Origin of the sequence: Rhizobium aethiopicum, from assembly GCF_014197535.1 — a bacterium.
GTDB lineage: Bacteria > Pseudomonadota > Alphaproteobacteria > Rhizobiales > Rhizobiaceae > Rhizobium > Rhizobium aethiopicum_A.
In genome coordinates this window covers 56,757-104,316 of record NZ_JACIFV010000022.1, presented here as the reverse complement: position 1 = coordinate 104,316, position 47,560 = coordinate 56,757, and the positions used below count along the sequence as shown (strand labels likewise).

51 protein-coding genes and 1 tRNA gene (1 of these 52 running past the window's edge) are annotated in these 47,560 nt (G+C 60.9%); 32 read left to right on the top strand and 20 right to left on the bottom strand.

Annotated elements, in window-relative coordinates:
• The first annotated feature begins 401 nt into the window (after positions 1-401).
• Complete coding sequence (locus tag GGD53_RS24255) at positions 402-707, top strand: hypothetical protein (protein ID WP_064803942.1); 306 nt, start codon at positions 402-404, stop codon at positions 705-707.
• Between the two features lie 169 nt (positions 708-876).
• The gene (locus GGD53_RS24250) at positions 877-1,221 is read left to right on the top strand and encodes a hypothetical protein (RefSeq protein WP_184459309.1); all 345 of its coding nucleotides are present in this window, start codon (positions 877-879) and stop codon (positions 1,219-1,221) included.
• 169 nt (positions 1,222-1,390) lie between these two features.
• On the opposite strand, the gene GGD53_RS24245 is transcribed toward GGD53_RS24250, so the two are convergent.
• Positions 1,391-2,128 carry an SIMPL domain-containing protein gene (locus tag GGD53_RS24245; protein WP_184459308.1) on the bottom strand — a complete coding sequence of 246 codons (738 nt, stop codon included), beginning with the start codon at positions 2,126-2,128 and terminating at the stop codon, positions 1,391-1,393.
• Between the two features lie 498 nt (positions 2,129-2,626).
• Between GGD53_RS24245 and GGD53_RS24240 the strand changes: the two genes are divergently transcribed.
• A complete protein-coding gene (locus tag GGD53_RS24240) occupies positions 2,627-3,178 on the top strand; it encodes a hypothetical protein (RefSeq protein ID WP_184459307.1) in 552 nt (183 codons plus the stop codon).
• Between the two features lie 156 nt (positions 3,179-3,334).
• Here GGD53_RS24240 and GGD53_RS24235 read toward each other — a convergent pair whose 3' ends face one another.
• On the bottom strand, positions 3,335-3,478 hold the full coding sequence (locus tag GGD53_RS24235) for a hypothetical protein (protein ID WP_168296739.1): 144 nt from the start codon (positions 3,476-3,478) through the stop codon (positions 3,335-3,337).
• 252 nt (positions 3,479-3,730) lie between these two features.
• Between GGD53_RS24235 and GGD53_RS24230 the strand changes: the two genes are divergently transcribed.
• A complete protein-coding gene (locus GGD53_RS24230) occupies positions 3,731-3,925 on the top strand; it encodes a hypothetical protein (protein WP_184459306.1) in 195 nt (64 codons plus the stop codon).
• Between the two features lie 140 nt (positions 3,926-4,065).
• Positions 4,066-4,692 carry an outer membrane protein gene (locus tag GGD53_RS24225; RefSeq protein WP_184459305.1) on the top strand — a complete coding sequence of 209 codons (627 nt, stop codon included), beginning with the start codon at positions 4,066-4,068 and terminating at the stop codon, positions 4,690-4,692.
• 239 nt (positions 4,693-4,931) lie between these two features.
• On the opposite strand, the gene GGD53_RS24220 is transcribed toward GGD53_RS24225, so the two are convergent.
• A complete protein-coding gene (locus GGD53_RS24220; RefSeq protein ID WP_184459304.1) occupies positions 4,932-5,174 on the bottom strand; it encodes a BON domain-containing protein in 243 nt (80 codons plus the stop codon).
• A gap of 948 nt (positions 5,175-6,122) precedes the next feature.
• On the opposite strand from GGD53_RS24220, the gene GGD53_RS24210 reads away from it, so the two are divergent.
• Both GGD53_RS24210 and GGD53_RS24205 read left to right on the top strand, forming a co-directional pair.
• Positions 6,123-6,317: a hypothetical protein gene (locus GGD53_RS24210; RefSeq protein ID WP_246717682.1), complete on the top strand. Its 195-nt coding sequence runs from the start codon at positions 6,123-6,125 to the stop codon at positions 6,315-6,317.
• A 101-nt stretch (positions 6,318-6,418) separates the two neighbouring features.
• Positions 6,419-6,643 carry a hypothetical protein gene (locus GGD53_RS24205; protein ID WP_184459302.1) on the top strand — a complete coding sequence of 75 codons (225 nt, stop codon included), beginning with the start codon at positions 6,419-6,421 and terminating at the stop codon, positions 6,641-6,643.
• A gap of 260 nt (positions 6,644-6,903) precedes the next feature.
• Here the strand turns inward: GGD53_RS24205 and GGD53_RS24200 are convergent.
• A tRNA-Ile gene (locus GGD53_RS24200) sits at positions 6,904-6,979 on the bottom strand.
• A gap of 200 nt (positions 6,980-7,179) precedes the next feature.
• On the opposite strand from GGD53_RS24200, the gene GGD53_RS24195 reads away from it, so the two are divergent.
• Positions 7,180-7,548: a response regulator gene (locus tag GGD53_RS24195; RefSeq protein WP_184459301.1), complete on the top strand. Its 369-nt coding sequence runs from the start codon at positions 7,180-7,182 to the stop codon at positions 7,546-7,548.
• A 129-nt stretch (positions 7,549-7,677) separates the two neighbouring features.
• On the opposite strand, the gene GGD53_RS24190 is transcribed toward GGD53_RS24195, so the two are convergent.
• From GGD53_RS24190 to GGD53_RS24180, 3 genes are all read right to left on the bottom strand, one after another.
• Positions 7,678-7,869, bottom strand: a complete 192-nt coding sequence (locus GGD53_RS24190; protein ID WP_184459300.1) for a hypothetical protein — start codon at positions 7,867-7,869, stop codon at positions 7,678-7,680.
• Positions 7,866-8,531 (bottom strand): acyl-homoserine-lactone synthase, encoded by a 666-nt coding sequence (locus tag GGD53_RS24185; protein ID WP_184459299.1) that lies wholly within the window; start codon positions 8,529-8,531, stop codon positions 7,866-7,868. The genes GGD53_RS24190 and GGD53_RS24185 overlap by 4 nt, the downstream gene beginning before the upstream one ends.
• Positions 8,532-8,741: 210 nt before the next feature.
• Positions 8,742-9,467 (bottom strand): LuxR family transcriptional regulator, encoded by a 726-nt coding sequence (locus GGD53_RS24180; protein WP_184459298.1) that lies wholly within the window; start codon positions 9,465-9,467, stop codon positions 8,742-8,744.
• 123 nt (positions 9,468-9,590) lie between these two features.
• On the opposite strand from GGD53_RS24180, the gene GGD53_RS24175 reads away from it, so the two are divergent.
• Entirely contained in the window at positions 9,591-9,785 is a 195-nt protein-coding gene (locus GGD53_RS24175) for a hypothetical protein (RefSeq protein WP_184459297.1), read from the top strand.
• A 657-nt stretch (positions 9,786-10,442) separates the two neighbouring features.
• Here GGD53_RS24175 and GGD53_RS24170 read toward each other — a convergent pair.
• Positions 10,443-10,682, bottom strand: coding sequence for a DUF2934 domain-containing protein (locus tag GGD53_RS24170; protein ID WP_011426157.1), 240 nt, complete (start codon positions 10,680-10,682; stop codon positions 10,443-10,445).
• A gap of 25 nt (positions 10,683-10,707) precedes the next feature.
• The gene (locus tag GGD53_RS24165; protein ID WP_088391787.1) at positions 10,708-10,914 is read right to left on the bottom strand and encodes a hypothetical protein; all 207 of its coding nucleotides are present in this window, start codon (positions 10,912-10,914) and stop codon (positions 10,708-10,710) included.
• A 350-nt stretch (positions 10,915-11,264) separates the two neighbouring features.
• On the opposite strand from GGD53_RS24165, the gene GGD53_RS24160 reads away from it, so the two are divergent.
• Both GGD53_RS24160 and GGD53_RS24155 read left to right on the top strand, forming a co-directional pair.
• Positions 11,265-11,648, top strand: coding sequence for a hypothetical protein (locus GGD53_RS24160; RefSeq protein ID WP_038690240.1), 384 nt, complete (start codon positions 11,265-11,267; stop codon positions 11,646-11,648).
• A 221-nt stretch (positions 11,649-11,869) separates the two neighbouring features.
• Positions 11,870-12,280, top strand: a complete 411-nt coding sequence (locus GGD53_RS24155; protein ID WP_085778839.1) for a DUF4174 domain-containing protein — start codon at positions 11,870-11,872, stop codon at positions 12,278-12,280.
• A 28-nt stretch (positions 12,281-12,308) separates the two neighbouring features.
• Here GGD53_RS24155 and GGD53_RS24150 read toward each other — a convergent pair whose 3' ends face one another.
• The gene (locus GGD53_RS24150) at positions 12,309-13,019 is read right to left on the bottom strand and encodes a GntR family transcriptional regulator (RefSeq protein ID WP_184459296.1); all 711 of its coding nucleotides are present in this window, start codon (positions 13,017-13,019) and stop codon (positions 12,309-12,311) included.
• Between the two features lie 266 nt (positions 13,020-13,285).
• Between GGD53_RS24150 and GGD53_RS24145 the strand changes: the two genes are divergently transcribed.
• From GGD53_RS24145 to GGD53_RS24115, 7 genes are all read left to right on the top strand, one after another.
• Positions 13,286-14,374: an ABC transporter ATP-binding protein gene (locus GGD53_RS24145; RefSeq protein WP_184459311.1), complete on the top strand. Its 1,089-nt coding sequence runs from the start codon at positions 13,286-13,288 to the stop codon at positions 14,372-14,374.
• 45 nt (positions 14,375-14,419) lie between these two features.
• Entirely contained in the window at positions 14,420-15,718 is a 1,299-nt protein-coding gene (locus GGD53_RS24140; protein WP_184459295.1) for an ABC transporter substrate-binding protein, read from the top strand.
• Positions 15,719-15,987: 269 nt separating this feature from the next.
• The gene (locus tag GGD53_RS24135; protein WP_184459294.1) at positions 15,988-16,902 is read left to right on the top strand and encodes an ABC transporter permease; all 915 of its coding nucleotides are present in this window, start codon (positions 15,988-15,990) and stop codon (positions 16,900-16,902) included.
• Position 16,903: 1 nt separating this feature from the next.
• Entirely contained in the window at positions 16,904-17,725 is an 822-nt protein-coding gene (locus GGD53_RS24130; RefSeq protein WP_184459293.1) for an ABC transporter permease, read from the top strand.
• A gap of 1 nt (position 17,726) precedes the next feature.
• On the top strand, positions 17,727-18,470 hold the full coding sequence (locus GGD53_RS24125; protein WP_184459292.1) for an aspartate/glutamate racemase family protein: 744 nt from the start codon (positions 17,727-17,729) through the stop codon (positions 18,468-18,470).
• A gap of 3 nt (positions 18,471-18,473) precedes the next feature.
• Positions 18,474-19,085 carry a flavin reductase family protein gene (locus tag GGD53_RS24120; RefSeq protein ID WP_184459291.1) on the top strand — a complete coding sequence of 204 codons (612 nt, stop codon included), beginning with the start codon at positions 18,474-18,476 and terminating at the stop codon, positions 19,083-19,085.
• An 88-nt stretch (positions 19,086-19,173) separates the two neighbouring features.
• Positions 19,174-19,668 carry a heme-degrading domain-containing protein gene (locus GGD53_RS24115; RefSeq protein ID WP_011426147.1) on the top strand — a complete coding sequence of 165 codons (495 nt, stop codon included), beginning with the start codon at positions 19,174-19,176 and terminating at the stop codon, positions 19,666-19,668.
• Positions 19,669-19,732: 64 nt separating this feature from the next.
• Here the strand turns inward: GGD53_RS24115 and GGD53_RS24110 are convergent, their stop codons facing one another.
• A complete protein-coding gene (locus GGD53_RS24110; RefSeq protein WP_184459290.1) occupies positions 19,733-20,992 on the bottom strand; it encodes an AGE family epimerase/isomerase in 1,260 nt (419 codons plus the stop codon).
• Positions 20,993-21,160: 168 nt separating this feature from the next.
• On the opposite strand from GGD53_RS24110, the gene metH reads away from it, so the two are divergent.
• The 3 genes from metH to GGD53_RS24095 all read left to right on the top strand — a co-directional run bounded on the left by metH (position 21,161) and on the right by GGD53_RS24095 (position 25,746).
• Positions 21,161-24,934 (top strand): methionine synthase, encoded by a 3,774-nt coding sequence (gene metH / locus GGD53_RS24105; protein WP_184459289.1) that lies wholly within the window; start codon positions 21,161-21,163, stop codon positions 24,932-24,934.
• A gap of 180 nt (positions 24,935-25,114) precedes the next feature.
• Positions 25,115-25,348 (top strand): type II toxin-antitoxin system Phd/YefM family antitoxin, encoded by a 234-nt coding sequence (locus tag GGD53_RS24100; RefSeq protein ID WP_064803900.1) that lies wholly within the window; start codon positions 25,115-25,117, stop codon positions 25,346-25,348.
• Positions 25,345-25,746, top strand: coding sequence for a PIN domain-containing protein (locus GGD53_RS24095; RefSeq protein ID WP_184459288.1), 402 nt, complete (start codon positions 25,345-25,347; stop codon positions 25,744-25,746). The genes GGD53_RS24100 and GGD53_RS24095 overlap by 4 nt, the downstream gene beginning before the upstream one ends.
• 3 nt (positions 25,747-25,749) lie before the next feature.
• Here the strand turns inward: GGD53_RS24095 and GGD53_RS24090 are convergent, their stop codons facing one another.
• From GGD53_RS24090 to GGD53_RS24080, 3 genes are read right to left on the bottom strand one after another with little or no spacing between them, the layout of a single operon-like run.
• Positions 25,750-26,514 (bottom strand): GntR family transcriptional regulator, encoded by a 765-nt coding sequence (locus GGD53_RS24090; RefSeq protein WP_184459287.1) that lies wholly within the window; start codon positions 26,512-26,514, stop codon positions 25,750-25,752.
• Positions 26,511-27,395 (bottom strand): N-acetylglucosamine kinase, encoded by an 885-nt coding sequence (locus GGD53_RS24085; protein WP_184459286.1) that lies wholly within the window; start codon positions 27,393-27,395, stop codon positions 26,511-26,513. The genes GGD53_RS24090 and GGD53_RS24085 overlap by 4 nt, the downstream gene beginning before the upstream one ends.
• Positions 27,392-27,961, bottom strand: coding sequence for a hypothetical protein (locus GGD53_RS24080; protein ID WP_184459285.1), 570 nt, complete (start codon positions 27,959-27,961; stop codon positions 27,392-27,394). The genes GGD53_RS24085 and GGD53_RS24080 overlap by 4 nt, the downstream gene beginning before the upstream one ends.
• Between GGD53_RS24080 and GGD53_RS24075 the strand changes: the two genes are divergently transcribed.
• The 5 genes from GGD53_RS24075 (at position 27,922) to GGD53_RS24055 (ending at position 33,265) form a co-directional block, all read left to right on the top strand.
• Positions 27,922-29,181 carry an ABC transporter substrate-binding protein gene (locus tag GGD53_RS24075; protein WP_184459284.1) on the top strand — a complete coding sequence of 420 codons (1,260 nt, stop codon included), beginning with the start codon at positions 27,922-27,924 and terminating at the stop codon, positions 29,179-29,181. The two genes, GGD53_RS24080 and GGD53_RS24075, sit on opposite strands and share 40 nt — an antisense overlap.
• 217 nt (positions 29,182-29,398) lie before the next feature.
• Positions 29,399-30,346 (top strand): carbohydrate ABC transporter permease, encoded by a 948-nt coding sequence (locus GGD53_RS24070; protein WP_184459283.1) that lies wholly within the window; start codon positions 29,399-29,401, stop codon positions 30,344-30,346.
• Between the two features lie 9 nt (positions 30,347-30,355).
• Positions 30,356-31,195: a carbohydrate ABC transporter permease gene (locus GGD53_RS24065; protein WP_097597924.1), complete on the top strand. Its 840-nt coding sequence runs from the start codon at positions 30,356-30,358 to the stop codon at positions 31,193-31,195.
• Complete coding sequence (locus tag GGD53_RS24060; RefSeq protein WP_184459282.1) at positions 31,192-32,253, top strand: Gfo/Idh/MocA family protein; 1,062 nt, start codon at positions 31,192-31,194, stop codon at positions 32,251-32,253. Before GGD53_RS24065 ends, GGD53_RS24060 begins: the two co-directional genes overlap by 4 nt.
• A gap of 10 nt (positions 32,254-32,263) precedes the next feature.
• Positions 32,264-33,265, top strand: a complete 1,002-nt coding sequence (locus GGD53_RS24055; protein WP_184459281.1) for an ATP-binding cassette domain-containing protein — start codon at positions 32,264-32,266, stop codon at positions 33,263-33,265.
• A 71-nt stretch (positions 33,266-33,336) separates the two neighbouring features.
• Here GGD53_RS24055 and GGD53_RS24050 read toward each other — a convergent pair whose 3' ends face one another.
• The 5 genes from GGD53_RS24050 to GGD53_RS24030 form a co-directional block, all read right to left on the bottom strand.
• A complete protein-coding gene (locus GGD53_RS24050) occupies positions 33,337-34,398 on the bottom strand; it encodes an ABC transporter ATP-binding protein (protein WP_184459280.1) in 1,062 nt (353 codons plus the stop codon).
• A gap of 12 nt (positions 34,399-34,410) precedes the next feature.
• Positions 34,411-35,199 carry an ABC transporter permease gene (locus GGD53_RS24045; protein ID WP_085778821.1) on the bottom strand — a complete coding sequence of 263 codons (789 nt, stop codon included), beginning with the start codon at positions 35,197-35,199 and terminating at the stop codon, positions 34,411-34,413.
• On the bottom strand, positions 35,196-36,089 hold the full coding sequence (locus GGD53_RS24040; protein WP_184459279.1) for an ABC transporter permease: 894 nt from the start codon (positions 36,087-36,089) through the stop codon (positions 35,196-35,198). Before GGD53_RS24040 ends, GGD53_RS24045 begins: the two co-directional genes overlap by 4 nt.
• A 71-nt stretch (positions 36,090-36,160) precedes the next feature.
• Positions 36,161-37,264, bottom strand: coding sequence for an extracellular solute-binding protein (locus tag GGD53_RS24035; protein WP_184459278.1), 1,104 nt, complete (start codon positions 37,262-37,264; stop codon positions 36,161-36,163).
• 189 nt (positions 37,265-37,453) lie between these two features.
• Positions 37,454-38,326, bottom strand: coding sequence for an SIS domain-containing protein (locus tag GGD53_RS24030; protein WP_184459277.1), 873 nt, complete (start codon positions 38,324-38,326; stop codon positions 37,454-37,456).
• A gap of 176 nt (positions 38,327-38,502) precedes the next feature.
• On the opposite strand from GGD53_RS24030, the gene GGD53_RS24025 reads away from it, so the two are divergent.
• The 6 genes from GGD53_RS24025 (at position 38,503) to GGD53_RS24000 (ending at position 46,127) form a co-directional block, all read left to right on the top strand.
• Positions 38,503-39,273, top strand: coding sequence for an N-formylglutamate amidohydrolase (locus GGD53_RS24025; RefSeq protein WP_184459276.1), 771 nt, complete (start codon positions 38,503-38,505; stop codon positions 39,271-39,273).
• Between the two features lie 120 nt (positions 39,274-39,393).
• The gene (locus GGD53_RS24020) at positions 39,394-40,950 is read left to right on the top strand and encodes an amino acid permease (RefSeq protein ID WP_184459275.1); all 1,557 of its coding nucleotides are present in this window, start codon (positions 39,394-39,396) and stop codon (positions 40,948-40,950) included.
• A 145-nt stretch (positions 40,951-41,095) separates the two neighbouring features.
• On the top strand, positions 41,096-42,460 hold the full coding sequence (locus GGD53_RS24015) for a glutamine synthetase family protein (RefSeq protein WP_184459274.1): 1,365 nt from the start codon (positions 41,096-41,098) through the stop codon (positions 42,458-42,460).
• A 206-nt stretch (positions 42,461-42,666) separates the two neighbouring features.
• Entirely contained in the window at positions 42,667-44,052 is a 1,386-nt protein-coding gene (locus tag GGD53_RS24010) for an aldehyde dehydrogenase family protein (protein WP_184459273.1), read from the top strand.
• Positions 44,049-45,203 (top strand): iron-containing alcohol dehydrogenase, encoded by a 1,155-nt coding sequence (locus tag GGD53_RS24005; protein WP_184459272.1) that lies wholly within the window; start codon positions 44,049-44,051, stop codon positions 45,201-45,203. The genes GGD53_RS24010 and GGD53_RS24005 overlap by 4 nt, the downstream gene beginning before the upstream one ends.
• Positions 45,204-45,428: 225 nt before the next feature.
• Positions 45,429-46,127: a ParA family protein gene (locus GGD53_RS24000; protein WP_184459271.1), complete on the top strand. Its 699-nt coding sequence runs from the start codon at positions 45,429-45,431 to the stop codon at positions 46,125-46,127.
• A 75-nt stretch (positions 46,128-46,202) separates the two neighbouring features.
• On the opposite strand, the gene GGD53_RS23995 is transcribed toward GGD53_RS24000, so the two are convergent.
• On the bottom strand, positions 46,203-47,560 hold the 3' portion of the coding sequence (locus tag GGD53_RS23995; RefSeq protein ID WP_184459270.1) for a L,D-transpeptidase family protein. The gene runs 43 nt beyond the window's last position; only the last 1,358 of its 1,401 coding nucleotides appear in the window; its start codon lies off the right edge, out of view; its stop codon occupies positions 46,203-46,205.

Genomic DNA, 47,560 nt, shown 5'->3' with positions numbered 1-47,560 from the left:
CGCATGCGCGCCGCTCCGCCCGCCAACTGAGCTCTGCGCCGCGCTCCATGCGCCGGCATTCCCTCGAACAGATCGTCGCCCACCATCATCCCCCAAGCAAATCAACGACCCACAGAATCACAATCCAATCGCCGCCGCCACAAAACATTCACAGGCTCTGAGGTGCGTAGGCCAAAGGCCGGAGCCTCGAAGGACGGGGGCGGGTGATCAGGGTACCCATCGGACGAGAGAGGTCCAGACGATCGCGCAAATCCCGATCGAAAGAAGAGCCGTCGAAAACCGCTCATCTTCTTGTGAATGCAAACTGAATGGCCGGTTCGAACAGCGTTCAGCTTGCCGCGTTTAGTGTCGAGGCAATCCCTGAAGGGAGAGCTTAAAAGACCAATCGACGGAGACACTCCATGACGCATTTCCTCACCAAGGCTTGCCTTGCCGCAGTGCTCGCCCTCTCATCCATTCCGGCCACTGTTTCCACGGCGGCAGCCGCAGGGCCGCAGACGAACTTCATCGTCGAGGCGCAATATCATCGTCCGATCCGCGGCTGCTCGCCGATGCACGCCGTGCGCAAGGCGCGCGATTTCGGCCTGCGCAGAGCCCACATCACCCGCATGTCGCCACGTGTCGTCGTCGTCGCCGGGCGCGACCGTCGCGGCTGGGACAGGATGGTCTTCGCCAATGTCCGCGGTTGCCCGCTGATCCGGCGTTGAATATTGCAGCGGCAAGCGCCGACATGCGCTTGCCGCTTTTGCCTTGACGGCGACACTTTCAGCCGTCTCTTCTCTGATTTGTATAAGTGATTCCACTGACGCTCCGGCGTGATGCGGAGAGTGGGGAGGGCGGCTCGACCGCACCGACTATAGAACGAAAGGTTTTTCGATGATGCAGTTTCTGGCAAAGGCGGGTCTTGCCGCCATGCTTGCCGCCGGCACTCTAGCCGGCACGGTGGCCCCGGCGGCCGCCCAGTTAAGTATCATTATCGGCGATCAGGATCGTGATCCGCCGCGCGATTATCGCCGTCCGCCTCCGCCGCCGGGCTTCGGCCGGCGTCCGCGCGGTTGCGACCCGCGTCTGGCCGAAGATCTCGCCCGCGACTGGGGCTTCCGCCGCCCGCGCGTCGTCGACATCACCCCGCGCCGCGTCATCGTTCAGGGCTGGACCCGCCGCGGCCCCGATGAAATGAGCTTCGCCAACGTCCGCGGCTGCCCCGCTTTGCGCCGCTGATTTTTAGAGAATACGGGCCTCGTCTCCCGATGCGGCCGCCAGAACCGCCTTTGCCAGTCTCCCCGATCGGCAAGGGCGGTTTTCTTTTTATGAGATTCTTTTACGCTCAGTCTGACTGCGTCCAAGGGCCCCTTCCCACAAGGGGAGGGCTAAGCTGCCGCGCTTCCGTTTATTGCTCGATGGCGAAGGTCACGGTGACGCTGACGGTGTAATTGTTCTCGCCGCCCTGGACGGGAACGGCAGCGTCGGCTTCCTTCATCATCGTGGCGCGATAAGCGGGCTGCGGCAGCGGACGCGGCTCGTTCTCGTTGATTTCAATGATGCGGCCGAGCTTGACGCCGGCGGCTTCGCTCAGCGTTTTCGCCTTCTTGACGGCCTCGGCGACGGCGTTCTTGCGCGCCTCTTCGAACGCCGCTTCCGGCTTGTCGTTGGTGAACTGGATGTCGCCGCCCTGGTTGATGCCAAGCGTGACGGACTGGTCGATCACCTGGCCGAGCTTGGAAAGATCGCGCAGGCGCACAGTGACCGAGTTGATCGTCTGGTAGCCGATCAGCTGCGGCTGCTGCTGCTGGCCATCCACCGGCTGCGGATAATTAAACTGCGGCTGGATGGAGAAGCCCGAGGTCTGCAGGTCGCGTTCGGCGATGCCGCCGTCCTTCAGCGCCTTCAGCACGTCGTTCATCGCCTTGTTGTTCTCGTCGAGCGCTTCACGGGCGGTCTTCGCCTGCTTGACGACGGCGAGATTGACAACGGCCATATCCGGCGCCAAGGACGATTCGCCATCGCCCGTCACGGAAATCACCGCCTCACGCGGCTTTGCCTCCTGCGCCAATACAGGCGCGGCACTGCCGAGCGGCAGGGCCAGAAGGGCAGTCATCACAAGTGTCTTGGACAGAGTCGGCGCCATGTTTCATTCCCTAGTTGTCGTTTCCCGATGAGCTTTCTGTCGGTTGATTGTGAAGCTATTGCGGCGGAAGGGAAGGGGCGGTGACGGATCGGGAGAAAAATGTGAGGGTGCGGGAGGAGAGGGCGTTCCGTGGCCGCCCCGCTCTGGCCTGCCGGCCATCTCCCCTACAAGTGGGGAGATTGGCTGGGTGCGAGGGTCTCCCCTTCTCCTCCCTCATTCCTGTGCTCATCACAGGAATCCAGTGCGCCCAAGTCTTTGGGCGCGAGAGACTCTTTGTAAAGGACACCGTAGCCATTCACCGCGCAGACGCGCGGTGGCTGGATTCCTGTGACGAGCACAGGAATGAGGGAGGTTGAGGGTGTGGTCCGCGTCGTAAAACCCGCATGAGAAACGCTGGCGCCACCCCGCGACCTTCCCAAATCCCGCAAAGCTGCTAGCAATGACGGCGGGTTAAGAAACAGGGGCTTCCGGACACACTATGTCCGGCAAGGGGGCAGCATGCGCTTCATGACAATTGTTTCGATCGGCCTCGCCATGACTTTGGGGGGCTGCTCTCAGGTGGCGGAAAAGGCCGAAAACGCCGCCAACCGCTCATACACCAGCTATGCGCTGGGCAAGCCCTATTCCGAGATCGCCAATCTCGGTCAATCGTCGATGGCGCGGCTCTCCGGCTCCGAAGCGACCTTCGGGCCGACGATCGGCGCGACGCCGCTGAAGAACGGCATGACGATCTACCGGCATATGGCGCCCGCCGCCAGGACCGAGACCGGCACGAACTTCGCCGGCCTGGTCGGCAGCTCCACGATTTCCGAGAACAATCGGCTTTCCTATTTCCTGGTCGGCGCCGACGGGATCGTTAAGGATTGGGCCACGGGCTCGGTGCAGGGCAGCGCTAGCGACTGCGTGCAATATATCGGCGGCATCATCAACCGCTGCAACGATATGCGCCAGCTCCAGGCGTCGCTGGCACTCTACGACGCCAGGGTGGCGACCAAGGCCGGTCAACCCATTTCCAGCTGGGGCGAACCGGCTGCACCTGCGATCAACTGACAATGCGCGGCAGCCCAGCCGAGGTCTTTTACCTCACCCGCGGCCGGGGCATTGGACGGCTGATGCTGTCGCGCAGATCTGTGAAACGGTCTTGCGATAAGATTGCGCAAAACCAGAGGCCGAAGCCTGGGAGCGGATCGAAGGCCCTGCCGCGCGTCAGGCGCCGAAATCATCCATGAAGGAGGGATGGATCGCGGGCTTGCGCTCTTCGCGGGCTTCGCGAATGCGCTGGGGAACCGCACCGAGACCGGCAACAAAACGGGTCAGGAGATTGCGGTTGAAAAGTTTCTGTAGGCTCATGGCAGTTCACTCATTCTTTTTTTTGTTAGCTGGCGGCATATATTTTGCGCAGCCTGCCTTAACAACGGGCAATTTTGCATGACAGTTATGTGACAGCGCATAGTCTTGAAAAGACGGGCGGAAAGGCGATCACTTTAGCGTTACAAGTGGCCGGCAGGGCAGCCGATCCTATAAATCAACGCCGGTTCTCCTCGTGGCGTGGTAGATTGCCAGCTTCGGCCAAAAGCCGCGTCCTCAGAAGGAGAAGCTCAGATGAACCGATTTTTCGCCTTTATCGCGACCGGAACGCTGATCAGCCTTGCCACGATCATTTCGGCCTGCACGTCGACCGGAAGCGTCGATCAGACCTCGTCGATCAGCGGCGGTTATTATCAGGAGAGTCGCCCCCTGAACCCTGCCTGCGCGGATGGGTTCAGGCCCAGTGATGGCCGGTCCTGCAGCTATTGAGAAGGCGCGCTACTTGCCTTGACCGCTTCGGCGGATATGTTCTCTACCGTGCAGTTATGCGAGTGTGTCTTTGGCGTTACAGCTATTTGTTGAGTTAGGCTGTATCCTCCAGTTGTGTTGTAAGACATGGGGTCACGAACATGAAGCTCACGATCGCCACCACTTTTCTAGCAATCGTCGCAACGAGCGCCTTTGCAGCGGATGCCGTGCAGGACGTCCCGGCCGCATCTGTTACGGCTGCGCCAGTTTTCACCTGGTCAGGCCCGTATCTCGGAATCGATGGCGGCGCCAGTTGGCTAAACGGTGACTTCAGCGCCGGCGGCGCCAGCGATTCCCAGGATTTTAACGGCGGCGTTTTCGGTGCATTTGCGGGTTACAATTTCCAATTTGACAACAACATCGTTGTCGGCATCGAGGGCAACCTCGAATACAACTGGAACGAAGAGGAAGCGCTAGGGGCGGATGTCGGCACCGATTGGGCCGGCGCTGTTCGTGGTCGTGTCGGCTACGCCTTTGACAGGGCGCTGCTTTATGGCGCGGCCGGCTGGACCGCCACGCGTGGATACGTGGACCTGCCGGGATTCGATAAGGAAACGGAGACCTTCAACGGCTACACCGTCGGCGCTGGCGTCGACTTTGCCATCACCAACAACATCTTCGCCCGCGGCGAGTATCGGTATAATGACTTCGGCGAGAAAGACATTCTCGGTGTCGATGTCGATCTCAACCAGCACGAACTAAAATTCGGAATCGGCGTGAAGTTCTAGGAACTGGCCGTTGGATCAGCAGTGGCAAGCCCCGCCAAAAAAGCGGGGCTTTTTTGCGTTCGACAATAATGACAGGACCAAGATGCCGCTTTTAAAGAAGGCATTCTAGAAGCGAGTGGAGCGAAATCGGTTCCCCTAGCATCGTCTCTCGACGCCTCGCGCCGTAGGCCGGTGGAACTTCTTGAATCGACCGCTATCCACGGCTTGGCGCCCAAGCTAATTGTCGACATTGACTTTGGCTATCTGTCGTTGGCTTCGCGGTCTTGCATCCTGTCGTGCACGTTCTCCGGACCCGCGATCAAAGCGGCGATCGCCGTCGCCTTCTCCCGATTACCGTAGCCGACAACATAGCCCTCGAGCAGGACGCTTCTGCCCACCATGCTTACAGAGATGGACGAGCTTTCCAGGTCTGGTTCCGCGGACACCGCGGCCTGCACGCTCGCAAGCTGATCGTAGGCTAGGCTTTCGGGCTCAAAGCTCATGGCAGTCCTCCTTCGTGATACGAAGGAAACAGCGGACAGATAATTTAGTTCGCGATAGGGACTTAGGTCCGAGAAGGGCTGTGTGTGGCCCATAGAAGAGCTGGTATGCTGATGTTGTCCTTTATCCTTTTTGTTTTGCCGTACTCGTCGGTTTGGTCGCGCTTGCGTTTGGCGACAGGGTGGACGCTTACCGCGGCAACCGTCGCAATGATTGTTTTTCCATAGGATCGGGGGATGGCCCAGGCGCGTTCGCGGCGGATGCCCTTCTAGCTGTCCTCGCGGAATTGCAGCCGGCTAGTAATCAGCGTCATCGCCATGACATCAAAATATCGTCCCGGCCACATTGTAGCGGCAATGTTCCCTCTCGGATATATCGCTGGTTATACCGTAAACCTGTACTTCTGAATCCGTCAGGGCTATCGCTACTGTCCGGAAGGGCTACGTGGCAGCGGAACATCGCCCCTAGTATTCCAGGGATTAGCCCTTCGAGCGTTGGTGCTATGCGTACTATCGTTCGTACAGGGCGTTCGACAATACCTTGAGCCCTATTGCGGCCCCGTAGCCAATACTTTAGTCCCGGCGGCGGCCGTCAAGATCGGGTCAGACGAACGTACATCATTCATTACTTCGCAACTGCGGTAATTGTCATACGATTCAAAACGCTAAATAATCCCAAAAATCAGTTGCTTACTGGGAGTTTCTCGACTACGTTTTTTACAGAAGAGTTCCGGAATGCCGGCCTTGCCGGCGATACTCGGCGGTCGTTTGATTCCGCTTGAGGGAGGATGATGATTTTGTTTGTCCGACTTCGTTTCTTCGCATTGGTGCAGCGAGCGTCTCATCTCGTCTCGATCCGACACCGACCTACGACCGCAATCTGACGCGTCGTGAACCCTTTGTTCCACTTTTCTAACATGGTGCTCCCGTATGGCGCGCCCGAGGTTTGTTATGCAAAAGCAAGCTGTCGTATTCAATGGTCAGGAAGTCGGGATCGCGGTCCCTGTCGAAAACCGCCTCAAATTCATCGCTGTCCGCTTCAATGTCATCGACCTGGACAACAGGCTCTTCGACACGGTTATCGAAATCCGGCGCGCCATTACAGAGCATCTCGCCTCCAGCGGTCGTGCGATCAGCTCGCACTGAATGGCAGGAGATATTCTTCAACGTCACGGCACAACTGGGATTGCAGGCTCACTTATGAAACCCTGCAAAGCTGCCGCATTAAACATGTGGGGAGATAAGGAATGTTGGTCACGAGCGTCCAAGAAACCGAATGGGCCGTGCTCTCGCTGTCCGTTCAATCTTGGTTTAGGCACTACAAGGCCAAACCGGACGATAAGACATCGGAAATAATCTGCAGCGCGGCAATTGACCTTTTCAATCGCGGCCATCGCACCCAGGAGGAACTCACCAGTATGTTAATCGCGCGGTTCCCCCTGATCGCGCCTGCGCCCGCAGCCCTCCATTAATCGATCCGCGGCACTGGGCACATCTCGATCCCAACGCACTCGAAATCCGATACGAGGCCAGCTAGGAAGTCTAAAAGGCATTGGATGACGCTTCTCTAGTTGGCGGGGTTGGGCCACGCCTTTTTCGTATTTCGGCGGTCGCCTAAGCTCTTGACCGAGACGTTACAATATGTGGTCAGAGGAGGTGGATGGAAGATTTCAGTCTGCTGCCCAGAAGGTGCTGTCGAAACGGGCGAAACAGCGACAATCCCTGAAGCGAATGGTGGGCCCGGAGGGACTCGAACCCCCAACCAAGCGGTTATGAGCCGCCGGCTCTAACCATTGAGCTACAGGCCCTCAGCGCCGGAGGCCGGCACCTGGTTGCCGGGGCAATGGTTCCCACGGCATCGGTTCGCTCTAGCCCAAATTGCAGGGAGCCACAAGCGGGCAGGGCAACATCTGTGGATGATGCGTATTTCGTGGGCAGAGGCACTGGAACCTTCGCAGGGCGGATACACTTATTCGAATCATATTCCGCATGAAAAGGGCGATTGCAGATGGTGGCTTCGAACAGCGCCGTGGTGCTCATCGTGGAGGATGAGCCGCTGATCCGGTTCAATATCCTCGATGTGCTCGAGGATGTCGGCCATGTGGCGCTGGAGGCGGCGAATGCGGATGAGGCGCTGGTGGTGCTGAAGGGCCGGCAGGATGTCGATATCCTGTTCACCGACGTCAACATGGCCGGCTCGATGGATGGCATCCAGCTTGCCAAGCGGGTGAGGGCGATGCGGCCGAATATCGGCATCATCATCACCTCTGGCATGGTGCGGCTCGATCCGATGGCCCTGCCTGCCAATGCCGCCTTCCTGCCCAAGCCCTATCTGCACGACACGCTGATTTCGGCGATCGATTCCCTGATGGCATGATGTCCCTGATGGGTTGACGCCCCCGGTGACCGGGGGCGCGCAGCCGCAAAACGGGGACAGGTTTTGCGGCTGCGCGCGAGGCGCTGCGAGGCGTGCCCTCTTCAGGCGCGGCGGAGGGGACCCGCGCCCTCAGCCGAAGCGGCTCTTCAGCGCCTCATTCTCATGCTGAGCCTTCTTTTCGTAGATTGTGAACAGCGCCATCGAAAGCAGATAGGAGAGGAAGGGATCTCCTATCTGCGTGGCGATGTCGCGGGAGGCGAGGACATGGCGCTCCAGGGCGGAGATGTCTTTCGGTGTTGCGGTTTCAACGAGGCGTTTCATGCTGCCATCTCCAGGAATTGCGTCACGACCGAGCGGGCCGGAACATGTCTGACATAAAGGGGTAGGGTCAGGCCGAGGGCAGCGCGCATCTTGCGCAGCACGCGGTCAGACACTTCGAAGGCGCCGCAGCAGACGGGGTACTTGCCGTAGCCGTCTGCCCGGCCGAGTTCTTCCACTTCGGCGCCTGCGCGCTTGTAGACGCGCTTGAGATAGGGTTCGTAGTTGGAAATCATCGTGTGGATGCCGTGGTCGAGCGCGCATTCGCAGAGCGCCAGCAGCATCATCGAGAAGGCGCGGCCGGCATCGATGTTGGGGAAATCCCTGGCGATCGCCTCCTCGTCGATGCACATGCGCGTGCCTTCCCAGATGCCCGGAGCGACGAGATCGGCGGCGGCCGGAAAGGTCTCACGGAAGACGTCGTAGAGAAGCGTCGGACCGGTCGTCGGCATCAGGCGCATGCCGCCATAAAGGCGCGTGCGGCTGTCGTTGCACCAGACGAGGTAGGCCGGAGACAGCGAATCGTAGCTGTCGCGTTCGTAGGGGCCGATGACGGGAACGTCCCAGCCGAGCTGGTCGGCGAAGACCTTCTTGCGCAGGCGGAACATCTGCTCGAGTACGGCGGCGTGTTTCTGATACTCATGTGCCTGAATGATAACGAACATTTTGCCCTCCAGCGTTTGCAGTTCGTGGAGAGCAGAATGGTTCAGGCGGGCCGGATCGGAAATTCCCTCAGATGGGCCCCCTCAGATGGGGGGATTAGCCCAAAAGTATGAGGATTGGGTCACGACAAAAGCGAGGCACGGCCGGGAAGGATCGCGATCCTTCGGCTTTTGAATCGACACGGCGTATTCTCGGAAAATCGATTCCGCTTCTCAGGGATTGATGATGCGCAACTGCACCGCCCGCGAGGCGGCCGCCGAAATCGTGGCGCAGCCGAGCTTGAACCGGGCGGTCTTCAGGTAATCGCGCGTCGTGTGTTCCGATATGCCCAATATCACCGAGATATCCTTGTAATCCTTGCCGAGCGCCGTCCAGTGCAGACACTCGATCTCGCGCGGCGACAATGTCGGCACCGGATCATTCTCGCCATGCAGCTCATAGACGGCCTTGCGGTGGATCAGATGGGCAATCTCGATCCATTCGTTGCGGCAGCGGCGCACAAGCTCGGCCCATTCCTCGGCCGGTATGCGGGCGTTCAGCGACAAGAGCGCGCGGCGCTGCGCCTTGTCGGCGACGGGAATGGAATAGCCGTTGCCGCCGATGCCGTGCTTCTGGGCGTCGACCAGCATGGCATAGGCTTCCGGCGTCGGCTCGACCTCGCTCCAGTCGAAGGGCAGCTGGCGCTCGAAGCCCTGCTTGACGATCGGATCGACCTTCACGTAGCTGTTCAGGAGGTAGCGGGAGACCCAGGCATCCGGATAGGTGGTGCGCACGAAGGGGGAATCGATCTTGCTCGCGATCGTCTGGGCGAGATGGTAGGTCACGAAATCGAGGCCATAGTCCGCCTGGAGAATACGGATAGCGGCATCCACATTGGTTGCAGCCTTGATCTGTTCGAAAGCGGGTTCGAACTTGTCGCTGTAGGTATTCTCGATCATTTCCGTCGTCCCAATTCCCGCAATCCTACCGTGAGGACCGTCTAAAATACAAGGCATCCCCACATATGCGGGGAATGACAATCCGGCCGCCGCTTGCTAGCGCCTTGAATGAGGAGACCTCATATGGACAGCAAGAGACCGTTCGAGATTGCCGAATGCCGACAGGCCGCCAAAGGTCTGAAATCCAGTTGGCAGGACATGGCAGGTTCCGAAGCGTTGATCCGCGCCCTTGTTGCCGAACGCAACGGCGACACCCCGCTGGCGCTGTTCTGGACCGAGGTCCACCGGGCGCTATGCCAGGAAAACAACGCCTTGTGACATCGCCCGCCCCGGCGGGCGGTGTGAGGCTTTCCCCGACTTGATAGGCCCGGCCAGGCATCGATCAGCGCCGCGGCCGGATGGAATCACGCTTCGCGCATGCGCACTTTTTCATCCCTGTTCCGTTTCCGATTTTGCGAGGAGAGTGTCGAGCGGCAATTTCGAGGGCGGGTGAAAGAAAAACCCGTACTCCATGGATTTGTGCCAATATGGTTGACGAAGTGTTTCAAGCGGAAACAGCGGCGTTCGGGGAAGGGGGGTGGACTGTGCCATTATCGCCGCTCCCGCCCGTCTTCGGCGCGCCGCTCCGATGAGGTGAGCCGCGCCTCTGTCCGCCATCGTGAGGCAAGCCGCACCTTCTCTGCGCCCTGGAGGCTATCGTGTGCGTGGCGGGCTGATCGTGTCGGATGGTTGCCAAGCGGTTGCGGCGGGTCGCGGCTAGGTGTTGGCACATCGCAGAAGCGGCTACTTATGTGCTATGTCCCACAGAGTGGGGTTCTGGCGTGCCGCTCCGCGCTCCGGTGCCACAACCCGAGCCTCTCTCCGCCCTCATTCTGAGGTGCCCCCGTAGGGGCCTCGAAGGACGAGGCCGGCCATCGGCATTCGGGGATGCAGCATTGAGCGGCGCCGTGCCGAATCTCGCGGCTGGCCGTCGGATCAGCCGGCCTTGGCCGGCGGGGTGAGCCAGCCGTCGCGCGGCAGTTCCGGCCGTTGCGGCTTCGGGCGGAACTTCACCAGCACTTCGCGTCCATCGACGGAGGCCTGCGTGCGTTCCAGCGCGTCCCGCTCGGCGACTGCCTGGCGCCAATGTTCGCCGTCCCGGCCGTCAGGGCGGCCCTGTTCTTCCCAGATCGCATAGGCCCGTTTGCTGATCCACTCATGGCGTCTGTCGCTCATCTATCGATTCCGTTCGTGAAAGGCATTATTCGGCAATTCTGTCCGGCAGAACAGGCGCGCGGCGCTTGGCTGCCATCAGCAAATCGAGTTCGATCGAGGAAGGCCCGAAACGGGTAAACAGGCTCTCGGCCTGGTCGCTGCGCAGGCCGTATTTGGAGGCGAATTCATCAAGGCTGTAAGGACGGCCGCGCAGGACTTTGGTCCGCCGCTCCGGTTCACGGATCTGCGTCATTGGTGGTAACCCCATCTGCTTTTACGAAGTGCGCGAACAAAACAGATTACAGCCGCAAAAGTTCCGTGATTTTTCAGGGTTTTTTCCGCCTCCTGCACCATTCCCACGCGGCTGGCATGGATTTTCAAGAACGCGGCTCGCCGAGAAAATTTCGCCTAAAACATGCAGGAATTTCATGCATTTAGGAAAACGGGTGCCGCCCCGGCCGAGAAATGGCTTTATTCACGGAAGGTTACTCTATAGAATCAATCGTGTTATTCGGTCCGCAGGGGCAACAAACGCTGCATTCCCCGCGTTCATGCCGACCGATCCAGGAGGATTTTGGCTTAATCCATCAAGAGGAGACAGACATGATGAATGCCCTGCCGCCACTTCATAACGGCCACGCGCCGTTTACCCTCCAGCAGCTGTTTCGCGAAGCACTTTACGCTTTCGAGGAATGGGACAGCGAATTGACCGAACCGATCGTGACCCATGAAGGAAGGGTCATCCCGATCAGCTTCGTTTTCGAAGCCATGCGCGAATGCACCGACATCGTGCCGATGAATATCGTCGGCGCCGTCACCGAGCGGCTGACCAAGCCGTGGGAGGGCGAAGGTCCGCTCGACCAGATGACCTTCTCGACGGCGGCGCGCGTCATGCGCGTGCTGGTGCGCAAACGCCTCCTTGCCAACGGCACAGCGGACCTCGTCGCCGTCTCGGCGCATGCGGCCGAGGACCAGAGCCGCGACTGACGGGAAAAAGGATCGTGGCCAGACCGTGTGGGGTTGCGATCCTTTTCCGCTTCGTCGGAACCTCCCTCATTTCCAGCCGTTTACTGCATGATCCCAGTTCGTACCGGATTGGGAATTATTCAGTTATTCAGCGCGTTACAGCGTTCTTGCGCGTCTTGAAATACGCGGCCGCTGCAATCGCGCAGTTACAGCCCGTGAGATGACGGGCGAGGAATAGCACCATGCTGAGATCCATCGTTCATGAAATCATCGGCACACCGCGACGTGAGCCGGAACTTCCGCAATCGCTCGAGCAGTTTCGAGACAGCAAACGGGTGCTGATCATCTTTGCAGATGCGCAGGACGACCGCGCGGCAACCCAGGACGAATGGTTGCGGAACGCACAGATGCGCCTCATCGAGGAAGACGTCGAAGTGTTTATCATCGCCGGCGGCGGCGCTTTCTCGCTGTTCGACGATGGCTGGGAACTTGATGCGGACGATATTCGCGAGCGGCTGCAGGGGCCGTCTTACAGCGAGTTCGGGCTGATCCTGATCGGGCGTGACGGCGCGGTGAAGCTGCGCTCGAGTGAGCCGCGGACGGCGGAAGAAATTTTCGCCGCGCTGGACAAGCTGCCGAAGAAGGCGTCGTGATAGCTGCGGGCGACGTGCGCCCACCTGTTCAGAGTTCGAAGGCTTCCTTGAGGCCGAGGCTCTTGCGTTCGCGCAGGTCGAGATCGGACTCGATATGGGCGATGTGATGCAGCATCAGCTGGCAGGCGCGGTCGAGTTCGTTGTCTTCGATCGCCGAGATGATGTCGCCATGTTCGGAATGGCCGCAGCTGGAAGCGGTCGACTGGCCGTAGAGCGCGATGACGAGGGATGAGCGGGCGACGAGCTCCTCCATGAAACGCTGCATGATCGCGTTGCCCGAAATTTCCGCCAGCATCAGGTGGAAATCGCCGGATGCCTTGATCTCGGCGCGCCGGGCCGTCTGGCCGCGCTCGCTCATCAGGCGACCTTCTTCCTGCAAAAGCTCTCGCAGATTGCTGATGTCGTCCGGGGTGATCCGCGCCGCCGCCTCGCGCAATATGCCGGGCTCGACGAGGCGTCGGGCGGAAAAGATCTGGCGGGCCTCATCAGGGGAGGGATAGGCGACGAAGGCGCCGCGGTTCTTCTCGACGCTGACCAGGCCCTCATAGGAAAGCGCCTGCAGGGCTGCGCGGGCAAGCGTGCGACTGACGTTGAAAAGATTGCCGACATCGCTTTCGGAAAGCTTGGTGCCGGGGGAAAGCCTGCGCTCGACGATCGCCTCGCGAATGGCGTCGCGGATCTGGTGCGCGCCGGTTTCGGCGACTTCTTCGGCCTGCATGGCCTTGGCGGCGGATTTCATGAAACTATTCCCTGATGGCGGGCAAACCATAGCCGGCTTCGCGGCAAAAGTTAAACGGAATTTGTCATCGAAATGGCGGTTAAATTGTATACGATTTTCTGCGCAAATTGCAGACGATAGCCTAAATCATGTGCAGACGATGCGGTGCTCATAAAATGCGCCTGCACGGCTTCGAGCGTTAAAACCCTTCCTTGCTAAGGGTTTAGTCGAGTTGGAGGCGTTTGGCACGGCAGATGCATCATCTTTCCCGAACAGGGGAAGGCATGATGTCGAAAGCGGCAGAGATCGATATAGTATCCGTTTCGAAGGTCTACGGAACGACGACGGCCGTGCATGGGATCAGCCTGAAGATTCCGGCCGGTTCCTATTGCTGCTTCCTCGGCCCGTCGGGCTGCGGCAAGACCTCGACACTGCGCATGATCGCCGGCCATGAGAGCATTTCTTCCGGCGACATTAGGCTCGGCAAAACGGTCGTCACCGATCTTCCGCCGGCCAGGCGCGGCACGGCGATGATGTTCCAGTCCTATGCGCTCTTCCCGCATCTCGACCTGGTCGACAATGTCGCCTTCAGCCTTAAGATGAAAGGCGTCGACAAGGCGGAGCGGCAGGCCAAGGCGCTGGAGATGCTGAAGCTGATGCAGATGGAGCCCTATGCCAACAGGCGTCCGGCTCAGCTTTCCGGCGGCCAGCAGCAGCGTGTGGCGCTGGCCCGCGCCCTGATTACCGATCCGGAGGCGCTGCTGCTCGACGAGCCGCTGTCGGCGCTCGATCCGTTCCTGAAGATCCGCATGCGCGCCGAACTGAAGAAGCTGCAGAAGTCGCTCGGCATCACCTTCGTCCACGTCACCCATAGCCAGGAAGAGGCGATGGCGCTCGCGGACGTCATTGTCATCATGAATGACGGCCGGATCGAGCAGGCGGCGGCACCCCGCGAGGTTTTCGAGAAGCCGGCAACCGCCTTCGTCGCGCGGTTCATGGGTGATCACAATGTCTTGTCCGGCCGGGTGACGTCGAGCGCGGACGGCGTGCTCGTCATGACCGTGCCGGAGGGGCAGAGCTTTTCCGTGCGGGGCGAGGGCAGGGACGTCGGCGAGCCGGTCGACATCGGCATCCGCACCGATCGCGTGCGCCTGCAGGTGGCGACCGAGTGGACGCTCGGCTTCAACGGCATCGTCTCCAACGTCGAATACCGGGGCTCCTCCGTGAAGATCACCGTTCTCGGCGCCGGCAGCGACGACTTCACCGTCATTGCTGACGACAACGACTATTTCGCCCGCCCGGTCGCCGTCGGCGACGCGGTCTCGCTCAGCTGGGAACGTGAGGATGCGGTGCTTCTCGGCCGCGCCTCTGCATGAACAATCAAAAACATCGACTTCCACATCAAGAAAAGGGGAACTGACATGACGACTGAAACGACATCGACCAAGGCGGAAAAGGGTCTTTCCCGCCGCACGCTCTTGAAGACGGGTGCTGCCGCCGTGGGCGCCATCGCCGGCTCCGGCGCTATCACCGGCTTTCCCACGATTTGGGCGAAGACGAACATCACGCTTCGCCAGTTCGGCACCGGCGTATCCAACATCAATGCCATCGCTGAAAAGTGCAAAGCCGATCTCGGCATCACGCTGGAGATGACGGCAACCGATTCCGACGCCGCCGCTCAGCGTGCCGTCACCCAGCCCGACAGCTACGACATCGCCGACATCGAATACTGGATCGCCAAGAAGGTGTTTCCGACAGGCGTGCTGCAGCCGATGGACGTCAAGAAGCTGAAATACTACGACAAGATCGTGCCGCTCTTCATCAACGGCAAGATGAAGCCGGACAGCGTCATCGCCCAGGGCACGGCACCGCACACGGTCGGCTTCGTCGAGGCGCAGGGCGCCAAGAAGTTCGCCAAGGAGCCGACGCAGTGGATGACTATGGTTCCTACCATCTACAATGCCGATACGCTCGGCATCCGTCCCGATCTCGTCGGCCGCAACATTACCAGCTGGGCCGACATCATGGATCCGAAGTTCAAGGGCAAGACCTCGATCCTCAACATCCCGTCGATCGGCATCATGGATGCGGCGATGATCATGGAAGCCTTGGGCAACATCAAATATGCCGACAAGGGCAACATGACCAAGGAAGAGATCGACAAGACGATCGAATTCCTGATCAAGGCCAAGGGCGACGGCCAGTTCCGCGCCTTCTGGAAGAGCTTTGACGAGTCGGTCAACCTGATGGCCTCGGGCGAAGTCGTCATCCAGTCCATGTGGTCGCCGGCCGTCGCTGCCGTCCGCTCCAAGGGCATCGCCTGCAAATACCAGCCGCTCAAGGAAGGCTACCGTGCCTGGGGTGGCGGCCTCGGCCTTGCCTCGCATCTCAAGGGCGCTGAGCTCGATGCGGCCTATGAATATATCAACTGGTATACGTCGGGCTGGGTCGGCGGCTATCTCAACCGCCAGGGCTATTATTCCGCCTGCATGGAAACCGCCAAGGGTTTCATGACGGCAGATGAATGGGGTTACTGGATCGAGGGCAAGCCGGCGCAGGGCGATATTCTCTCTCCCGAAGGCAAAGTCATGGAAAAGGCCGGTGCGGTGCGCGACGGCGGCGCCTTCGAAGCCCGCATGGGTGCGGTCGCCTGCTGGAACTCGGTCATGGACGAGGACCGCTACATGGTCCGCCGCTGGAACGAGTTCATCGCGGCTTGATCGTCGAGGGGGCGGATGAGCAGGATTGTCTTTCGCTAGCGCTCAAGACGTCGCTTCGCTCCGCCCCCTCATCTGCCCTTCGGGCATCTTCTCCCCGCTGGGGAGAAGGGGGAGCTTGCCGCTCGGCAGATAACAAAAGAACAAGGTTCGCGGTGGCCGAGACGCCGCTGCGATTCTCTTCTCCCCAGCGGGGAGAAGGTGCCGGCAGGCGGATGAGGGGGCGGCACGCACCTTCGTCCACCTGACGCAATCAGAACGGAGAACCGGATATGGCGACCATTGCAGCGGAAACGGAGGAGGACGCTCAGCGCGTGCGCGGCAGGCGTGGACTGAGGCTCTCCCCCTCAGTCATCTCATACCTCCAGGCGACACCGCTGATCGCCATCCTCGGCTTCTTCTTCCTGCTGCCGATCGCGATGATCGCTGTCGTCAGCTTCTGGGATTACGATTTCGCCGGCCTCTACCCCGATTTCCTCACCATGAACTACACCGACACGCTCGGCTCATGGGTGACGTGGAAGACCTATCTCAACACCCTGAAATTCACCGCCATCGTCTGGGCGCTGACGCTCGTCATCGGCTTCTGGGTCGCCTATTTCCTGGCCTTCCACATTCGCAAGACCTCGACGCAGATGATTCTCTTCCTCGTCTGCACCGTGCCGTTCATGACGTCGAACATCATCCGGATGATCTCCTGGATCCCGGTGCTCGGACGCAACGGCCTGGTCAATTCCGCGCTGATCAAGATGGGCATCATTCCGCAGCCGATCGAATGGCTGCTCTATTCCGATTTCGCCGTCGTGCTCGCCATGGTGCACCTCTATACCTTGTTCATGGTGACGCCGATCTTCAACACGCTGATGCGCATCGACCGGTCGCTGTTCGAGGCGGCGCGCGATGCCGGCGCATCCGGCTGGCAGGTGCTGTGGAACGTCGTCATTCCGCTTGCCAAGCCCGGCATGGCGATCGGCACGATCTTCGTCGTGACGCTGGTGATGGCGGACTTTTCGACGGTGCAGGTGATGTCCGGCGGCCAGAGCGCCTCGGTGGCGCTGATGATGAAGAACCAGATGTCGCTGCTGCAATATCCGGCCGCCGCCGCCAACGCCGTGGTGCTGCTTGTGGTGGTGCTCATGATGGTCGCCGCCATCCTGCGCGTCGTCGACATCCGCAAGGAGCTTTGAGATGAACCACGAAAAACGCGGCCTCGAATTCTATCTGCTGGCGATGTTCTTCGTCGTCTTCGTGCTGTTCCTCTACGGCCCGCTTTCGGCGATCCTGATCCTCTCCTTCCAGGGGCCGGACGGCGGCCTGACCTTCCCGATGAACGGCGTTTCCACGCATTGGTTCTTCAACCTGTTCGAGAAGCAGGCGGTCGGCGATTTCGGCGCCTCGTTCCGGCGCTCCTTCGTCCTCGGGCTGATGGTGATGGTGGTGACCGTCGTCGTGTCGCTGCTGGCCGGGCTTGCCTTCCGCCGCCGTTTCCGGGGTTCGACGGTGCTGTTTTACGCCACGGTCGCCAGCCTGGTCGTGCCGTCGATCATCATTTCGCTCGGCATCGGCGTAGTCTTCCAGGAGGGCGGTCTCAAGCCCGCATGGTATTCCTCGGCCTTCGGCGCACATCTGACCTGGACGCTGCCCTTCGGGGTGCTGATCATGTTTGCGGTCTTCAACCGTTTCTCGCCTGCTTATGAAGAGGCGGCGCGCGACCTCGGCGCCACCTCCTGGCAGACCTTCCGCCACGTCGTGCTGCCGATGATCGCGCCGAGCCTGATCGGCGTCGGCCTGTTCGGCTTCACGCTGTCCTATGACGAATTCGCACGCACATTGATGACGTCGGGCAGCTACAATACGCTGCCGCTCGAAATCTACGGCATGACCACCAACGTCACGACGCCGGTGCTCTATGCACTCGGCACGGTGACGACGCTGTTTTCCTTCACCATCATTCTCATCGCGCTCGGCATCATGACGATGCTGGGGCGGCGGCAGGCAAAGATAGACTGATATGCGCATCCTCATCGTCAATCCGAATACCACGGCCTCCATGACCGAGAAGGCTGCGGCCGCCGCGCGTGCGGTGGCGGCATCCGGCACGGAGATCATCGCCGCGACATCGAGCATGGGGCCGGTCTCCATCGAGGGGCACTATGACGGGGCGCTGGCGATTCCCGGTCTGCTCTTGGAACTTAAGGAGCGGCAGGCGGCGGGTTACGACGCTGCGGTCATTGCCTGCTTCGACGATACCGGGCTCGACGCAGCACGGAGTTTTGCCGATGTGCCAATCCTCGGTCTCTGCGAATCCGCCGTGGTGACGGCGGGTTTCCTGGCGCAGCGCTTCACTGTGGTGACGACGCTGGAGCGGTCGCGGGTGCTGATCGACAATCTGGTGCGCCGCTACGGTATGGGCGAGCGCGCCAAGGTGCGCGCCTCCGACATCCCGGTACTGGAGCTGGAGGATGCCGCCTCGGGTGCGATCGGCAAGCTGAGGGCCGAGATCGAGCGGGCGCTTGCCGAAGACGGCGCCGAGGCGATCGTGCTCGGCTGTGCCGGCATGACCGATCTTGCCCGGGAATTGCAGGATATCTACGGCGTGCCCGTCGTCGACGGTGTGGCGGCCGCCGTCAAACAGGCCGAGGCGCTGGTCTCGCTTGGGCTTTCCACCAGCAAGCGCGGCTCCTATGCCTCGCCGCTGCCGAAACCCTTTATGGGCGCGATGAGCGGTTTCTCGCCGACCCCGAAAATCGGCTGAACCATGGCGGTCTCGTTCGATTTCACAGAGCTCAGCGAGCGCGAACGCTACAAGCTGATGATCGGCACGATCATCCCGCGGCCGATCGCGCTGGTGACGACGGTCGACGAGCACGGCCGGATCAACGCGGCGCCGTTCAGCTTCTTCAACTGCCTGTCGGCCGATCCGCCGATCCTGGCGATCGGCGTCGAGAACAATGCCGACATGTCGTTCAAGGACACCGGCCACAATATTCGCATGACCGAGGTCTTCACGGTCAACATCGTCTCCTTTGCGATCGCCGAGGCGATGCATGTCTGCGGCGCGAAATATCCGCGGGGCGTCGATGAGCTGAAGCAGGCGGGGCTGACGGCGATACCGGGCGCGAAGGTGGCGTCGCCCTTTATCGCCGAGGCGCCGGCTGCCTTCGAATGCCGGCGGCATGTGACGCTGGAGCTCGGCCGCTCACGGCAGATTATCCTCGGTGAGATCGTCTATGCGCGTTACCGCGACGGGGTCGTCGATCCGGAACGGCTGCATGTCGATCCGGCCGCGGTCGATGCCATTGCGCGATTGGGCGGCGATACCTGCACCACCATCCGCGATCGTTTCGAGATGCTGACGCCGAAGCTCTGACATCAGGGTAGGTCCAAGTTTTGCTTTACTTTTTCTCTCCTGATGAGAATGGTCTGCAGCGGATCATTGCGGGAGAGGAGCGCCTATCATGACAATCGACAACGATCTCAGCCGGATCGCCGAGCAGGAAAAGGCGCTGAGCTTCGACGCCTTCGATCTCACCACTGCCTGGCAGCTCGGCAAGCTTCTGCAGGAACTCGCCAGCGAGCGCGGCCTCGGCATTGCCATCGACGTGACTCTGCATTCGATGCCGGTCTTCTATGCCGCACTCCCGGGTGTGACACCCGACAACGTCAACTGGGTGCGCCGTAAGCGCAACATGGTGCTGCGCTATTTCCGCAGCAGCTATGCCTCCGGCCTGAAGCTTAGCAAGGACGGCAAGACCGTCGAGGACAACGGGCTTGATGGCGCCGATTATGCGCCGCATGGCGGCAGTTTTCCGATCAACGTCAAGGGTACCGGCTGCATCGGCGCCGTCACCGTCTCCGGCCTGCCGCAGCGCGACGACCACAATCTTGTGGTCGAAGCCCTGGCGCTGATGCTGGCGAAAGATCTGGATACGTTGCGGCTCTCTCCGCTGTGACGCGGCCGCATCTGCCGGAACAATCCGAGCGCCGGACGGCCGGCGCCGGCCGCTGAAACAGCCGTCAGAGCCTGCCGCCGGCGTCAGTGATGCCTTTCGTCAGGCTGCCCGTTGCCGGGAAAAGCGGAATGAGGCAGGCCTGCAGGGCGTGGTAGATATCGCCTTTGCCAGGAAAGAGCGCGTGCGAGGGAACCAAATCTTCCGTCAGTTCCTCATGCCAGCCGCCATTCCTATGGTCTATGAAGGCGCGTTCGATCACGTTCCAGATCTTGCGGTAACATTCCTCGTGATAGTCGCTCGGCAAGTGTTCGTTGAGGAAATGCGCGGCAGCCGCACCCTCGCAGGCCGGCCACCACAGCTTGTTGCGCTTGGCCGGTTTATCCGCCCAGTCGAGCGTGTAGAAGAAGCCGCCCTTGTCGTTATCCCAGCCGAGCGCCATGGATTGCTCGAAAAGGGCTTTCGCGGCATCCGGCATCCAGGCGATGCGCTTGCCGCCGAGCGCCCAGAGCTGCAGGATGAGGCGGGCCCATTCCAACCAATGGCCGGGTGTCGTGCCGGCTGGGCGGAACATTTCGTTCGGATGATAGTAATCCTTATTGAGGTTCCATTCGGCGTCGAAATGTTCGGCGACGCGCCAGTCGACCGAACCGGCCGCACGGCGGATGACGAGATCGGCGATGCTTTCGGCCTTGGCGAGGTAATCCCTGTCGCCGGTGGCTTCGAAGGCGGCCATCAGCGCCTCGGTCAGGTGCATGTTGGAATTCTGGCCGCGATAGGCGCCGCCGTCGAGCGGCTGCCAGTCGGCGGTGAATTCCTCGGCGATCGCGCCGTGGCGCGGTTCCCAGAACTTCGTGTTCAGGATCTCGGTGATATCGGCCAGCATGCCGTCGGCCAGCGGATGGCCGATCGTCTTTGCCGAGGAGGCGGCAAGCAGGACGAAAGCGTGGCCGTAGCCCTGCTTGTTGGAATCAACCGGACCGTTATTGTCGAGCGACCAGAAATAGCCACCGTTCTTGCGGTCACGATAGTGGTTCCAGAGATAGTCCATGCCGTGATCGACGACGTCGGAGGCGCCGGGACGGCCGAGCAGGGCGCCGATCGAGAAACAATGGACCGCGCGCGCCGCAATATGGATGCCGCGCACCTGGCCCTCGGCATCGAGAGGCCTGCCGGTGTCGTCGAGATCGTAGAAGCCACCCTTGGGATTGATCGAATCGTGCTGGAAGAAATCGAAAAGGCCATTTGCCTGCGCCAGCAGCCAGCTGCGGTGATAGGCGCGGCTTGTCCAGTTTCCAAGCGCGGCGTTGCCGATTGCGGGTGCCATGATACTCCTCCGATTTCGTGCACAAGCCTAGCAAAGGCCTATATAGACCTCGCGCGGGCCTGTCATCGGGCAAGGCTCGCAAAGCACGAAATTGACCGGCATATATTGACATAAAGATATCTTTATGTGATCTGGAAGTCTGGTCTTACGACGTCAAGGAGCCCTCCCGTGTTTTATACTCTCTTTGGTCCGGAAACGGGCAAGCGTGACGGCAGTGAAGTTTTCGCCGCTTTGAAGAAAGCCGCGAGCGAGCGCATCCTTGTTCTCGACGGCGCCATGGGCACGCAGATCCAGGGTCTCGGCTATGACGAAGACCAGTTCCGCGGAACCCGCTTCATCGGTTGCGCCTGCCATCAGAAGGGCAACAATGACCTTCTGATCCTGACCCAGCCGGATGCGATCGAAGAGATCCATTACAAATACGCCAAGGCCGGCGCCGATATCCTCGAGACCAATACCTTCTCCTCGACCCGCATCGCCCAGGCCGATTACCAGATGGAAGGCGCCGTCTACGACCTCAACAAGGAAGGTGCCGAGATCGTGCGCCGGGCAGCAATCCGCGCCGAGCGCGAGGACGGCCGCCGCCGCTTCGTCGCCGGCGCCATCGGCCCGACCAACCGTACTGCCTCGATCTCGCCCGACGTCAACAATCCCGGTTTCCGCGCCGTCACCTTCGACGATCTGCGTGACGCCTATGGCGAGCAGATCGACGGGCTGATCGACGGGGGCGCCGACATCATCCTGATCGAGACGATCTTCGACACGCTGAACGCCAAGGCGGCGATCTTTGCCTGCGAGGAGCGCTTCGCGGCCAAGGGCGTGCGCCTGCCGGTGATGATCTCCGGCACGATCACCGACCTGTCCGGCCGCACACTCTCCGGCCAGACGCCGTCGGCCTTCTGGAACTCGGTGCGCCATGCCAATCCCTTCACGATCGGGTTGAACTGCGCCCTCGGGGCTAACGCGATGCGCCCGCACCTGCAGGAGCTTTCGGGCGTTGCCGATACCTTTATCTGCGCCTATCCGAATGCCGGCCTGCCGAACGAGTTCGGCCAGTACGACGAAACGCCGGAGCTGATGGCGGCGCAGATCGACAGCTTCGCCCGTGAAGGCCTGGTCAACATCGTCGGCGGCTGCTGCGGCTCGACGCCGGAACATATCAGGGCGATCGCCGAGACGGTGGCGAAATACAAGCCGCGCCCGATTCCCGAGCATCGCCCGTTTATGTCGCTGTCGGGTCTCGAACCCTTCGAGCTGACCAAGGACATTCCTTTCGTCAATGTCGGCGAGCGCACCAACGTCACCGGCTCGGCAAAATTCCGCAAGCTGATCACCAATGCCGATTACACGGCGGCACTCGATGTCGCGCGCGACCAGGTCGAGAACGGTGCGCAGGTGATCGACATCAACATGGACGAGGGCCTGATCGATTCCGAAAAGGCGATGGTCGAGTTCCTCAACCTGATCGCCGCCGAGCCCGACATCGCCCGCGTGCCTGTGATGATCGACTCGTCGAAATTCTCGATCATCGAATCCGGCCTGAAGCGGGTGCAGGGCAAGCCGATCGTCAACTCGATCTCGCTGAAGGAAGGCGAGGAGAACTTCCTCGCCCAGGCGCGGCTCTTGCGCAATTATGGTGCGGCCGTCGTCGTCATGGCCTTCGACGAAACGGGACAGGCCGACAGCTATGAGCGCAAGGTGGAAATCTGCGAGCGCGCCTATAAGCTGCTGACTGAGAAGATCGGGTTCCCGCCCGAGGACATTATCTTCGACCCGAACATCTTCGCGGTCGCGACCGGCATCGAAGAGCACAATAATTACGGCGTCGACTTCATCGAGGCGACGCGGACGATCCGTCAGCGCATGCCGCTCGTGCATATCTCCGGCGGCGTCTCCAACCTGTCTTTCTCGTTCCGCGGCAACGAGCCGGTGCGCGAGGCGATGCATGCCGTGTTCCTCTACCACGCCATCCAGGCCGGCATGGACATGGGCATCGTCAATGCCGGCCAACTCGCCGTCTACGACAACATCGATCCCGAACTGCGCGAGGCCTGCGAGGACGTAGTGCTGAACCGCCGTGCCGACAGCACCGAACGGCTGCTCGAAGTGGCCGAGCGTTTCCGTGGTGCCGGGGCAAAGGAGGGTCGTGTCCAGGATCTCTCCTGGCGCGAATGGAGCGTTGAGAGGCGTCTCGAGCATGCGCTGGTCAACGGCATCACCGAATATATCGAGGCCGATACCGAGGAGGCGCGGCAGCAGGCCGCCCGGCCGCTGCACGTCATCGAAGGACCGCTGATGGCCGGCATGAACGTGGTCGGCGACCTGTTCGGCTCGGGCAAGATGTTCCTGCCGCAGGTGGTCAAGTCGGCGCGCGTCATGAAGCAGGCCGTTGCCGTCCTGCTTCCCTACATGGAAGAGGAAAAGCGCCTCACCGGTGGCGACGATCGTCAATCGGCCGGCAAGATCCTGATGGCGACCGTCAAGGGTGACGTGCACGATATCGGCAAGAATATCGTCGGCGTCGTGCTCGCTTGCAACAATTACGAGATCGTCGACCTTGGCGTCATGGTGCCGGCGACGAAGATCCTTGAAACGGCGATCGCCGAAAAGGTCGATGTCATCGGCCTTTCCGGTCTGATCACGCCGTCGCTCGACGAGATGGTGCATGTTGCGTCCGAGATGGAACGGCAGGGCTTCGAGATTCCGCTCCTGATCGGCGGCGCCACGACCAGCCGCGTGCATACGGCGGTGAAGATCCATCCTGGCTACAACAAGGGCCAGGCGGTCTACGTCACCGATGCGAGTCGCGCCGTCGGCGTCGTCTCGGCGCTGCTCTCGCCGGAAACGCGGCAGGGCTATGTCGACGATGTAAGAGCCGAATATGCCAAGGTGGCCGCCGCGCATGCCCGCAGCGAAGCGGAGAAGGTACGCCTGCCTCTGTCGCGGGCTCGCGAGAATGCGCATAAGGTCGATTGGTCGGCTTACAAGCCGACGAAGCCCGAGTTCTTCGGCACACGGGTGTTCGAGGATTACGATCTGGCCGAGCTTGCCAGATATATCGACTGGACGCCGTTCTTCCAGACCTGGGAACTGCGCGGCCGTTTCCCTGCCATTCTCGAAGACGAGAAGCAGGGCGAGGCGGCGCGTGCGCTCTGGGCCGATGCGCAGGCCATGCTCAAGAAGATCATCGACGAGAAGTGGTTCCGCCCGCGCGCCGTCATCGGCTTCTGGCCGGCCGGCGCCGTCGGCGACGACATCCGCCTGTTCACCGACGAAAGCCGCAGCAAGGAGCTTGCCACTTTCTATACGCTGCGCCAGCAGCTTTCGAAGCGGGACGGGCGGGCGAATGTGGCGCTGTCGGACTTCGTGGCGCCTGTCACGAGCGGCGTGCAGGATTATGTCGGCGGCTTCGTGGTGACGGCCGGTATCGAGGAAATCGCCATCGCCGAACGGTTCGAACGGTCGAATGACGACTATTCCTCGATCCTCGTCAAGGCGCTGGCCGACCGCTTCGCCGAAGCCTTTGCCGAGCGCATGCATGAGCAGGTGCGGCGCGAATATTGGGGCTATGCAAGAGACGAGCACCTCAGCAACGAGGATCTCATCGGCGAAGCCTATGCGGGCATCCGTCCGGCGCCCGGTTATCCCGCTCAGCCCGACCACACGGAAAAAGCAACGCTCTTCAAGCTGCTCGATGCGGAAAACGCCGCTGGCGTGAAGCTGACGGAGAGCTATGCGATGTGGCCCGGCTCATCGGTCTCCGGCATCTATATCGGCCACCCCGACTCCTATTATTTCGGCGTCGCCAAGGTGGAGCGCGACCAGGTGGAAGACTATGCCAAGCGTAAGGGCATGGAGGTTTCCGAAGTCGAGCGCTGGCTCGGGCCGGTGCTGAACTATGTGCCGCGCAAGACGGACGAGGAGATCGACGACGCGGCGTAGAGATGCGTTCGCCGTTCTTAATGTGATGAATCAAGAAACAATGAAGGCGGAAAGTGATTCACTTTCCGGCTTCATGCTTTTGATATGGCTTGATAATATCCGTGGTCAGACTGTTTGAATTCGATAGCGGATTTGAGCGCGGCATGTTATCCTTAGCCAAGTTAGCTAATGAGGGCTGCGATGCAAGTGACCATTCATGCCGCAAAGACCAATCTGTCGAAATTGATCGATGCCGCCCTTTCTGGTGAGGAAGTGGTGATCGCCAAGGGACGCAAGCCTGTCGTGAAGATTATTCCGATTGTGCAGTCTTCCTTCAAGATCGGTCTGCTCAAAGGGCAGGTTGCTGGAGATGGGCCGGACTTTTTTGAGCCCATTGACGAAAGTGAAGTCGCGGCCTGGGAAGGAATCGAGTGAATTCGCTTCTGCTCGACACCCATGCCTGGGCATGGTCGTTGACCGGCGACAAGCGGCTCTCGGCCAAGGCGATCGCTCTGATTGAAAAGGCTGAGACCATTCTTGTCAGTCCAATATCCCTGTTTGAAATCGGGCAGAAAGTGCGTGTCGGCAAATGGCCGGAGATGCAGCCTTTCGTCGGCCGGCTGCCGGACTTACTGCAGGAGCAGGGCGCCATTGCAGCAGCATTGACCCCGGATGTCTGTCTGGCGGCAGCCATGATGGACTGGGCGCACCGTGATCCGTTCGACAGGTTTCTCGCTGCGACTGCCATAGAGAATGGGATACCGATCATTTCCGCCGACACGATTTTCGATGAACTCGCCGGAAATCAGCTTTGGATTGCCCGCTTCTGGTAGGCCTTATGTCACCCCGATCGTCAGCTCGGCCACGAAGTCATAAGCGTCGCCGCGATAGAGCGAGCGGGTGAATTCGACGGCGCGGCCGGAGCCGAGATAGGAGATGCGTTCGATCGACAGGCCGGCCGCACCCACGGAGACGCCGAGAAGCTGGGCATCGGCTTCCTTCATATTGGTCGCCGAAATGCGCTGGACGGCGCGGACCGGACGGACGTTGAGGCGTTCGAGTTCGGCGTAGAGCGAATTGGTGACGGCGGAGGGATCGGGGAGGAATTCGCCGGAGACGCTGGCGTTCTCGATCGCCAGCGGCTGGTCGTCGGCGATGCGCAGGCGCGAGAGGCGCGAAACCTTCAAGCCGGCGGCGAGGCCAAGGATCATCATCTCGTCGGGTGAGGGGGTGTGGATGCCCTTATGCAGCCATTCCGAGCGGGAGGACATGCCGCGGCGCGCCATGTCTTCGGTGAAAGAGGTGAGCTGCGACAGGCGCTGCTCGACCCTGGAGACCGGCTTGGCGACAAAGGTGCCCGAGCCGTGGCGGCGCACCAGCAGGCCGTCGGCGACGAGTTCGTCGATCGCCTTGCGCACGGTGACCCGGCTGACGGCGGCAAGTTCGGCGATGTCGCGCTCCGGCGGGAGCGCGTCGCCGTGACCAAGCGTGCCGGCGCGCACGGCCTCTTCGAGCGTGCGGCGCAGCTTGACGTAGAGCGGGCCGGTCCCGGCCGCCTGCAGGCGTTCCAGGGAGAGGATTGTGGCGAGATCGTCGGTCATGCCGCACCTCGCTGTCGCTCGTTCAGGAGCTTGACCGCAAGTTCCACCGCGCCGTGAAGGGCATCGTTTTTCGGTTTGGCAAGCAGCTGTCTGTAGCGTTGGGGAAGCCAGGGCTCATAGGCTTCCGCAAGACCGCCAAGCAGGCAGATTGACGGGCATCCGGGCCAGAGCAGCGCTTCAAGGCTTTCGCCGATCGCCGTTGCCGCGTCCGTGACGATGCCGACCGCGACCGCATCGCCGCTCGTTGCATGTTCGAAGACAACAGGTGCATAACGGGCAAAATCCGTCGGTCTTGCCGAATGCGCAAATTCGACGATGCGCTCGGGATCATCGCCATATTCCGCCAGGATCGCCTCAGTCATCGGCGATGCCGGGCGCACGCCGTCATGGGCGAGCAGCGATCGTTCCATCAGGTCGCGGCCCAGGCGAGCGCCGCTTGCCTGGTCGCCAACGACGAAGCCCCAGCCGCCGATGCCGTTCAGCCGACCATCTTTCCGGGCGTTATAGACCGAGCCGGTGCCGAAGGCGCCGACGATGCCGTCGGCATCGCCGAGCGCGCCCTGCAGGGCGATCAGCGCGTCGGTAACAACGCGGCCTTCGGCAAAGGGCAGGGCCTTTTCGATTCGCTGGCCATAATCCGTGACATTAGCGCCGGCGACGCCGACGACCGCTGCGACGGAGGAAATGGTTTCCGCGGCGACCCCAGCATCAATGAGTGCCAGCCGGGCGGATTCGGCAATATTGAGAAGAGAGTTTTCCAGATCGGACAGAATATTGGCCGGGCCTGATTTGCCGCGGCCAATGATAGTGCCGTTTCTGTCCGCGACCGCGGCCCGGCAGCTCGTCCCGCCGCCATCTATGCCGATTGCAAGCTCTGTCATCGGACCTCCGAATACGCCGTTCCCACCTGTTTTTCATACAATACCAAAAAAATACCATTTACCAAGTGGGAACGGTGGAGAAATTGCACCTTTTTATCCATTTGATTTTCCTTGATAAAAATTTTTAATGAAACCTTTGGGGCCAAAAAGTTAAAATTCGTCTGGACAATTGGTATTTTTTTGGCCTTAATTCGGTAAAAGGGAACAGCGTTTCGAAGCCCACGAAAACCGGCAGCAAAATGAAGCCGGAACCGCTTCGAGGATGACTGCCAGAATGCCAGCGGCCCTGTCGGGCCGACGATGGAATTCAGGCATCCATCGGCTTTCCCATTATTTTCAGCGCGTCCGGTGCGGGTCACCGATAAGCGCGCAGTCCGGCCGCAGGCGATCCGCTTTCGGTCCATCGAGCTTTCGGGGCCGGCTTCGCTGGCGGCCCTCCAAGGGGCATTGGGTGTTTCCTCAGACACGTCAATTGCTTGTTTCAGATCGAAAACGGCGCCTTCGGCGCTAAAAACAGGAGAGGGAAATGAAAAACACTGCTCTGAAAAGCTTGCTGCTTGCCTCAAGCCTGCTGACGCCGGCAGGTCTCGTCCATGCCGCCGACGTCACGCTGACCGTCGAAAGCTGGCGTAACGACGACCTCCAGATCTGGCAGGAGAAGATCATTCCGGCGTTCGAAGCGAAAAACCCGGGCATCAAGGTCGTCTTCTCGCCGACCGCGCCGACCGAATACAACGCGTCGCTGAACGCCAAGCTCGATGCCGGCTCCGCAGGCGACATCATCACCTGCCGCCCGTTCGACGCCTCGCTCGAACTCTTCAACAAGAAGCAGCTCGTCGACATCACCAGCCTGCCGGGCATGGAGAATTTCTCTCCGGTCGCCAAGGCCGCCTGGACGACCGACGACGGCAAGTCGACCTTCTGCGTGCCGATGGCTTCGGTCATCCACGGCTTCATCTACAACAAGGATGCCTTCGACAAGCTCGGCATCTCTGTGCCGAAGACGCAGGACGAGTTCTACGCAGCCCTCGACAAGATCAAGGCCGATGGCACCTATATTCCGCTCGCCATGGGCACGAAGGATCTCTGGGAAGCCGCCACCATGGGCTACCAGAACATCGGCCCGAATTACTGGAAGGGTGAAGAAGGCCGCGCAGCCCTGATCGCAGGCAAGCAGAAGCTGACCGATCCCGAATGGGTCAAGCCCTATGAAGAGCTTGCCAAGTGGAAGCCCTATCTCGGCGACGGTTTCGAAGCCCAGACCTATTCCGACAGCCAGAACCTCTTCACGCTCGGCCGCGCCGCCATCTACCCGGCCGGTTCCTGGGAAATCGCGCTCTTCAACACGCAGGCGCAATTTAAGATGGGCGCCTTCCCGCCGCCGGTTCCGAAGGCCGGCGATCAGGGTTATATCTCCGACCATCCGGATATCGGCGTCGCCCTGAACGCGAAGAGCACGCATGCCGAGGAAGCCAAGAAGTTCCTGAGCTGGGTGGCTTCGCCCGAGTTCGCCGATATTTATGCCAACGCGTTGCCAGGCTTCTTCAGCCTGAACTCTAACCCGGTGAAGATGTCCGATCCGCTGGCTCAGGAGTTCGTCTCCTGGCGCGGCCCGTACAAGTCGACCGTGCGCTCGACCTACCAGATCCTGTCGCGCGGTACGCCGAACCTCGAAAACGAGACCTGGGTCGAATCGGCCAACGTGATCAACGGCACGGATACGCCGCAGGTCGCCGCCGAGAAGCTGCAGAAGGGCCTCGACAGCTGGTACAAGCCGGCCAAATGATGTGACGAGGGGCGGCGTTTGCCGCCCCTCGTCCGGCCTGCCGGCCACCTTCTCCCCGCTTGCGGGGAGAAGGAGACTCACAGCGACCTCCCAGCCCGATAGAGCTTCTCAGCAGGGCGTTCCCTCTCTTCCCGGGCGGCAGAGAGTTGGCGGTGAGGCGCAACGTTTTTCATCTGCGCTGCGCCTTGCGGCCAGTCGACAAGAACAGGCAAAAGCCATGAGCGAAACCGACAACGTGGCCGATATCGTCCCGATCAAGCGCCCGGTGCGCTGGCACATTTTCGTCTTCATGCTGCCGGCCGTGATCGTCTATTCCGCCGTCATGGTGCTGCCGCTGATCGAAACGCTGAGGCTCTCGCTCTACAATACGGTCGACGGTCAGCCGGCCTTCGTCGGCCTGGCGAATTTCAAGGTGCTGTTCGGCGATCCGCGCTGGGCGCATGATTTCTGGAACGCACTCGTCAACAATGTCGTCTTCTTCGCCATCCACATGTGCGTGCAGAACCCGATCGGCATTGCGCTTGCAGCCCTGCTTTCGGTGCCGAAGCTGCGGGGCGTCGCCTTCTACCGCACGGCGATATTCCTGCCGACGCTGCTCTCCTTTGTCATCGTCGGCTTCATCTGGAAGCTGATCCTGTCGCCGATCTGGGGTGTGGCGCCCTGGATGCTCGATCTCATTGGACTGAAATTCCTGTTTGCGCCGTGGCTCGGCAAGCCGGGTTCGGCGCTAATTGCCGTGTCGCTGATCTCCAATTGGCAATATATCGGCATTCCGATGATGCTGATCTATGCAGCGCTGCTTAGCATTCCCGAAGAGGTGATCGAGGCTGCCGAATGCGACGGTATTACCGGCTGGGCCCAGTTCTGGAAGATCAAGCTGCCGCTCATCCTGCCGGCGATCGGCATCATTTCGATCCTGACCTTCGTCGGCAATTTCAATGCCTTCGACCTGATCTACACCGTGCAGGGGGCGCTTGCCGGGCCTGACATGTCGACCGATATTCTCGGCACGCTGCTCTACCGCACATTCTTCGGTTTCCAGCTGCAGCTCGGCGACCGCTCAATGGGTGCGACGATTGCGACCGTGATGTTCCTCATCATTCTCGCCGGCGTTTCGCTTTATCTCTTCGTCATCCAGCGACGCATGCGTCGCTACCAGTTCTGAGGAGCACGCATGTCTAAGGCACGCACATCTCCCATCCGCACCGGCCTCGTGCATCTGGCGCTCGGCGCCTATACGCTGGTCGCGCTGTTTCCGGTGTTCCTGACCATCGTCAATTCATTCAAGGATCGCAACTCGATCTTCCGCGAACCGCTGATGATCCCGACGCCGTCGACCTTCAGCCTCGTCGGCTATCAGACGGTGCTGGGGCAGGGCGATTTCGCCACCTATTTCCAGAACAGCTTCGTCGTGACTGTTGTCTCGATCCTGCTGGTGCTGCTGTTCGGCGCCATGGCCGCCTTCGCTCTGTCTGAATATCGCTTCCGCGGCAATCTGCTGCTCGGGCTCTACATGGCGATTGGCATCATGATCCCGATCCGCCTCGGCACGGTGGCGATCTTGCAGGGCATGGTGGCGGCCGGCCTCGTCAATACGCTGACGGCACTCGTTCTCGTCTATACCGCCCAAGGCATACCGCTCGCGATCTTCATCCTGTCGGAATTCATGCGCACGGTTTCGGACGATCTGAAGAATGCCGGGCGGATCGATGGCCTGTCCGAATATGCGATCTTCTTCCGCCTGGTGCTGCCGCTGGTGCGCCCGGCCATGGCGACGGTCGCCGTCTTCACGATGATCCCGATCTGGAACGACCTCTGGTTCCCGCTGATCCTGGCGCCGGCCGAAAGCACCAAGACGGTGACGCTCGGCTCGCAGATTTTCATCGGTCAGTTCGTCACCAACTGGAATGCGGTGCTGGCGGCGCTCTCGCTCGCGATTCTGCCTATCCTGATCCTCTACGTCATCTTCTCGCGCCAGCTGATCCGCGGCATCACCTCGGGAGCCGTCAAATGAGCCAGGAGAAACCGATCCGCGTCCTCGTTGCCGGACTGGGAAATATGGGCCGCAGCCACGCGCTCGCCTATCACAACAATCCCGGTTTCGAAATCGTCGGTCTCGTCAACCGCTCGACGCCGGCGCTGGAGCCCGAACTGCGGGGCTATACCATTCACCCCGACTTTGCGACGGCGCTTGCCGAACTGAAGCCGGACCTCTGCTCGATCAACACCTATTCCGACAGCCATGCCGATTATGCCATCGCCGCCTTCGAGGCCGGTTGTCATGTCTTCGTGGAAAAGCCGCTGGCGACCACCGTCGCCGATGCCGAGCGGGTCGTTGCGGCAGCGGAGAAGGCGGGGCGCAAGCTGGTGATCGGCTATATCCTCCGCCATCATCCGTCCTGGATGAAGCTGATCGAGGAGGCGCGCAAACTCGGCCCGCCTTACGTCTTCCGCATGAACCTCAACCAGCAGTCCAGCGGTCCGACCTGGGCGACGCACAAGTCGCTGATGCGCACGACTTCGCCGATCGTCGATTGCGGCGTGCATTATGTCGACGTGATGTGCCAGATCACCGACGCCAGGGCCATCGAGGTGCGCGGCATGGGGCTGCGCCTCTCTGATGAGATCGCCGCCGACATGTATAATTACGGTCAGCTGCAGGTGCTCTTCGAGGACGGTTCGGTCGGCTGGTACGAGGCCGGCTGGGGGCCGATGATCTCGGAGACCGCCTTCTTCGTGAAAGACGTGATGTCGCCGAAGGGGGCGGTGTCGATCGTCATGGATCCGAACGCCAAGTCCGACGACATCGATACGCACACTAAGACCTCGGTGATCCGTCTGCATACGGCCGAAACCGGCCCGGACGCCAAGTTCATCCGGCCCGACCAGGACATGAGGATGACGGGCGAGCCCGGTCATCAGGCGCTTTGCGACCTGGAACAGGCCTTCATGCTGAGGGCGATCCGCGAGGATCTGAACCTCGATCGCCATATGGCGGATGCGGTGGCGTCGCTGCGCATCTGCCTTGCCGCCGATGAGAGCGTGCGTACCGGCCAGCCGGTCAGATTGTAAGGGAAAAATAGTGGGATCGCTTCAACTCAAATCCATCCGCAAGACCTACGGCACGCATGAGGTGCTCAAAGGCATCGACCTCGAGGTCAAGGACGGCGAATTCGTCATCTTCGTCGGGCCGTCGGGCTGCGGGAAGTCGACGCTCTTGCGCAGCATCGCCGGCCTCGAAGACGTGACCTCGGGCGCCGTCGTCATCAACGGCCGCGACGAGACGCTGACGCCGCCGGCCAAGCGCGGCATCGCCATGGTGTTCCAGTCCTATGCGCTCTATCCGCACCTGACGGTCAAGGACAATATGGGGCTTGGGCTCAAGCAGGCAGGCACCGCCAAGGACGAGATCGACAAGCGCGTCGGCAAGGCATCCGGCATGCTGTCGCTCGCGCCTTACCTCGCACGCCGACCGGCCGAGCTTTCCGGCGGCCAACGCCAGCGCGTCGCCATCGGCCGCGCCATAGTGCGCGAACCGGAACTCTTCCTGTTCGACGAGCCGCTGTCGAACCTCGATGCGGCGCTGCGCGTCCAGACCCGGCTTGAAATCGCCCGGCTGCACCGCGGCCTGAAGGCGACAATGATCTACGTCACCCACGACCAGGTCGAGGCGATGACGCTTGCCGATAAGATCGTCGTGCTGAATGCCGGCGCGATCGAGCAGATCGGCTCGCCGATGGAGCTTTACAACCGTCCGGCCAATGTCTTCGTTGCCGGCTTTATCGGCTCGCCGCAGATGAATTTTATCGCGGGCGAAAAGGTGGGCGATCACAGCGCCAAGACGATCGGGGTACGGCCGGAACATATGACGCTGTCGCGCGAGGAGGGGACGTGGGGTGCGAAGGTCGTGCATGTCGAGCATCTCGGCGCCGACACGATCATCTATCTCGAATCCGAGCAGTGCGGCCTGCTGACGGCGCGCCTTTTCGGCGAACATCAGTACGAGCCGGACGAAATCGTTTACGCGACGCCAGACCAGGCGCGCGTGCATCGCTTCGATGCGGACGACCGGGCGATCCGCTGAACGAATCCATTATCGAAAAAATAAAGGGCGCCGTTTTGCGGCGCCTTTTGCATAAGCGGTATCCCGCAACATCAATCGCTGATGACGAGCAAGTCGGCCGCCATGAAGCGCAGCGTCACGGTTTCTCCGGCCTGCGGCGGGGTGACGCCCGGGCTGTTGAACATATCGAAGGAGATGACGTTGCCGCCGACATTCATGCGGGTGCGGATGACCGAACCGAGGAAGTGAGCTGAGACGACCTGGCCGGTCAGTGCCGTATCGCTTCTGGCGGTGTCGGAGAGGGAGCCGGCTTCCGGGCGCAGCGCCAACGAGATGGTCTCGCCGGCCTTGTGGGCTGCGACGGACTGCTTCAGCGTGATCTTTTGATCGCCGATCTGGATGAGATTGATATCCGGATTGACGACCTTGGCCTCGATCAGATTCAGCGTGCCGACGAAGGAGGCGACGAAGCGCGTGGCCGGCTTGTTGTAGATCTCGAAGGGCGAGCCGATCTGATCGGCCTTGCCGGCGTTCATGACGACAATGCGATCGGAGATCGACAGCGCCTCTTCCTGGTCGTGGGTGACGAAGACGGTGGTAATGCCGAGCTGCTGCTGGATCTGGCGGATCTCCTCGCGCAGCGACACGCGAATTTTGGCATCGAGGGCGGAGAGGGGCTCGTCGAGAAGCAGCACCTGCGGTTTGACGGCGAGCGCGCGGGCAAGTGCGACGCGCTGCTGCTGGCCGCCCGACAGTTGATAGGGATAACGGTCGGCGAGATGATCAAGCTTGATCAGGCCGAGCATTTCCTTGACGCGGGCGTCGATCTCGGGCTTCGGCGCGCCGGCGACCTTGAGGCCGAAGGCGACATTGTCGTGCACGGACATGTTGGGAAAAAGGGCGTAGGCCTGGAAGACCATGCCGATATTGCGCTGGTTCGGCTTGAGCGCGCTCTGGTCCTTGCCGTTGATGATCAGCGTGCCGCCGGTGGGGGTTTCGAAGCCGGCGATCATGCGCAGGACGGTCGTCTTGCCGCAGCCCGACGGCCCGAGGAAGGAGATGAATTCGCCCTTCTCGATGTTCATGTTGAAATTCTTGACGACCTGGACCGCGCCGAAGGACTTCTGGATGTTGTTCAGTGTGAGAAAAGACATGAGCCGGTTACCTTAAGCCTTTGCCGGGCGGGCTTTGCCGAAGCGGGAAACGAGGTTGAGCAGGCCCATGCTGAGCCAGGTGATCGAGAAAGCGATGACGGCGAGCGCCGAAGGCTCATAGGCCTTGTTGGCGCCGACGAGCTGCAAATAGGGGCCAAAGGCCGGGCGGTTGAGCAGGGCGGCGAAGGTGAATTCGCCCATGACGATCGCAAGCGTGATGAAGGCGCCGGAGAGTACGCCGCTCATCACGTTCGGGAAGATGCAGCGGAACATTATGGTCGTCCAGCGGGCGCCGAGGCTTTCGGCCGCCTCCGTCAGCGTGCGGACATCGATGGCGCGCATGGCGGTATCGACTGCGCGGTACATGTAGGGCAGGGACAGCGTGATATAGGAAAAGACCAGCAGGGCATTGGTCCCTGTCGTCGAACCCGTCAGCGGCAAGTAGGATGACGAATTATACATTCTGAGGTAGCCGAAGACGATGACGATCGCCGGAATGACGAGCGGCAGCAGCGTGATGAACTCGACGACGGGACGCATCTGCGGCAGGCGCAGCCGCACCCAATAGGCCGTCGGCACCACGAGCAGCATGCCGAAGACGATGGTGAGCAACGCCATCAGCATGGAATAGCCGAAGGTCTCGCGGAACTGAATGTCCGAGAAGACCGATTGATAGGCGTCGAGGCTGTATTCGCCGCGGCGCATACGCAGCGAAAATTCGATGGTGCCGATCAGTGGGATGATGAAATAGGATGCGCCGAGAATGATGGCGATCCAGGCTCCGAGACGTTGTGTTTTCATTTCTGCCACCGCTCGGCGCGCATGCGCAGCATGAGATAAAGGATGTTGGATACGCCTGTGATGACGATCATGCCGAGAGCGATGGCGTAACCGAGGTTGGCATTGTGCAGAACGTCTCCGCGGATCTGCGCGTAGAGCAGGATCGGCACGATGTTCAGCGAACTGCCGGTCAGCGCGAAGGCGGTGGCGATGGCGCCGAAGGCGTTGGCGAAGAGCAGCAGAGTCGTGCCGAGCAGGCTCGGCCAGAGGATCGGCAGGGCGACCATCGTCCAATATTGGCGGTTGGTGGCGCCGAGGATTTGCGATGCTTCGCGCCATTCCTTCTTCATGCCGTCGAGCGCCGGCGTCAGGATCAGCACCATCAGCGGGATCTGGAAATACATGTAGGTGATGGTGAGGCCGAGGAAAGACAGCAGGTTGAAACCTGTGCCATAGAGATTGAAGCCGAACCATTCCCGCAGGAAAACCGTCACGAGCCCGGTGCGGCCAAGTGTTGCGAGAAAGGCGAAGGCGAGCGGCACGCCGGCGAAATTCGAGGCGACGCCGGAGAAGGTCAGAAGCGTCGAGCGCACCGAGGCGGGCAGACCGCCGAGCACGACGGCCCAGGCGAGGAAGAAGCCGATCAGCGCGCCGCCGAGGGCGGAGGCGACGGAGACGCGAATACTGATCCAGTAGGCACTGATAATGGATGGAGTGAAGAGATCGCCGATATTCTTCAGCGTGAAATCGCCCTCGGGCGTCAGGAACGCGCCGGCCACGAGATAAAGCGTGGGGATGATCAGGAACAGCAGGGAAAAAATAATGAAGGGTGCAATACCCAGCCAGTCGATCACGCGGTCTTTGTTGATCAAGGGGGCGCTGCTTACCATCGGTGTTGAAACGGTACTCATGGAAAGCTCATCCTGGGGCGTCGGAGTGAGAAAGCCTCCCCGCCTTTTGGGCGGGGAGGCAGGATCGGAGATTACTTGACGGCTGCGCCGACGACGGAATCCCAGTTCTTGGTGATGGCTTCCTTGCCGGCAGCCTGTTCTTCGAGCGTCGGGAAGACAGCCTTTTCATAGGCTGCTGCCGGCGGCAGCTTGTCGAGCAGGTCCTTCGGGATCTTGTTGTTCTTGGCAAGATCGTTGAAGCGGATCGGGTGGCAATAGCCCTTCAGCCAGCCGAGCTGACCTTCGTCGGAATATAGGTATTCCATCCAGAGCTTGGCAGCGTTCGGGTGCGGAGCGAATGCGGAGATTGCCTGCACGTAGACGCCGGCAACGACGCCGGTCTTCGGAACGACGACTTCGAACGGAGGATTGCCCTTCAGGCTTTCACCCCACGAAAGTGCGTTGTAGTCCCAGGCGACAATGATCGGCGTGGAGCCCTGCGCGAAGGGCGCAGCCTTGCCGACGACCGGCACGAAGTTGCCGGCCTTGTTGAGTTCGGCGAAGAACTTCAGGCCTTCTTCGCCTGCCTTGGCTGCATCACCGCCGGACACGGAAAGGCCAGCGGCATACACGCCCTGGACGGCCTGGTTGGCCGTGCGCGGGTCGCCGGCGAGTGCGACGGTATTTGCATAGTCGCTCTTCTTCAGGTCTGCCCAGTCTGCCGGCGATTCCTTGACGAGATCCTTATTCACGAGGAACGAGAGAACGCCGTAATAGTCGCCGTACCAGTAGCCTTCGGAATCTTTTGCGGAATCCGGGATGGAGTCCCAGGTGGAGACCTTGTAGGGCTGGATCAGGCCGTCCTTCTTGGCGGACGGGCCGAAGGAGAGGCCGACGTCGATGACATCGGGAGCCTGTGGGCCGGTGTTGCCCTTGTTGGCCTTGATGGCTTCGATTTCGTCGCCCGAACCGGCATCCGGGTTCAGCTCGTTGACCTCGAGACCATACTTGGCCTTGAAGCCGGCAATGACGTCGCCGTAGCCGCACCAGTCATGCGGAAGGGCGATCGTGGTCAGCGTGCCTTCCTTTTTGGCGGCGGCGATGAGTTCAGCGCTCGGTTCTGCGGCGGCAATCGCGGTCGAAGCCACGATCATCGCAGTAGAAAGCGACAGCAGTCGAGAAAGATTAGAGATCACTGTTGTTCTCCTTCGGGTTTTCAGTGTCTGGCGATGCTGTTAATCAGCTTACATGAAGCTTGTGTGACGGTTGGATGACGTTAATTTTGCCGGAATAGCAGGCGCTTTTGACAGATGTTTCATTTGCGACTGCATTGCTCACTTCCGCCAAATCCGTCATTGTTTTCCCTCTCTTTTATTCTTGTCCTCCTAACCGGGTTTGCGAAAAAGCTTGGTCTGTTCGAACAGGCCTTCCAGGGTCTTCATGCGTTCCTTCGTCTCATCCCAGGTGGAATTCTGAACGGCCTCGATCAGCGCCTCGACGATGAAAAGAGTGACGACGGACGAATCCCAGGCTGAGGGCGCCTCGATCCGCACACGGAAGGCATGCCTTGCCAGCTTAGCGGCGGGCGAGCCCCACTGGTCGGTGAAGACGACGATTTCGGCGCCGCGCTTGCGGGCTGCGGTCGCAAGGCTGACCATTTCCTGCTCATAGCGGCGGATGTCGAAGATGATCAGGATGTCGCCGGCATTCATGTTGAGGGCATATTGCGGCCAGCTGCTGGAATTGGAGGACAGCAGCGTCGTGGCAGGTCGGATGACCTGCATATGCGTGAAGAAATATTCGGCAAGGGCGCCGGTGATGCGGCCACCGACAAAGTAGAGGCCGCGCTTGCGGTCCGACAGCAGCGAGGCGACGCTGTCGAAGGTCGCGGTGTCGAGATCGGTCAGCGTCTGACGCAGATTGCCCATGATGGCATCGGCGAAACGGTTGAGGATATGGGTTCCCGGTGCATTCTGCGCCCAGCGATCGTGCTTGGCAATTGGGTTGGAGATCGTCGCTTCGACCTCCAGATGCAGGTGCGCCTGAAAATCCGGATAGCCTTTGAAGCCGAGCTTCTGCACCATGCGCACGACGGTCGGCGTGGACACGCCGGCATTCTCGGCGATGGTGGTAATACTGCCGAGGCCGGACACCGGATAATTGTCGAGAAGGCTTTCAGCCAATTGTTTTTCGGCGCGCGTCAACAGCCCGAAATGCGAGTGTATGACGTCCGAAACCGTCTTTGACGCAACTGTCACCTAATCTTGCTCCCCGGGATGGTCTAGCGCCACTTTCCCAACCAAAGTTAACAACGCTGTCATAATCCATGTCAACCGGTGTCATGAAAAGAATTTTTCAGAGGATGCTTGACAGTGATCGAAACCTGAAGAATTCTTTTCTTATAACATTTTATTAATGGATAGGAGTGGCGCCTTTGGTGCTGGCCCGGCCCAAAATCCTCAGCGAAGCGGACGGTAACTGCGTCGGGGTCGAGCGCGTCGGCGGCCAGAGCCCGGTGTTGCTCGTCTGCGAGCACGCTTCCAACGCGCTTCCTGCCCGCTTCGGCGATCTCGGTTTGCCGAGCGAAGCGCTGTCGAGCCACATTGCGTGGGACCCCGGCGCGCTCGCCGTTGCCCGCGTCATATCGCAAGCACTCGACGCAACGCTCGTCTACCAGCGCTTCTCCCGACTCATCTACGACTGCAATCGGCCGCCGAGTTCACCCGGCGCCATGCCGGAGACCAGCGAAATCTATGCCATTCCCGGCAACAAAGATTTGACCGCCGAAGAACGCCTGGCGCGCACCGATGCGCTCTACGTGCCTTTTCACGACGCCATTCGCGAGCTGATCCGCGATCGCCGGGCGAGGGGGCAGGACAGCATTATCGTGACGATGCACAGCTTCACGCCGGTCTATCACGGCCGGCAACGCGCCGTCGAACTTGGCATACTGCACGACGAAGACAGCCGGCTCGCCGACCGCATGCTGGATGCTGCGGCTGAAGCGCCGCTCTACAGGACTGAACGCAACCAGCCTTACGGTCCGGAGGACGGCGTGACCCACACGCTGATCCTGCAAGGGCTTTCGAACGGCTTGCGCAATGTGATGATCGAGGTCCGCAACGACCTCATCGCAGACGATGGCGGCCAAAGGGTCATGGCCGACTACTTGACAGGACTTCTCCAGCACAGCCTGGAAGCCTGAATAAAAAAGAAGACCCGAGGGAGCAGTTTATCTGCGGACGTCCGTACGGCGAAAATGTCGCGGACAATTGGCACTGAACCGGCCCGCAATCCCGCGGCCGATCGTGAACAGGGGGAAGTCATGTCGGATTATACCGATCTGGACAAAAAGCAGGATGTGCACATCCTGCATTCGATGGGCTATGCCCAGGAACTCGAGCGGCGAATGAGTTCATTCTCGAATTTCGCCGTATCGTTCTCCATCATCTGCATTCTCTCCGGCGGCATCAATTCGCTTGCGCAGGCGACCGCGGGCGCCGGCGGAGCCGCGATCGGCGTCGGCTGGCCTGTTGGATGCTTCATCTCGCTCGTCTTCGCCGTCGCCATGGCGCAGATCAGCTCGGCCTATCCGACGGCGGGCGGCCTCTATCACTGGGGCTCGATCCTCGGCAACCGCTTCACCGGCTGGCTAACCGCGTGGTTCAACCTGCTCGGCCTCGTCACCGTGCTCGGCGCCATCAATGTCGGCACCTATTATTTCTTCATGGGCTCCTTCGGCACCACCTATCTCGGACTGACGGACACCACGACGGTGCGCATCGTCTTCCTCGTGGTCATCACCGGCGCGCAGGCGCTCGTGAACCACATGGGTATCGGCCTGACCGCGAAGCTGACCGATTTTTCGGGTTATCTGATCTTCGCGACTTCGATCGCGCTGGCGGTCGTCTGCCTGCTGGCGGCGCCTTCCTATGAGTTCGGCCGTCTCTTCACCTTTGCCAACTATTCCGGCGAAGTCGGCGGTAACGTCTGGCCGTCCACCTCGGGCACCTGGGTCTTCCTGCTCGGCCTGCTTCTGCCGATCTACACCATCACCGGTTATGACGCCTCGGCGCATACGTCGGAAGAGACGGTCAAGGCAGCCGAGTCGGTGCCGCGCGGCATGGTCGCCTCGGTCCTGTGGTCGGCGCTGTTCGGCTATATCATGCTGTGCGCCTTCGTCCTCATGCTGCCGAATATGGACGATGCGGCCAAGCAGGGCTGGAACGTGTTCTTCTGGGCGATGGATAGCCAGGTGAACCCGATCGTCAAGGACATCCTCTATCTGGCGATCCTCGTCAGCCAGTGGCTGTGTGGCCTTGCGACCGTCACTTCGGTCTCTCGCATGATCTTCGCCTTCTCGCGTGACGGCGGACTGCCGGCCTCCAAGGCACTGTCGAAGGTCAGCCCACAGTACCGCACGCCGGTAGCTGCGATCTGGACCGGCTCGATCCTGTCGGTGCTGTTCGTCTGGGGCTCCTCCCTCGTATCGATCGGCGACACGCCGGTTTACACGATCGTCGTCTCGTGCACGGTCATCTTCCTGTTCTTCTCCTTCGCGATCCCGATCACGCTCGGCCTCTTCGCCTGGGGCACTTCGAAGTGGGACAAGATGGGTCCGTGGAACCTCGGCGAAGGTGTCTTCAAGCTCTTTGCCGTGCTCTCGATCATTGCGATGATCCTGATCTTCATTCTCGGCATCCAGCCGCCGAATGAATGGGCGCTCTATATCACCGTCGGTTTCCTCGTGGTCACCGCGATCGTCTGGTTCGGTTTCGAGAGCCGGCGCTTCAAGGGGCCGCCGATCGGTGCCGACGTGGCGAAGCGCCAGGCCGAAATCGCGGCAGCAGAAGCGGCCGTCGGCGAAAGCGGCGAACGTTAAGCATCGAGGCTTCCTCTCAAATGGCGGGGCCGCGTCCGGCGGCCCCATCACCGGCTCAACGAAAAGGCATCAGGCCATCACCCGGCCAATCGCATGCGATTTCGTTGCCCCGATTTTCTCAATTTCAATGTCAGGCGGATCAATCATGAGCAGCTACACAATCGACGATCTCAGGAAGGATGTTGCCGAAGGGCGCATCGATACGGTTCTGGCCTGCCAGGTGGACATGCAGGGCCGGCTGATGGGCAAGCGCTTCCAGGCTGAATATTTCGTCGAAAGCGCCTGGAAGGAAACGCACAGTTGCAACTACCTGATCGCCACCGACATGGAGATGGAGACCGTCTCCGGCTACAAGGCGACGAGCTGGGAGAAGGGGTACGGCGACTATACGATGAAGCCGGATCTTTCGACGCTGCGCCGCATTCCATGGCTCGAAGGCACGGCGCTCGTGCTCTGCGACGTGCTCGACCATCATACGCATGAGGAAGTGGCCCATTCGCCGCGCGCAATCCTGAAGAGGCAGGTGAAGCGCCTCGAGGACATGGGCATGAAGGCCTATATGGCCTCGGAGCTGGAATTCTTCCTGTTCGACCAGAGCTATGAGGCGGCGCATGCATCGGGTTACCGGAATCTGAAGCTCGCCAGCGCCTATAACGAGGATTACCACATCTTCCAGACCACCAAGGAGGAAGAGGTGATGCGGGCGATCCGCACCGGGCTGCAGGGCGCCGGCATCCCGGTCGAAAACTCCAAGGGCGAGGCTTCGGCCGGCCAGGAGGAAATCAATGTGCGCTATGCCGATGCACTCGCCATGGCCGACCGGCACGCGATCATCAAGAACGGCTGCAAGGAAATCGCCTGGTCGAAAGGCAAGGCCATCACTTTCCTCGCCAAGTGGAACTACAATGCCGCCGGCAGCTCCTCGCATATCCATCAGTCGCTCTGGAGCCTCGAGGAGAAGCCGCTGTTCTTCGATCATGCCGGCAAATACGGCATGTCGCCGCTGATGCACAATTACGTTGCCGGGCTTCTCGCCCATGCAAGCGAGATCACCTATTTCCTGGCGCCCTACATCAATTCCTACAAGCGCTTCATGGCCGGCACCTTCGCGCCGACAAAGGCCATCTGGAGCAAAGACAACCGCACTGCCGGCTACCGCCTCTGCGGTGAGGAGACCAAGGGAATCCGCATCGAATGCCGCGTCGGCGGCTCCGATCTCAATCCTTATCTCGCCTTCGCCGCGCTGCTGGCCGCCGGTATCGACGGGATCGAGAACAAGCTGGAGCTCGAAGCCCCCTTCGTCGGTGACGCCTATGGCGGCAAGGACATTCGCGAAATCCCGCGCACGCTGCGCGCGGCAACGACTGCAATGACGGAATCGGCGATGTTGCGCAAAGCCTTCGGCGACGACGTCATCGACCACTACACTCGTGCTGCCGAATGGGAGCAGGAAGAATACGACCGCCGCATCACGGATTGGGAAGTGGCGCGGGGTTTCGAAAGGGCTTAGTACGGGATTGCGGGTTGTTTGCCCCTCACCCTAACCCTCTCCCCGTTTTACGGGGAGAGGGGACGTGCCCTGCGAGACGTTGGCGAGGAACGGAGAGGTTGCGGCCATCCCCCTTCGCCCCGCGTGCGGGGAGAAGGTGCCGGCAGGCGGATGAGGGGCTATGCCCTCGACGAAATTTTTGATCAATACGAGGACAGGAACCGATCATGGCAATGATCCAATGCATTTCACCGGTCGACGGATCGGTTTACGCGGAGCGTCCGGCGCTTTCGCTCGATGCCGCCAAGGACGTGGTGGCGCGTGCGCGCAAAGCGCAGAAGGCCTGGGCGAGACGGCCGCTCGAAGAACGCGTTCAGCTCGTGCTGAAGGGTGTGGCGCGCCTCAATGAAATGTCCGATGTCGTCGTGCCGGAACTTGCCTGGCAGATGGGCCGACCGATCAAGTATGGCGGCGAATATAAGGGCTTCAACGAGCGCTCCAACTATGTCGCGTCGATTGCGGCGGATGCGCTGGCGCCGCTCGTTGTCGAAGAGAGTGATCGTTTTGAGCGCCGCATCGAGCGCGAAGCGCATGGTGTCGTCTTCGTCGTCGCACCTTGGAACTATCCCTATATGACGGCGATCAACACGATCGCTCCGGCGCTGATGGCCGGTAACACGGTGGTGCTGAAACATGCCTCGCAGACATTGCTCGTCGGCGAGCGGCTGGTGCAGGCCTTTATCGAGGCCGGCGTTCCCGAAGACGTGTTCCAGAACGTCTTCCTCGACCATGAAACGACATCGGCGCTGATTGCCGCCGGCAGCTTCAACTTCGTCAACTTCACCGGATCGGTCGAGGGCGGCCGGTCGATGGAGCGGGCCGCTGCCGGCACCTTTACCGGCCTCGGCCTCGAACTCGGCGGCAAGGATCCGGGTTACGTCATGGAAGACGCCGATCTCGATGCGGCCGTCGATACGCTGATGGACGGTGCGACCTACAATTCCGGCCAGTGCTGCTGCGGCATCGAGCGCATCTATGTGCATGAATCGCGCTATGACGCCTTCGTCGAGAAATCGGTCGCCTGGGTGTCGAACTACAAGCTCGGCAATCCGCTCGATCCGGAAACTTCGCTCGGGCCGATGGCGAACAAGCGTTTCGCCAAGGTGGTGCGCGAGCAGATCGCCGAGGCGGTTTCCAAGGGCGCCAAGGCGCTTGTCGATCCCAAGTTTTTTCCCCAGGATGACGGCGGCGCCTATCTCGCGCCGCAGGTTCTCGTCGATGTCGACCACTCCATGGCCTTCATGCGCGAGGAGACTTTCGGTCCGGCCGTCGGCATCATGAAGGTGAAGAGCGACGAGGAGGCGTTGGCTTTGATGAACGACAGCCAGTATGGGCTGACGGCTTCGCTCTGGACCAAGGATGCCGAGCGGGCGGCGCGGCTCGGCCGCGACATCGAAACCGGCACCGTTTTCATGAACCGCGCGGATTATCTCGATCCGGCGCTCTGCTGGACCGGCGTCAAGGAGACCGGCCGCGGCGGCTCGCTGTCGATCATCGGCTTCCAGAATCTGACGCGTCCGAAATCCTTCCACCTGAAGAAAGTCACAGCATGAGCAGCAGCAACATCACCGCAAACTGGAGCTATCCGACATCGGTCAAGCTCGGCCGGGGCCGCATCAAGGAACTGGCGGACGCCTGCAAGAGCCTCGGCATGAAGAAGCCGCTGCTCGTCACCGACCGCGGCCTCGCCTCGATGGCGATCACCAAGACCGCGCTCGATATCCTCGAAGATGCCGGCCTCGGCCGGGCGATCTTCGCCGACGTCGACCCGAATCCGAACGAAAAGAACCTCGAGGCCGGCGTCAAAGCCTTCAAGGACGGCGGTCATGACGGCGTCGTCGCCTTCGGCGGCGGCTCGGGTCTCGATCTCGGCAAGTGCGTTGCGTTCATGGCCGGCCAGACGCGGCCGGTCTGGGATTTCGAGGATATCGGCGACTGGTGGACGCGTGCGAGCCTCGAAGGCATCGCCCCGATCGTCGCCGTGCCGACGACGGCGGGAACTGGTTCGGAAGTCGGGCGCGCCAGCGTCATCACCAATTCCGTCACGCATGTGAAGAAGATCATCTTCCATCCGAAGTTCCTGCCAGGCGTCGTCATCTCCGATCCGGAACTGACGGTCGGCATGCCGAAAATCATTACCGCCGGAACCGGCATGGATGCCTTCGCCCATTGCCTGGAGGCTTATTCCTCGCCCTTCTATCACCCGATGTCGGCCGGCATCGCGCTGGAAGGCATGCGCCTCGTCAAGGAATTCCTGCCGCGTGCCTATAAGGAAGGGACGGATCTCGAAGCCCGCGCCAACATGATGTCGGCCGCCGCCATGGGCGCCGTCGCCTTCCAGAAGGGGCTCGGCGCCATCCATGCGCTGTCGCATCCGATCGGCGCGGTCTACAACACCCATCACGGCATGACCAATGCGGTTGTCATGCCGGCGGTGCTGCGCTTCAACCGCGCTGTCATCGAGGAGAAGATCGGCCGGGCGGCCGCCTATCTCGGCATTGCGGGCGGTTTCGACGGCTTCTACGATTATGTGCTGAAGCTGCGTTCCGATCTCGGCGTGCCGGATACGCTGACGGCAATGGGAATCGCCCCCGACCGTATCGACGAATTGTCGGCCATGGCGATCGAAGATCCGAGTGCGGGCGGCAACCCGGTGGCGATGACGCTCGAAAACACCAAGGCGCTTTTCAGGGACTGCTTCTGATAAGATCAGATGGACCTGCAGATCGGCCCGGAAAGCTCTCGCTTTCCGGGCTTTTCATTTGGAGGCGTCCTGAATTTTAGGGATGTGAAAAATACCGGCTGCAATTTCGCCGCGCGCGTTCGCAATTTGTTAACCATGATTGTAAAGGATGGGTTAACCGCACGATGCTCCGACAGTGCGCACAAGAGCGATGCCGGCTCGCGCCATTTCATCCGAGGACCGAACATGCCAGTTATTACATTCGCAAACACCAAGGGCGGCGCCGGCAAGACGACCGCTGTTCTCCTGCTCGCGACCGAGCTTGCCCGTCAGGGCCATCGGGTGACCATTCTGGATGCCGATCCGCAGCATTGGATTTCACGCTGGCACGAGATATCAGGACACGTGCCCAATATTTCGGTGATCGATTTCGTGACGACCGCCTCGCTGCCGCAGCATATCAGTGAGAACAAGCATAATACCGACTATTTCATCGTCGACCTGCCGGGCGCGCGCAATCCGCTGCTTGCCACTGCCGTCGGCCTTTCCGACCACGTGCTGATCCCGATCCAGGGCTGTGCGATGGATGCGCGCGGCGGAGCGCAGGTGCTCGAACTGCTGCAATATCTGGACGGGAAGGCGGGTATCAAGATCGGTCATTCGGTGGTGCTGACCCGCGTCAACTCGATGGTGACGACCCGGGCGCTGCAGCTTGTCAAGTCGCTGCTCAGCGAGCGGCACGTGCCGGTGCTGGACACGGCGATCATCGAACGTTCGGCCTTCCGCGACATCTTCGACTGTGGCGGCACGCTGCAGACCATGGACCCCACGCGCGTCAGTAATCTCGATAAGGCGCGTGAGAACGCCACCTGTTTTGCCGAGGAAATCACGCGCAAGGTGCCGGTCAGGCTGACGGTCTCGGCCCGCATGGCAACGGCGGCGTGAATATCCAAGCATGAAACAGAAAGGCCGTCGGAGCGATCCGGCGGCCTTATCGTTTGTGACCATTTTGGCTTTGGCTCAGTCGACGAACTCGACCGTCACACCGGGCTTGACCATTTTCGCAAGCTCGGTTGCATCCCAGTTGGTCAGGCGAATGCAGCCGTGGCTCTGGGTGCGGCCGATCTTGGAGGGCTCCGGCGTGCCGTGGATGCCGTAGGTCGGCCTGGAAAGCGCCATCCAGACGGTGCCGACCGGGCCGTTCGGGCCAGGGGGAATGTTGAGGATCTTGTCGTTGGCGCCCTGCTGAAAGTTGATCTTCGGGTTGTAGGTATAACCGGGATTGAACGCGACGCGCTCGACCGTCACCGTGCCGGACGGGGAGGGGGTGTCTGTTGAGCCGATCGAAGCCGGGTAGGCGGCGATGAGATTGCCGGCGCCGTCATAGGCGAAAACCTGTTTGCGCCCCTTGTCGGCGATGATGCGGGCGACCTCGCCGGTCTTCGCTTCGCCGGGATTGACGACCTTGATCACCGTGCCGGGAACGCTGAAATCGACGCCGGGGTTCATCTCCTTGAGGAAGGCCTCGTCCATATGGAAACGCTCGGCAAGCATTTCAGTGGTCGAGGTATAGGCGAGCGACGGCAGCAGCGCCTTATGCGAATAATCTTCAGGGATCTCGGCGACGAAGGGGCCGGCGGCATCGGCCGGCGTGATCGTATAGCTGACGACGGGCAGGCCGCCGTTCATGCGCAGCTCTTCCAGAATGGCATCGGTGTCGTTGGGGTCGAGCTTTGACCCTGTCATCTGGTCGTAAGCATAAATGCCCTTGGTGACGTTCGAGCCCATGTGCCCGTCAATGACACCGGGAGAGATGCCGGCGCGGTCGAGGAAGACCTGCAGCGCGACGATCTCGGGCTTCGACTTGTTCTTCAGGGTGATCACGGGCTCGTCAGGTGCTGCCTTCGGCGCATCGGCGGGCGGGATCTGCTGATCGGGATCGATCGAGGCGTAATCGTCGCCCGATTGCGGATTACCGATGCTGTTGTCGTCCGGATAGGGCTCCTCGCCGAGCGGCAGGCGCTCGATCGCTGCGTCGCGCGGAATGCCGCCGGTGACGGCGCCGCGCTCGGAATAACGCGTGTCGCCATAGGGGTTGTCGTCCGCATAATAGGGATCGTTGCCGCCCTGGTCGGAGTAGACCTCACGAGGACCGGGGCGGGGCGGGTAGTAACCGCGGGCGCGCATTTCGGTGGCGACGACGTTGCCGTAGGCGTCGATCAGCACGCGGTTGCCGCTGCGGTCGCGGGCATAGGCAAAGCCGCGAGGGACATAATCGAGGATTTCGCCGTTCGGCGTCACCAGTACGACATCACTCTGCCGACGGTCACGAAACTGCTGCGCGCCAGCCTGTGGTGCTGCAGCCGAAACGGCTGCCA

Coding starts and splice junctions, on each gene's coding strand:
- GGD53_RS24255 (WP_064803942.1), top strand. CDS start 402: ATGACGCATTTCCTCACCAAGGCTTGCCTTGCCGCAGTGCTCGCCCTC.
- GGD53_RS24250 (WP_184459309.1), top strand. CDS start 877: ATGATGCAGTTTCTGGCAAAGGCGGGTCTTGCCGCCATGCTTGCCGCC.
- GGD53_RS24245 (WP_184459308.1), bottom strand. CDS start 2,128: ATGGCGCCGACTCTGTCCAAGACACTTGTGATGACTGCCCTTCTGGCC.
- GGD53_RS24240 (WP_184459307.1), top strand. CDS start 2,627: ATGCGCTTCATGACAATTGTTTCGATCGGCCTCGCCATGACTTTGGGG.
- GGD53_RS24235 (WP_168296739.1), bottom strand. CDS start 3,478: ATGAGCCTACAGAAACTTTTCAACCGCAATCTCCTGACCCGTTTTGTT.
- GGD53_RS24230 (WP_184459306.1), top strand. CDS start 3,731: ATGAACCGATTTTTCGCCTTTATCGCGACCGGAACGCTGATCAGCCTT.
- GGD53_RS24225 (WP_184459305.1), top strand. CDS start 4,066: ATGAAGCTCACGATCGCCACCACTTTTCTAGCAATCGTCGCAACGAGC.
- GGD53_RS24220 (WP_184459304.1), bottom strand. CDS start 5,174: ATGAGCTTTGAGCCCGAAAGCCTAGCCTACGATCAGCTTGCGAGCGTG.
- GGD53_RS24210 (WP_246717682.1), top strand. CDS start 6,123: ATGCAAAAGCAAGCTGTCGTATTCAATGGTCAGGAAGTCGGGATCGCG.
- GGD53_RS24205 (WP_184459302.1), top strand. CDS start 6,419: ATGTTGGTCACGAGCGTCCAAGAAACCGAATGGGCCGTGCTCTCGCTG.
- GGD53_RS24195 (WP_184459301.1), top strand. CDS start 7,180: ATGGTGGCTTCGAACAGCGCCGTGGTGCTCATCGTGGAGGATGAGCCG.
- GGD53_RS24190 (WP_184459300.1), bottom strand. CDS start 7,869: ATGAAACGCCTCGTTGAAACCGCAACACCGAAAGACATCTCCGCCCTG.
- GGD53_RS24185 (WP_184459299.1), bottom strand. CDS start 8,531: ATGTTCGTTATCATTCAGGCACATGAGTATCAGAAACACGCCGCCGTA.
- GGD53_RS24180 (WP_184459298.1), bottom strand. CDS start 9,467: ATGATCGAGAATACCTACAGCGACAAGTTCGAACCCGCTTTCGAACAG.
- GGD53_RS24175 (WP_184459297.1), top strand. CDS start 9,591: ATGGACAGCAAGAGACCGTTCGAGATTGCCGAATGCCGACAGGCCGCC.
- GGD53_RS24170 (WP_011426157.1), bottom strand. CDS start 10,682: ATGAGCGACAGACGCCATGAGTGGATCAGCAAACGGGCCTATGCGATC.
- GGD53_RS24165 (WP_088391787.1), bottom strand. CDS start 10,914: ATGACGCAGATCCGTGAACCGGAGCGGCGGACCAAAGTCCTGCGCGGC.
- GGD53_RS24160 (WP_038690240.1), top strand. CDS start 11,265: ATGATGAATGCCCTGCCGCCACTTCATAACGGCCACGCGCCGTTTACC.
- GGD53_RS24155 (WP_085778839.1), top strand. CDS start 11,870: ATGCTGAGATCCATCGTTCATGAAATCATCGGCACACCGCGACGTGAG.
- GGD53_RS24150 (WP_184459296.1), bottom strand. CDS start 13,019: ATGAAATCCGCCGCCAAGGCCATGCAGGCCGAAGAAGTCGCCGAAACC.
- GGD53_RS24145 (WP_184459311.1), top strand. CDS start 13,286: ATGTCGAAAGCGGCAGAGATCGATATAGTATCCGTTTCGAAGGTCTAC.
- GGD53_RS24140 (WP_184459295.1), top strand. CDS start 14,420: ATGACGACTGAAACGACATCGACCAAGGCGGAAAAGGGTCTTTCCCGC.
- GGD53_RS24135 (WP_184459294.1), top strand. CDS start 15,988: ATGGCGACCATTGCAGCGGAAACGGAGGAGGACGCTCAGCGCGTGCGC.
- GGD53_RS24130 (WP_184459293.1), top strand. CDS start 16,904: ATGAACCACGAAAAACGCGGCCTCGAATTCTATCTGCTGGCGATGTTC.
- GGD53_RS24125 (WP_184459292.1), top strand. CDS start 17,727: ATGCGCATCCTCATCGTCAATCCGAATACCACGGCCTCCATGACCGAG.
- GGD53_RS24120 (WP_184459291.1), top strand. CDS start 18,474: ATGGCGGTCTCGTTCGATTTCACAGAGCTCAGCGAGCGCGAACGCTAC.
- GGD53_RS24115 (WP_011426147.1), top strand. CDS start 19,174: ATGACAATCGACAACGATCTCAGCCGGATCGCCGAGCAGGAAAAGGCG.
- GGD53_RS24110 (WP_184459290.1), bottom strand. CDS start 20,992: ATGGCACCCGCAATCGGCAACGCCGCGCTTGGAAACTGGACAAGCCGC.
- GGD53_RS24100 (WP_064803900.1), top strand. CDS start 25,115: ATGCAAGTGACCATTCATGCCGCAAAGACCAATCTGTCGAAATTGATC.
- GGD53_RS24090 (WP_184459287.1), bottom strand. CDS start 26,514: ATGACCGACGATCTCGCCACAATCCTCTCCCTGGAACGCCTGCAGGCG.
- GGD53_RS24085 (WP_184459286.1), bottom strand. CDS start 27,395: ATGACAGAGCTTGCAATCGGCATAGATGGCGGCGGGACGAGCTGCCGG.
- GGD53_RS24075 (WP_184459284.1), top strand. CDS start 27,922: ATGAAAAACACTGCTCTGAAAAGCTTGCTGCTTGCCTCAAGCCTGCTG.
- GGD53_RS24070 (WP_184459283.1), top strand. CDS start 29,399: ATGAGCGAAACCGACAACGTGGCCGATATCGTCCCGATCAAGCGCCCG.
- GGD53_RS24065 (WP_097597924.1), top strand. CDS start 30,356: ATGTCTAAGGCACGCACATCTCCCATCCGCACCGGCCTCGTGCATCTG.
- GGD53_RS24060 (WP_184459282.1), top strand. CDS start 31,192: ATGAGCCAGGAGAAACCGATCCGCGTCCTCGTTGCCGGACTGGGAAAT.
- GGD53_RS24050 (WP_184459280.1), bottom strand. CDS start 34,398: ATGTCTTTTCTCACACTGAACAACATCCAGAAGTCCTTCGGCGCGGTC.
- GGD53_RS24045 (WP_085778821.1), bottom strand. CDS start 35,199: ATGAAAACACAACGTCTCGGAGCCTGGATCGCCATCATTCTCGGCGCA.
- GGD53_RS24040 (WP_184459279.1), bottom strand. CDS start 36,089: ATGAGTACCGTTTCAACACCGATGGTAAGCAGCGCCCCCTTGATCAAC.
- GGD53_RS24020 (WP_184459275.1), top strand. CDS start 39,394: ATGTCGGATTATACCGATCTGGACAAAAAGCAGGATGTGCACATCCTG.
- GGD53_RS24015 (WP_184459274.1), top strand. CDS start 41,096: ATGAGCAGCTACACAATCGACGATCTCAGGAAGGATGTTGCCGAAGGG.
- GGD53_RS24010 (WP_184459273.1), top strand. CDS start 42,667: ATGGCAATGATCCAATGCATTTCACCGGTCGACGGATCGGTTTACGCG.
- GGD53_RS24005 (WP_184459272.1), top strand. CDS start 44,049: ATGAGCAGCAGCAACATCACCGCAAACTGGAGCTATCCGACATCGGTC.
- GGD53_RS24000 (WP_184459271.1), top strand. CDS start 45,429: ATGCCAGTTATTACATTCGCAAACACCAAGGGCGGCGCCGGCAAGACG.